Origin of the sequence: Pseudomonas sp. SWRI22 (assembly GCF_014268395.2) — a bacterium.
Lineage (GTDB): Bacteria > Pseudomonadota > Gammaproteobacteria > Pseudomonadales > Pseudomonadaceae > Aquipseudomonas > Aquipseudomonas paracarnis.
On the sequence record NZ_JABWQK020000003.1, the window covers coordinates 395,210 to 450,752 of the forward strand.

Sequence of the window (55,543 nt, forward strand, 5' to 3'; positions counted from 1 at the left end):
ATTCGGTGCCCGGCAGTGGGCAGGGCACTAATTGCGCGTCGCCGATCAGTTCGCTCAAGGCACGCTGCAGGTGCAGCGGTGGTGTCATGGTGCCTTGACGAGTTGCAAGGGGCCGGTGCTCTGGGTGATCGCCTGGGTGACGCGCACGGCGGGTAGATGCAGGATCAACTGGCCGGACTGGCTGGCGCGACCGCGCAATTCCACGCGGGCACCGGCCGGGAAGGCTTCAGGGTTGAAGCGCAGGCGGAAGGCCAAGGGCTTGCCGTTGCCGCTCAGTACGCTGCTGGCGAGCAGTTGCTGCGGGCGCGAACGGTCGTCGATCACCAAGAGCGCCATCTCGACTTCGGCACCGGCGGGCACGTTGGTCAGGCTGCCGCTGATTTCGCGCTGATAGGCGGGCAGGGGGCCGAGGTCTTCAATGCCCGGGACTTTTTTCTCTTGCGCCGGTGTTGGTTGAGGCGCGGCCGGCTTGGGGGCTTCGCTGCTGCAGGCGACCAGAAAACTGAACAGGCTGAGTAGAACGAGTGGTCGTAACTGCATGTACGGCTCCAGAAAGGACAAAATCCGTGGCTTAAAAAATATCAAACATATAAGCCTGCCTATATACCGTAAAGGCTATGGCTTGTCTTGCCACAGGGATGCGCTACCATGGCCCTCCCATTTTTTGTTGCCTGCCAACCATGCACTGTCCCTTCTGCGGTGCCAACGACACCAAGGTCATCGACTCGCGTCTGGTCGCCGAGGGCGACCAAGTGCGTCGCCGGCGCGAATGCCTGGCCTGTGGTGAACGTTTCACCACCTTCGAAACCGCCGAACTGGTGTTGCCGCGTCTGATCAAGTCCGACGGCAGCCGCCAGCCTTTCGACGAAGAAAAACTGCGCGCCGGTATGCAGCGCGCCCTGGAAAAACGCCCGGTGAGTGTCGAGCGCCTGGAAGCGGCGCTGGTGCATATCAAGCACAAGCTGCGGGCGACCGGCGAGCGCGAGGTCAAGAGCCTGGTGGTCGGCGAGTTGGTGATGGGCGAGCTGCAAAAGCTCGACGAAGTCGCCTATATCCGTTTTGCCTCGGTGTATCGACGCTTCCAGGACCTCAATGAGTTCCGCGAAGAGATCGACCGCCTGGCCCGTGAGCCCTCCAAACAATGACATCTGAACAGGCTGTGCTTGACGCCCACTACATGGCCCGCGCCCTCGAATTGGCGCGCAAGGGCCTGTACACCACCCACCCCAACCCGCGGGTCGGCTGCGTGATAGTGCGTGACGGGCAGATTGTCGGCGAAGGCTGGCATGAGCGCACCGGCGAGCCCCATGCCGAGCCCAATGCCCTGCGCGCCGCTGGCGACAAGGCCCGTGGCGCGACAGTGTACGTGACCCTTGAACCGTGCAGTCATCATGGCCGTACGCCGCCCTGTGCCGATGCGCTGGTGACCGCCGGCGTCGCGCGGGTGGTGGCTGGCATGCAGGACCCGAACCCCGAAGTGGCTGGCCGAGGTATGCAGCGCCTGGCCCAGGCGGGTATCGAGGTGCGCAGCGGTGTGCTGGAAACCGAAGCGCGGGCGCTTAACCCCGGCTTCCTCAAGCGCATGGAGCACGGTCTGCCGTTTGTGCGGGTCAAGCTGGCGATGAGCCTGGACGGCCGCACGGCGATGGCCAGCGGCGAAAGCCAATGGATCACCGGTCCCGCCGCCCGTGCTGCGGTGCAACGCTTGCGTGCCGAGGCCAGTGTGGTGTTGACCGGTGCCGACACGGTACTGGCCGACGGTGCCCGCTTGACCGTACGCGCCGCCGAACTGGGCCTGGACGACGCAACCACCGCCCTGGCCATGTCGCGCCCGCCGTTGCGCGTGCTGATCGATGGCCGCCTGCGGGTGCCGCTCAACGCACCGTTCTTCAAGGCCGGCCCGGCATTGGTCATCACCTGCGTGACTCCGGAGAACCAGTTCCCCCGGGGCCCTGAGTGCCTTGTGGTTCCAGGTGTGGAGGGCCAGGTTGACCTGCGCTCGGCATTGGTCGCCCTGGCTGCCCGTGGCGTCAACGATGTGTTGGTGGAAGCCGGCCCAAGCCTGGCCGGCGCGTTTGCCCAACAAGGCCTGGTGGATGAATACGTGATATTCATTGCCGGCAAGTTCCTCGGCTCCGCTGCCCGCCCGTTGCTGGACTGGCCGCTTGATAAGTTGGCCGATGCTCCCCAACTCAAGATCACCGAAATGCGCGCTGTGGGCGACGACTGGCGAGTCACTGCCATCCCCGTCCCAGCAGTGAGCGTATAATTCCCGGCCTGCGCTTGAGCGTCAGCCCCCTCGTTTTCAGGAGAACGAAATGTTCACCGGCATTATCGAATCCATCGGCAGCATCCGTGCAATGACCCCCAAAGGCGGGGATGTCCGCCTGCTGGTTGAAACCGGCAAGCTGGACCTCGGCGACGTCAAGCTGGGCGACAGCATCGCCGTCAGCGGCGTGTGCCTGACCGTCATCGAGCTGCCGGGCAACGGCTTTGCTGCCGATGTCAGCCGGGAAACCCTGGACTGCACCGCGATGAACGATCTTGCGGCCGGCAGCCCGGTCAACCTGGAAAAAGCCCTGACGCCGACCACGCGCCTGGGCGGTCACCTGGTCAGCGGCCACGTCGACGGCGTCGGCGAAGTGGTGGCCCGCAGCGAGAACGCCCGCGCGGTGGAATTCCGCATCCGCGCGCCCAAAGAGCTGGCCAAGTACATCGCCCACAAAGGCTCGATCACCGTCGACGGCACCAGCCTGACCGTGAACGCCGTGAATGGCGCTGAATTTGAACTGACCATCATTCCCCACACCCTCAGCGAAACCATCATGGCCTCGTACCAGCCGGGTCGCCGGGTGAACCTGGAAGTCGACTTGCTTGCCCGTTACCTGGAGCGCCTGTTGTTGGGCGAAAAGGCCGCAGAGCCTGCATCAGGCAACATCACCGAAAGTTTTCTGGCCGCTAACGGCTACCTGAAATCCTGACCAAGGGGGTGCCGCGTGGCGCTCAATAGCATCGAAGAACTGGTTGAAGACATCCGCCAAGGCAAGATGGTCATCCTCATGGATGACGAAGATCGCGAGAACGAAGGCGATATCATCATGGCCGCCGAAGCGTGCAAGCCCGAGCACATCAACTTCATGGCCAAGCACGCCCGGGGGCTGATCTGCATGCCCATGAGCCGTGAACGCTGCGAATTGCTCAAGCTGCCCTTGATGGCTCCGCGCAATGGCTCGGGTTTCGGCACCAAGTTCACCGTATCCATTGAAGCCACCACGGGCGTCACTACTGGCATTTCCGCCGCTGACCGCGCCCGCACCGTGCAAGCCGCTGCCGCGAAAGACGCCAAGGCCGAAGACATCGTCAGCCCCGGCCACATCTTCCCGCTGATGGCCCAACCGGGCGGTACCCTGGCCCGCGCTGGTCACACCGAAGCCGCCTGCGACCTGGCGCGCATGGCCGGTTTCGAGCCAAGCGGGGTGATCTGCGAAGTGATGAACGACGATGGCACCATGGCCCGTCGTACTGAACTCGAGGCCTTTGCCGCAGAGCACAACCTCAAGATCGGCACCATCGCCGACCTGATTCACTACCGGATGATCCACGAACGTACCGTTCAGCGGATTGCCGAGCAGCCACTGGACAGCGAGCTGGGCCAATTCAATTTGGTGACCTACCGTGATTCAGTGGAAGGCGACGTGCACATGGCCCTGACCCTGGGCAACATTTGCGCAGAAGAACCGACCCTGGTACGCGTACACAACATGGACCCACTGCGTGACCTGTTGATGGTCAAGCAGCCCGGTCGCTGGAGCCTGCGCGCCGCCATGGCTGCGGTTTCCGAGGCCGGCAGCGGTGTGGTGCTGTTGCTCGGTCACCCGCTCGATGGTGATGTGCTGCTGGCGCACATCCGCGAAACCGCCGACGCCGTGCCGGTGAAAAAACCGACCACCTACAGCATCGTCGGTGCCGGTTCGCAGATCCTGCGCGACCTGGGCGTGCGCAAAATGCGCCTGATGAGCGCACCGATGAAATTTAATGCGATATCCGGATTCGACCTGGAAGTTGTAGAATACGTGCCCTCCGAATAAAGGCTGGCGATTTTTGCCCCTTGTTCGCGGTTAAATCATCACTGAGGGACGCACTTTTCGCGTCCCGGCTCTTTAAGAGATTTGTCGAATGACCCTGAAGACCATCGAAGGTACCTTCATCGCCCCCAAAGGCCGCTATGCCCTGGTGGTTGGCCGCTTCAACAGCTTCGTGGTTGAAAGCCTGGTAAGCGGTGCGGTTGACGCCCTGGTTCGCCACGGTGTGAGCGAGAGCGATATCACCCTTATCCGTGCCCCTGGCGCCTTCGAAATTCCACTGGTTGCGCAAAAAGTTGCTCAGCAGGGTGAATACGCGGCGATCATCGCCCTGGGCGCGGTCATTCGTGGCGGCACCCCGCACTTCGAATACGTAGCCGGCGAATGCACCAAGGGCCTGGCCCAGGTGTCCATGGAGTTCGGCGTGCCAGTCGCTTTCGGCGTACTGACCGTGGATTCCATCGAGCAAGCCATCGAGCGTTCCGGCACCAAGGCCGGTAACAAAGGCGCTGAAGCTGCCTTGTCCGCCCTGGAAATGGTCAGCCTGCTGTCGCAGTTGGAGGCCAAGTGATTTCCGACGATAGCGATCAGTTCAACCCTCAGGACCCGCGTCCTGCCGATGCCGGCAAACCGTCCAAGAGCGAGAAGCGCCGCAAGGCGCGTCAACTCGCGACCCAGGCGCTGTACCAGCGTCACCTGGCGGGCGCTTCGCTGAACGAAATCGAGGCACAGTTTCGCGTCGATAACGATTTCACCTTCGCCGACCAGAGCTACTTCCATGACATCCTGCACGGCGTGCATGCCAACCTGACCGAGATCGACACAGCCCTGGCGCCATGCCTGGACCTGACCATCGAAGAACTCGACCCGGTTGAGCTGTGCGTGATGCGCCTGTCCACCTGGGAGCTGCTCAAGCGCGTCGACGTGCCGTACCGCGTCGTGATCAACGAAGGCATCGAACTGGCGAAAGTCTACGGTTCGACCGATGGCCACAAGTTCGTCAACGGCGTGCTCGACAAGCTGGCCCCGCGCCTGCGTGAAGCCGAAGTGAAGGAACACAAGCGCTAATCTGCGCTTGATTCCTCAATGGGTGAGTTTGAGCTGATCCGCACATACTTCGCCGCCGCGCCTTGTGCGCAAGGCGGCGAAGGCATTGCCCTGGGGATCGGCGACGACTGCGCCTTGCTGGCGCTTCCCGCCGGGGAGCAACTGGCAGTCTCCACCGATACGCTGGTGGCTGGCGTGCATTTTGCCGACCCCTGTGACCCGTTCCTGCTCGGCCAGCGCTCGCTGGCCGTGGCGGTGAGCGACCTGGCCGCCATGGGCGCCCACCCCCTCGCCTTTACCCTTGCCCTGACCACGCCGAGCGTCGAAGCCGATTGGCTGCAACGCTATGCCCAAGGCTTGAACGCCATGGCGCAAAGCTGCGGCGTAGGCTTGGTGGGCGGCGATACCACCCGTGGGCCGCTGAGCCTGACCCTGACCGTGTTCGGCCGTGTGCCGGCTGGCCAGGCCTTGACGCGCAGCGGTGCACAGCCGGGTGATTTGCTGTGTGTGGGCGGCGAGTTAGGCAATGCCGCTGGCGCCTTGCCGCTGGTATTGGGGCAACGCACGGCTGACGTAGCAATCGCCGAGCCGCTGCTGGCGCATTACTGGTCGCCGCAACCGCAGCTGGCCCTGGGGCTGGCGCTGCGGGGCAAGGCGACAGCGGCGATGGATATCTCCGATGGGCTGTTGGCTGACTGTGGGCATATCGCCAAGGCGTCAGCGGTGCGCCTGGTGGTTGAGCGCCAGCGGTTGCCGTTGTCCGAGGCCTTGCTGGCGTTTGTCGGTGAAGACCAGGCTCAAGTAGCGGCGTTGAGCGGGGGCGACGACTATGTGTTGGCGTTCACCTTGCCACCGTCCGAGTTGGCGCCGTTGCAGGCGGATGGCTGGCCGGTGCATGTGGTCGGTCGGGTCGAAACGGGGCACGGCGTGACGCTGCTCGACGGCGACGGCCAGGACATCACCCCGGCCGTGCGCGGCTACCAGCATTTTCGCCAGACGCCCTGAGCCGGCGGTCTGCGCTACCCTTTAGACGATTATCCCGAGTAAGAGGCCGTGACTATGGCTGCACGCCGCTGGCTGCTGATCGTGCTGTGTACCTTCGTTTCCCTGGCCCAGGCGGACACTCCCGTGCCCGGCAAAATCGTGCTGGCCAGTGAGGAGTGGAACGACTACACCAACAAAGATGGTAGCGGCCTGGCCTGGGACCTGCTGCGCCGCGTCTTCGAGCCAGCAGGCATTACCCTGGAAACTCGCAGCGTGCCCTATACCCGATCGGTCGGCCTGGCCCAGCGTGGTGAGGCGGATGGTTGTGTCGGCACCTACCGCGATGAGGTCAGCGCAGTGCTGTACCCGCGCTGGAACTTCGACGCCGATCATGTCTACGCTCTCGGGCTGGCAACTTCACCCACGCCGACGTTGGCGACCCTGGGCAACTACCGCCTGGCCTGGGTGCGCGGCTATAAATACGAGGAATACCTGCCCACCGTGCGCCGCTTCAACCAGATCGAGCGGCGCAGCGGCATTCTGCCAATGCTGCAACACGGCCGTGCCGATTTTTATATCGACGCCCTCACCGAAGCCAAATACGTGCTCAGCCAGGCGCAAGACCCGGCGCTGTTCAAACTCACCCATATCGCTGAATTACCGCTCTACGTAGGCTTTGCCGACACCGAGCGCGGCAGGGCATTGATGGCCGTGTATGACCAGCGTTTGGGTATCCTGGTCCAGACCGGTGAGTTGAAATCGATATTCGAACGCTGGAAACAGCCGTATCCGTTCTGACGCCCATAGAACTGACTCAAAGGCCAATCGAACCTATTGATCTTTATCAGCGATAATTCAGCTTAAGCGTCTGTAGGAACGTGCTGTTACAATGCCCGCCTCTGTGAAATCTGAAATCAGGAGCACACGGTGCCCGTCGTTTTCGTCGCCGCTTCCAAGCTGCCTACCCCTTTTGCCACGTTCACCATGAACGGCTTTCTTGAAGAAGCCACCGGGCGCGAGCACGTTGTGCTCAGCCTCGGCGACATCACCGATGGCGCGCCGGTGCTGGGGCGTGTGCATTCCGAGTGCCTGACCGGCGATGCGCTGTTCAGCCAGCGCTGTGACTGCGGCTCGCAACTGGAGGCCGCACTGCAGGCCATCGCCCGTGAAGGGCGTGGCGTGCTGCTGTACTTGCGCCAGGAAGGCCGGGGCATTGGCCTGTTGAACAAGATCCGCGCCTACGAGCTGCAAGACGGCGGCGCCGACACCGTGGAGGCCAACGAGCGCCTGGGCTTTGCTGCCGACCAGCGCGACTACGCCATCTGCCTGCCGATGCTCGAGCACCTGGGGGTCAAATCCCTGCGCCTGATGACCAACAACCCCCGCAAGGTCAAAGCCTTGACCGAGATGGGCATCACCGTGGCCGAGCGCGTACCACTGCACACCGGGCATAACCCGCACAACAAACTCTACCTGGCCACCAAAGCCAGCAAGCTCGACCACATGATGGGCAACGAGCACCAGGGCGAGGTCGACCGCGCGTGACCCGTGGCCAGGTGAAACGGCGACTGTCCTTCAACTGGTGGCAGTACCTGGCCCTGGCGTTGCTGCCCTTGTTCGTGATCAACCTGCTGTTTGGCCGTGCTGAATCCTTGTTGCCCGTATTGGCCATGCCGTTCTTCATCGCCGGCGTGGCCTCGATGTTTCTCAGCCTGCGTTATTTTCACGCCTACAAACACGCGCTGATCGCCACCTCCAAAGCCCTTGATACTGCTGACGAGCCCGCGGCCTGGATCACCCTGGCGGCGCGTCGGCGCACGGCGTTGCTGGTTGCAGCGTTACCGGCCTGGATCGGTGCGCTGGCGGTATTCGTCGGCCTGGAGGCGGTGCCGCTGTTTCTGTTGGCGCTGTCGACGCTGGTGTTGTTCTATCTCTATCGCATACCGCGTCAGTTGGGATGAAGCGCTATTGGCTGGCGCTGCTGCTGGTATTCAGTGCCCAGGCGTTGGCGGTCGAACGCGTCGTCAGCCTGGCGCCGTCACTGTCTGAAATCGTGCTTGAACTGGGTGCCGAGGACTTGCTGGTCGGCGTGCTTGATGGTGGTGAGCGCCCGGCGGCGTTGGCGAAGGTGCCCTCGGTCGGGCACTACGGCCAGTTGGACATGGAGCGCCTGCTCAGCCTCAAGCCCGACTTGATCCTGCTGTGGCCTGGCAGCGTCGGCCCGGCCCAGCGCGAGCAGCTCCAGCGGTTGAATATCCCGGTGTACGTCGCAGAACCCCACAGCCTTGAACAACTGACCGCCCAGGTGCAGGCCATTGCCGAGCAATTGGGCCGCGCTGAGGCGGGGCGCCAGCTCGCGGTACAACTGCGCCAGCGCTTGGCCGAGTTGCGCCAGCGCTACCAGCGGGCCGAGCCGCTGCGGGTGTTTTACCAAGTGTGGAACCAGCCGCTGTACACCGTGGGCGGTGGGCAGATCATCAGCGATGCCCTCAGCGTGTGCGGGGCGCGCAATGTGTTTGATGACCTGAAGTTGCCGGCGCCGCAGGTGAATATCGAATCGGTGCTGGCGCGAGACCCCGAGGTGATCCTGGTGGGGGATCAGGCTCAGAAGGAGGCCTGGAAGGCATGGCCGGCGATGGCCGCTCGGGTGCGGTTGGTGCCGGACAAGGGCCTGGAGCGGCCCAGCGGGCAGATGTTGGAGGCGGTGGGGCGGTTGTGCCAGGTGATTGCGCCGAACTTGTGACAACGCTATCGCAGGCAAGCCAGCTCCCACTGGGGAATGCATTTCAATTGTGGGAGCTGGCTTGCCTGCGATGACGCCGGATCAGGCTACTTAGATCTCAGGTGTCCACGTCACCCCAACCATCCACACCCGACCTTCTTCACGATAATTCTGGCTTTCCCCGAGGTAGCTGTACTTCGCCCGTGCGTAAGACTTGTCCAGCACGTTATCCACCTTCAACGACAACGACACCTCCCGGTTCAACGCCCAACTACTGCGCAGCCCCAACAAGGCATAACCGCCCAGACGGTTGCGGTTGGCTTCATCGTCGTAGCTGCTGCTGATCGCTTGCCAGCTGGCGCCGAGACCGAGTTGATCAAATTGCCGGTCCAGATCCAGGTTCACCGTTCGCCGGGCGCGACGTGCCAGGGTGTGGCCGCTGTCACGGTCACGCGGGTCGATAAGCGACAGGCCCAGGTTGCCCTGCCAGCCAAACAGTTCCTGCTTGAGCGCCGCTTCAAAGCCGTTGATCCGCGCCGACGCCACGTTTTGCGGCTTGCCAGCGTCAAGGATAATCGCGTCGCTCAGGTCGGTGCGATACAGCGAGGCTTCCAGGCGCGTGCTGTCGCTCAGTTGGCTGCGCCATTGCAGCTCGTAGCTCTTTGATGTCTCGGGCTGCAGGTTGGGGTTGCTGTACTGGGTGTCGGGGTAATAGAGGTCGTTGAAGGTCGGCGCGCGAAAGCCTTCGCTGTAGCTCAAGAGCAGGTCATTGTCAGGGTTGACCGGCAAGGTCAGGGTGCCGCTCCAACTGTTCTGGCCGCCGAACTGCTGGTTCTGGTCGCGGCGCAGGCCCAGCTCGGTGGAAAACCACTGGCTATGGAAGCGATGCTGCACGAACGCTGCCCGGTTCCAGCGGCTGTTCTCGGTAAAGGTGGTAGAACCGTGGAAACGATCTTCGTACCAGTCGCCGCCGACGATCAGGCTGTTTTGCTCATCCAGGGTCAGGTCGTTCTGCCAATTGACCGAGTCGCGGTAGGTGTTGAATGCACTGTAATCATCGCTGAGGGTATCGCGCTTGGTGTCGCGGTTTTCACTGTGGCCCAGCTCCAGGCGCGACTGCCAGCTGTCATTGAGCTTGGCATCGACATAGCCGCTGGCGCTGCTCACGGTGTAGTCGGTGTAGGGTTTTTGGCCCAGGCTCTGCCCGGTGGCACCGTCGTAGCGGCCATAACTGTTGTCGTACTCCGACTTGCCACGGTTATCCAACAGGTTGAAGCCCGCCTCCAGCTCATCGCTGAACGAATGGCTGAGGTTCAGGCTGATGGACTGGTTGCGGTAGGCATCATGGTCGCCGTCACTGGGAAACGACGCGTGGCTCGCGTTGATACCGGCGGTTTCATCCAGGCTCGCGCCCAGGTTGAAGCGCGTGTGTTCATCGCCGCCCGACAGGCCCAAGCTGCGCTCCCAGGTCTGGTTGCTGCCAAAGCCCAGTTTCAAGCGCGGCTGCAAGCCTTGCTCGGCATTGCGCCGGGTAAACACCTGAATCACCCCGCCAATCGCATCGCTGCCGTAAATCACCGAACGTGAACCGCGCAGCACTTCCACCCGTTCAATCTGATCGACGTTGAGGTATTGCAAGCCGCTGTCGCCGGAGGTGGTGTTGGCGATGCGTTGGCCGTCCACCAGCACCAGGCTCTGCGCCGACTTGGTGCCGCGAATGAAAATCCCCGGCAAACTGCCACGCCCACCGGTTGGCGCAACTTGCACGCCCGGCACGCGGCTGAGCAGGTCGGTGACGCTGGTGGGCTGAAGGCGGTCGATGTCGGCGCGGGTGAATACGGTGTTGGCGGCGCTGCTGTCATTACGCGCCTGGACTTGGCGGTTGGCGCTGATGACCACGTCGGAGAGCTTCAGGGCCTGGTCGCGGGTGTCGGCGAGCAGGTCAGCGCAGGGTAGCAGCAGCAGGGCAAGGCACAGGCGTTTCATGGGCTGTCCATAGCATTCGAAGGTCATGCAAAACCACTGTGGGAGCTGGCTTGCCTGCGATAGCGGTGTATCTGACACATTGTTAGCGAATGTGCCGCCGTCATCGCAGGCAAGCCAGCTCCCACAGCTGGGGCAGATTACAGATTCAGTAGCGCCAGGCGCTCGCGAACGGACGCCTCGATACCCGCTTCATCCAACCCGCATTCAGCCAGCATCTGCGCCGGCTTGGCGTGCTCGACGTATACATCCGGCAAGCCCAGGTGCAGCACCGACTTGAGGATATTCTCCCGCGCCAGGAACTCGCTGACTGCCGCACCGGCGCCGCCCATGATGGCGTTCTCTTCGACGGTCACCAGCAGCTCATGGCCAGCGGCGATCTCGCGCACCAACGCGTCATCCAGTGGCTTCACGAACCGCATGTCGACCACGGTGGCGTCGATCTTCTCAGCGACTTTCAAGGCTTCGGCCAGTTGTACGCCAAACACCAGGAATGCAGTCTTGCTGCCTTGGCGACGCACGATGCCTTTACCGATTTCAATCGGCTCCAGGTCTTTCTCGATCACGGCATTCGGGCCTGTGCCGCGCGGGTAGCGCACAGCGGCCGGGCCGTTGTACAGGTGGCCGGTGCTGAGCATCTTGCGCAGTTCGTTCTCGTCGCTCGGAGTCATCACCAGCATGCCGGGGATGCAGCGCAGGTACGAGAGATCGAAACTGCCGGCATGGGTCGGGCCGTCTTCGCCTACCAGGCCGGCGCGATCGATGGCGAACAGCACATCGAGGTTCTGCACCGCCACATCGTGAACCAGCTGGTCATAACCGCGTTGCAGGAAGGTGGAATAGATCGCCACCACTGGCTTGGCGCCTTCGCAGGCCATGCCGGCCGCGAAGGTCACGGCGTGTTGTTCGGCAATCGCCACGTCGAAGTAACGTAGCGGGAAACGCTCGCTGAACGCCACCAGATCGGAGCCTTCCTTCATCGCCGGGGTAACCCCTACCAGACGCGGGTCGGCGGCGGCCATGTCGCACAGCCATTCGCCAAACACCCCGGAATACTTCGGCCCGCTGGCTTTTTTCGGCGCGGCGGCGGGGGCATCGAGGGGTTCGAGCTTGGTGATCGCGTGGTAACCAATCGGGTCGACTTCCGCCGGAGCGAAACCTTTGCCTTTTTTGGTGACAATATGCAGGAATTGCGGGCCCTTGAGGTCGCGCATGTTGCGCAACGTGGCGATCAGGGTGGGCAGGTCGTGGCCGTCGATAGGGCCGATATAGTTCCAGCCCAGCTCTTCGAACAGGGTGCCGGGTACCAGCATGCCCTTGGCATATTCTTCGGTGCGACGCGCGATTTCCCAAGCGCCAGGCAGGCGCGACAGCACTTTCTTGCTGCCTTCGCGCATGCTGGCGTAGGTACGGCTGGAGAGGATCTTCGCCAGGTAATTGGACAGGCCACCCACGTTGCGCGAAATCGACATGTCGTTGTCGTTGAGGATCACCAACATGTTGGCGTCCACTTCCGGCGCATGGTTCAGCGCTTCGAAGGCCATGCCTGCGGTCAGCGCGCCATCACCAATCACCGCAATCGCCTTGCGCTCACTGCCTTGCAGGCGGGCGGCAATCGCCATGCCCAGCGCTGCACTGATGGACGTGCTGGAGTGGCCGACACCAAAGGTGTCGTACTCGCTCTCGGCACGGCGCGGGAAGGCGGCCAGGCCGTCCTTCTGGCGCAGGCTGGCCATGCGCTCGCGACGGCCGGTGAGGATTTTATGCGGATACGCCTGGTGGCCCACGTCCCACACCAGCCGGTCGTCCGGGGTGTCGAACACGTAATGCAAGGCGATGGTCAGCTCGATCACGCCCAGCCCGGCGCCAAAATGCCCACCGGTCTGGCCGACCGTGTAGAGCAATTCCAGGCGCAGCTCATCGGCCAGGGTTTCCAGCTCGGCTTCACCCAGTCGACGCAGGCCGTCCGGCGTGGCAGCACGGTCGAGCAGGGGCGTAGACGGGCGTTTGCGGGGAATCTCTTGAAACGTCGTGGGCATCAGGCGAATCGTTATAGGTATAGAAGAGGCGGCAGTTTACCTCAAGCCGTGCAAACTGCCCACGCAGAGGGCCTAACTTGGCCGATATGCGGCGCAAATGGCCGCGGCTGTCAGTGGCGACGTTCGACGATATACCGCGCCAGGTCACGCAGTGGCTCGGCCGCCGCGTCGAAAGGTCGCAGGGCATCCAGGGCCTGGTCGCGCAGCTCGACGGCATACGCCTTGGCGGCTTGCAGCCCCAGCAATGCAGGATAAGTCGGCTTGTCCCGTGCGATATCGGCGCCTTGGCGTTTGCCGAGGGTGGCGGTGTCACTTTCCACGTCGAGAATATCGTCCTGCACCTGGAAGGCCAGGCCGATAGCGCGGGAATAGGTCTGCAGGGCCGCCAATTGCTCGGCGCCGGCGCGGCCACTGGCCAGGGCGCCCAACTGCACGGCCGCCTCAATCAGCGCGCCGGTCTTGTGGCGATGCATGTGTTCCAGGGCTTTTTGATCCAGCTTGAGGCTGACCGAGCCCATGTCGATGGCTTGCCCGCCGACCATGCCAGCCGGGCCTGCGGCGTGGGCCAAGGCGGTGACCATGCGCAGGCGGATCTCGGCGTTGACGCTGCTCAAGCGCGGGTCCAGCAATGCGCTGAACGCCAGGCTCTGCAAGCCGTCACCGGCCAGGATCGCATAGGCTTCATCAAAGGCTTTATGGGTGGTGGGCTGGCCGCGACGCAAATCATCATCGTCCATTGCTGGCAAATCGTCATGCACCAGGGAATAGGCGTGGATCAACTCGACCGCACAGGCCGCACCATTCGCCTCGGCTGCCGGCGCCCCGAGAGCTTCGCAGGCGGCATAGGCCAGCAACGGGCGCACCCGCTTGCCACCATTCATCACGCTGTAGCGCATGGCTTCATAGAGGCGCGTCATTTCCGGGCTTGGCGCAACAAACAGGGGCTCCAGCGCGGCATTCACCCGGGCTTGGCTACTGGCCTGATACGCGCTGATCATTCCGGCTGTTCCGCATCGAAAGGTTCTTCGGCCAACTCCCCGTCACGCTCCAGCAACACCTGGACCTTCTGCTCCGCCTGCGCCAACGCGCTCTGACAGTCGCGGGTCAGGCCGATGCCTTGCTCAAACGCTGTCAACGAGTCTTCCAGCGACAACTCGCCGTTCTCCAGACGCTCGACCAGGGCTTGCAGGTCGGCGAGGGATTGTTCGAAATCGAGTGCAACTTTTTTGCGGGCCATGGCGGCAATTCCGGTAGACGGTAAACCGGCGCGACACTAGCAGACATGGGGGATTGGGGCAAATGAGTGGCGCACACACGAGGATGTGAGCCGATTGATGGGTTTATTCGGCTCACAGAGTCTCAGCTTGCCTTCGTGGCCACCGAGCACTCCCCCTGCGCCGCTTTCAATTGGGCCTCGAAGACCAATAAACCCCGATGCATATTCTGCAATGCCACAATTTGCATGGCTAACGCTTGCTTCTTATTGGCGATGGCTTGGTCAGCCTTGTCCCAAGGAAGCGCATCACCCTCGTACCCCTGCAAAATCTCCTGTAATTCCTTGAGCTTGAACCCCAGTTGTTGCGCGCACTTTATAAACATGAGCCGCTCGACACTCTGCTCGGTATAAATGCGATAACCGCCCCGACGCGCAGGCGCTGGCATCAGCCCGATCGCCTCATAGTGACGAATCGCCTTGATGGTCGTGCCGGACAACTGCGCGGCTTTGCCGATGTACATGAAAATTCCCTTTTTCAAATAGTGCGCCGGCCTGTTTCAGCCACTTGGCCCGCTGCGTCAGCGAAGAGCCCAGCACCGGCCCCAACAGCAGCGTCTTGCCGGTCGTGATACCGCAAAGCGCCAGCGTGGTACGACGCATCTGGTGGATGGCCGGCATGCGATAAACCCAGCGGTAATACCACGGCGGCGTGTCCAGGGTCACTAACAAGTGCGCGGTTCTGCCCTTTAATAACTTGTCTGGGAATGCCTTGCCTGCGCGGTATTTGAAGGCAAAGCCGGGTAGGAAAGCGCGGTCGATAAAGCCCTTCATCAGTGCCGGGACACCGCCCCACCAGACAGGGAACACCCACGCCAGGTGCTCGGCCCAAAGGATGTCGGACTGGGCGCTGAGCAAGTCGGGCTCCAGCGTCTGTGCCTGGGTATAGCCATCATTAAGGACGGGGTCGAACCTGAGATCACCCAGGCGCAGGACGCGGACTTCGTGGCCGGCCGTTTTCGCAGCGTGGATATAGGTGCGCGCGAGGGCGGAACAAAAGCTATCGGAGGACGGGTGGCCGAGAATGACCAAAATGCGCTGACTCATGGTGATAAGTTCTGAGAAAAGGGCATTCAGGGTAGGGGGTGCCGTATAGGGGAGAGTCAAGTGCCAGCAGGACCTTTCTGTGAGGTGCGCAGGACCCTTCCTGAAGTGCTCATGAACGCTTGTGACGGTACTGTGGGCTGGCTAGCCTGCCTTCCCTGACATCAGGGTTCTTCGCCGCGCGATTTCAAGTACAGGCGTGCTTTTGCTAAGGCGTGGTCGGATTCGGAAAATTGTGCAACAGGCTGCTGCACAATTGTCTTGGTGCCATCAAGTCGCGCTTTTGGACAAACTTCCCTGCAGACGAGCAAATCGAGCGAGAGTTGGCGGGGTAGGCAGGGTCTTTTCGATGGTTGAAAAATGTAAGGAAAAATCTCACGCGTGAGCTATTGAGTACCTTGCGGATTGCCTGTAGATTTTCTCACGCGTGAGTTTTTCACAGCGAGGTCAGTACCATGAACAGCAGCTCTCCATCGAGCCCATCAACTGGGCCCGATACCGATTCAACAAGCCTCAAGGGAGAGCGCTTGAAGCCGTCCGCAAAAAAGCCGTCGAGCTTTTACATGAAGCAGATGCGTGCGGGGCTGGCGGCGGCCGGTTATGTGAAACACGAGACTTGGGTGCTTCCCGAAAACCGAAGCCTGCTCAAGCAAATGGAGAAACAGCTACGCCAACCGATCCTGGCTGGCTCATTCATGTCGGAGAATTTCATGAGCGCAGGTACCAACTGGAATATTGATCGTCTCTACAGTGCTCTTCAGGCGCTGGATGACGTGACGTCCAATGACATTACGCTTTCTCTCGTCCAAGGCTCCGAGTCCAGCATCAAGCTGGAGATGAACGACTTTGGTGGCTTGCCGATTTACATCGCGGTGGTGGGCGAGCAAATCATCGTGGATACCGTCCTGGTCGACGCCGAGTCCATCAACGATGTCGCGAAATTCAACGACGCCGTGCTGCGCAGCCGGGAGATGTTCCCGTTGTCGTCCATCGGTATCGAGTCCATGCCGAACGGGCAGGTGGTTTACAACATGTTCGGTGCGCTCAGCTCCGACTCCAGCCTGACCAACATCGTGACCGAGGTGAAAACCCTGGTTGATAACGTGCAGCGCGCCAGCGAAGCCTTCGAACGTTTCTTCATTTAATTATTCGGGAAAATCCAATGACTCAGTCCATCTGGAGCAAATTGTTCACCGCGTTGCGTGGCGGTGCCAGCGAAGTCGGCGAATCGATCGTCGACCAACAGGCCCTGCGCATCCTCGACCAGGAAATTCGCGATGCCGACAGCGCCTTGGCCAACGCCAAGCGTGAATTGGTAAGCATCATGGCCAAGCACAAACTGGCGGCTGATCGCGTTGGCGAGTACGACGCCAAGATCAAAGACCTGGAATCCAAGGCGATGGCCGCTATCCAGGCCAACCGTGAAGACCTCGCCCTGGAAGTGGCCGAAGCCATTTCGACCCTGACCAACGAGCGGGACGTGGAGCAAAAGCAGACCACCGAGTTCGGTGGGTACGCTGAAAGCATGCGCAAAGACATCACCAAGGCCGAGAGCCGCATCAAAAGCCTGCGCCAGCAAGTGGACATGGCCAAGGCTCGCGACAGCGTGCAAAAGGCCCAGGTCAGTGCCTCCATTGCCAGCGGTGGTGCCAACGGCAAGCTGGAAACCGCCGTCGGTACGCTCAACCGCTTGCAGGCCAAGCAGCAGCAACGTGCCGCTGAGCTGCAAGCCCAGGATGAGCTGGCTGATGCGTCAACGGGCACGGACCTGGAGCGCAAACTGCGCGATGCCGGCATCACGCCGAACGAAGGCAGTGCCAATGCGATTCTGGAGCGTCTGAAGCAAAAGTCGGCTGAGTAATCAACGCAGGTCAGTTAAGCCTGCAACTCTGTGGGGAGGGTGCTTGCTCCCGCTGGGCTGCGCAGCAGTCCTGTTTTTGGGGCCGCTTCGCGTCCCAGCGGGAGCAAGCTCCCTCGCCACAGTCGCAGTGCCTTTCTTTTGTATGTTGAGGTCAGGATGAACGCCTTGAAGGGTTTCAAGACAATCGCAGGCCTGGCCCTCTTCATGGTCGCGCTGCAACTGCTCAATGTGGCGACCGGTTACAGCCTCATGGCATTCGGGCTAATCCCGAGAACGGTGCAGGGTCTGTTCGGCATCCTCTCCTCGCCGTTTTTGCACGCCTCCTTCGCCCACCTGAGCGCCAACCTGATTGCCTTTGTGATCCTGGGTTCTCTGGTCATCATCGAAGGGGTCAACCGGTTCATCGCCGTCAGCGCCATCATCATTCTGCTGGGCGGCTTGTTGGTCTGGCTGTTTGGTTTTTCAGGCGTACACGTCGGCGCCAGCGGCTGGGTGTTCGGGCTATGGGCTTATCTGCTGTCTCGCGCCTGGTTCCATAGAAGCTGGGGCAACCTGCTAACAGCCGCTGTCGTGGCTTTGCTGTATGGCGGACTGGTCGTGGGCTTCCTTCCGCGGCAGGGCGTTTCCTTCGAAGGGCATCTGTTTGGTGCGCTCGCCGGATTTATTGCAGCCAAGGTACTTCTATCCACGCCGCGCAGCGGGTTTAATGCCGGGTGAACGCACTTGAGCATCCAGACGCCGAGGCGATGCTGTCGTCAGGATTCAAGTACCCAGGGAGCCAGGGGCCAAATGTCGATTTTCCTACTGTTACGCATGTACGCCTCGTCCCTCTTTCACCGCTTCGGTTGGGCAGGACTGATCGTTGCCTTGGGTGTCCACCTGAGCACGGCTTACCTGGGCCTGGTGTTGCTGGGCGAACAACACCTCACTGCTCCCGCCACGTTTATCTACTTCTATCTCACCACCACACTCACCGTCGGCTATGGCGACCTCGCGCCGCAGACCTCGGCGGGACGAATTTTCGTGGCGGCCTGGGTCATGCTCGGGGGCATTGCGCTGCTCACGGCCGCCATCGGCAAAACCACCAGCAGTGTTATCGATGCATGGAGAAAAGGCATGAAAGGCAAAGGTGATTTCACCGGCAAGGTCGGCCATACCGTGCTGATCGGCTGGGAGGGCGCGTCCAGCGAACGGGTGATTGAGTTGTTGCTGCAAGACGAAACCTCGAACGACAACCTGATCGTGATCTGCGATTGCAGCCTTGAAGAAAACCCGATGCCGGGCAAAGCAGCGTTCATCCGCGGCGAAAGCCTGTCTTCCACCGCACTGTTGCTGCGTGCCGGTGTGCCCGGTGCCGAGCGTGTGCTGGTGCGAACCCTGTCTGATGACCTGACGCTGGCCACCGTGCTGGCGGTGAACCAACTGAGTCCCGTCGGGCATGTGGTCGCCCACTTCAACGAAAGTGAAATCGCTGCACTGGCCAGCTCCTACGCCCCGCGCCTTGAATGCACGTCCAGCATGGCGATCGAAATGCTGGTGCGCGCCTCCCAGGATCCGGGCTCGTCGGTGGTCATCAATGAGTTGCTGTGCGTGGGGCAGGGCGCCACCCAGTACCTGATGAAATTGCCCGATGCCTTTGAGGCAACGTTCGGCGAGCTGTACACGCAGATGAAGGAGCGCCACAACGCCACCCTCATCGGCTATCGCGCCAAAGGCGTTCAGCAGCCGTCGATCAATCCGCCCAGTGCCACACAGGTCAAAGGCGGCGAACTCTTCTACATCGCTTCCACTCGCCTTAAGGAAATCTCCCATGGGATGGCTTAAACAGTTGATGGGGCTTGAGGCCCCAAAAGCCACTACCGACTCGAGCCGAACCGCCAGCCCAAGCCTGCCTGCTACCGGTCCTTTGGGCCTGGCGCCGGGCAAGGGCGTGATGTTTGACACGACCCTGAAATTGCTGCTCGATGAAAAAACCAACGTGGTGATCCCCGGCTCCCAGGAAATCTGGAGCAATGGCACCATCGATCTTGGCCAGTCCACCTGGCTGTCGCGCTATTACATGAACGACGAAGATTATTGGTTGCAGGTGCACACCACCGGCCAGATAGCGGGCCAGGTCGAGTCAGTGATTCTGTTCAACTACCTCAGCTACGTCACCATCAGCAGTGAAGCGGAACTGCGCAGGCTGGCGGGCCCACAGAGCCTGATCGGGCTGCCGACCTACATCCACGACGGCGTCGAGTACTTCCGGGAGTGGGGCAGCGAGGACGGCCAGACCGAATTGGTGGCGATGAGCGAACAGGTCACCAGCCCAGAAGCCACCTACAGCGTCGAGCACCGTTCGATGCTATACGCCCGCGACACCGGCTTGACCGACCGCCGAGAGTTCCTGCTGTTCTCCGTCGAAGAAGATGCCGAAGGCACCATCAGCCTGAGCACATCCCTGGGCATTTCGCTGTACACCACCGACCTGACTACGCTCTAAAAAAAGGAAGCCGTCCATGCTAGAAGCACTCTCCATCTCCCTCAACAAAGCTGCGGTGCTCGGCTTTGTCCTCTACATCCTGGGGGCTGCGGTACTGTTCGCGCTGTTCCAGTTCATCTACACCCGCATCACCCCGCACAAGGAGTTCGAACTGATCCGTGCGGGCAACACCTCCGCAGCGGTCGCCCTGGGCGGTGCCATCGTCGGTTTCGCCATTCCGGCCAGCAATGTGATTGCCTACTCGATCAACGTTCTCGACTTCATCGTCTGGGCCGTGATCGCCGCCGTCGTCCAACTGCTGGCGTTCCTGCTGACCAGCCTGGTGCTCAAAGGCACGTCCGAGCGCATCAAGAAGGGCGAACTGGCGGCCGGTATCTACGTGGCCGCGGTGGCCATCAGCGTCGGCATGCTGAATGCCGCGTGCATGACGCCCACCTCGAACTGATTGCCCACGGAGCTCCCGATGAAACGAAGCAAGTACGTCCAGCTGTCGCTGGCAGCGTCGGTCGCCATGGCGATATCCGGCTGTGGCCCAACGGAAAAAACCTACGACCTGCAAAAGAAGTACAACTTCCAATCGGTACAGCAATGCGCCGATGAAAAACTTCCGGTAGACGTCTGCTCGGACGCCTACATGACGGCCATGGCCGAGCATCGCCGCATTGCGCCGGTGTATGACAGCCAGACCGATTGCGACGCCGACTTTGTCGCTGACTGGTGCCAGCAAGACTCCACCGGCAAATTCATCCCGCGCTTGGGCGGTTTCGAACTGACCGCCGAAGGCCAGGTGACCCAATCCCAGGTCGACGCTGCCAATGCGCAAGCGGCCAACGCTCAGGCCAGCGGCGGCGGCTCAGGCTTCTCCACCAGCAGCCTGCTGACCGGCTTGCTGATCGGCAACATGCTGAGCAACAACCGCAACAGCTACCGTTCGGAACCGGTGTACCGCTATCGCGATGATCGCGGCAACTACGGTAATTCGACGCTCAACCAGCGCGTGTCCAATGGCGCGACCTTTGGCCGTTCCAATCAGGCCCGGTACGGCAGCAGCAATTACACCAACACGCTGCGCTCTTCACCTAAGTCGAGCTCGGTTTCATCGGCCACCTCCCGCGGCGGCTTCGGCAGCAAAGCCAGCGCACGCAGCGGCTGGGGCGGCGGGTCGAGCAGCTAAGGACACCGGCCATGAAGAAGATCCAATGCGCAGAGCGTCATGACTGGAAACACACAGCCGAGAGTCTTGGCTTCCTGTTCCATACCATCGACGACGAACCTTACTGGGACGAAAGCGCGTACTACCAGTTCACGCTCAAGCAAATCGAGCGCGACCTCGAAGACCCGACCACCGAGCTCCATGACATGTGCATGGACCTCGTCGCCCGCGTGGTCCACAGCGAAGAACTGCTTGAACGCCTGAGCATCCCCGCGCCTTTCTACGACATGATCCGAACCTCATGGCTCGAAGGTCACCCGCACCTGTACGGGCGCATGGACTTCTCCTACAACGGCAGCGGGCCCGCCAAGTTGCTGGAGCTCAACTACGACACCCCCACCAGCCTCTATGAAGCAGCCGCGTTTCAGTGGGGCTGGCTGGAACAATGCATCGAGCGCGGCCTGCTGCCCAAGCACGCCGACCAGTTCAATAGCATCGACACCAAACTGCACCAGGCCTTCGCCCAACTGCAGGTCAACCAGCCGTTCTACTTCGCCTCGATGAAAGACTCCATCGAAGACAAAGGCACCACCGACTACCTGCGTCTGGTTGCCGAAAAAGTCGGCATCGAATCGCGCCACATCGACGTCGAAGACATCGGCCTGACCAGCGAAGGCCGCTTCGTCGACCTTGAAGATCGCTGGATCCCCCACCTGTTCAAACTGCACGCCTGGGAGTTCATCTTCCACGAGCCCTTTGGTGCCGCGATTGCCAAGAGCGACACGCAGTTCTTCGAACCCGCGTGGAAATCGATCCTCTCCAACAAAGGCATCCTGCCGCTGCTGTGGGAATTCAACCAAGGCCACCCCAACCTGCTCGCGTCCCACCTGGACACCGACCCAGGCAAGGCCGTGCCAAAAGGCTGGGTGCGCAAGCCGTTCTTCTCCCGGGAAGGCGCCAACATCGAACTACAAACCGCCGACGGCCTGATCGTAAAAGAAGACGGCCCCTACACGGATGCGCCATTCATCCTTCAGGAGTTCGCACCGCTGCCAAAATTTGGGGACAGCTACACGCTGATCGGCTCCTGGGTCATTGGCGACCAGGCGGCGGGGATTGGGGTGCGAGAGGACAATAGCTTGATCACCAAGGACTCAAGCCGGTTTCTGCCGCACTTGATCCTGGATTAAGGAAGTTGATCGTTCCCACGCTCCGCTTGATCGTTCCCACGCTCCGCGTGGTAATGCATCCAGTGACGCTCCGCGTCACCCACACGCATCTCAATCTACGCCCATAAAAAAGCCTGCCTTTTCAGGCAGGCTCAATACGGAGCATGGCAGTCTTAGCTCTGGCGAGCAGACAGGGCCGAGTAGCTGTTCATCAAATTGCGATAGTTAGGAATCCGCTGGGACAACAGATTCCCCAGCCCTTCGATGTCGTTGCGCCAGTCGCGGTGCAACTCACACGCCACCGAGAACCAGTTCATCAACTGTGCACCGGCCTGTGTCATCCGGCTCCACGCCGCCTGCTGCACCGTGGTGTTGAACGTGCCCGACGCATCCGTCACCACAAACACCTCAAACCCTTCTGCCAGCGCCGACAATGTCGGGAACGCCACACACACATCCGTCACCACACCGGCAATGATGATCTGCTTACGCCCGGTGGCCTTGATCGCCTTGACGAAATCCTCGTTGTCCCAGGCATTGATCTGACCAGGGCGAGCGATATGCGGCGCGTCCGGGAACATCTCCTTCAACTCCGGCACCAGCGGGCCGTTAGGGCCTTGCTCGAAACTGGTAGTGAGGATGGTCGGCAAGTTGAAGAACTTGGCCAGGTCAGCCAGGGCCAGCACGTTGTTCTTGAACTCGTTGGGCGAGAAGTCCTGCACCAGGGAGATCAGGCCGGTCTGGTGATCGACCAGCAGAACAATGGCGTCGTCTTTGTTCAAGCGGTTGTAGGTTGCAGTGCTCATGGTTGAATCCTTTTTTGTTTAGGTTGGTTGGGCGTTGCGTTCAACATGGGCACAGATTAATGGGTAGATCAGGAGGGATAAATCGGATGAAAGGAGTCTTACTGTCAACTTAAATAGGACAATTGCTAGCGAGCGATTGGAAGCCACGTACTGCTGCGCATAACGCGAATGAATTACCTGATTTTGAGTAGCCAGCAGGTTCGATCCCTTTCATTTGCAGGACGTTTCCGAGAGAATCCCAACCGCTTGCGCCAGTGGAATTGGGTGACTAGGCTGCTGACCGTCACTGCTAATTCAGTGATCGGGTTTAGTCGCCCGGACCTCGCTAGGCGCACGCGCCATCCCAAAGACAGGTGTCTTCTTGCCTGCACTTTATGGTGGCTGTGCGCAGGGCACCCTCGGGTGCGCCGGTGCCTAGCGGCCGGTCGACTAACCTGCGTACAGCCGCCACCTCTGCTCGTTTAGTCGCGAAAGGACGGTGGTAGTCACTTACTGCTAGGAGTTTTGCTATGGATAACGTTCGTTCAGATACGCTGTCGTCACACCCGACCAACCCATTCACGGTCAATGAAGAACTGAGCTTCGAGGATGCCTGGGTGCAGGTGGCTGAGCTGCTGCATTGTGCGCTGGCTACGTCGCAGGTGATCGGCGAGTCAGTGGCTGCACCACAGAGGGCGGTAATGCACTTGGTGGAGATGGCGAAGATGGTGGCGGATAGGGCTGTGGAGTGTTTGCAGGCTAGGTGATACAACGTCGCCTGTTCGGTTGTTATCGTCCAGGCGACTCATTCACGATTTCATTAATTTCGGCTCAGAAATAGGGCTTGAATTCGTTGCTGTCGCGAATCAGCAACTGCATCAGCTTTGGATGAATGAACAGTTTTTCCTTTCCGACCTGAACCTCTTGCAGAACATCAATGGAGACCAGCTCTTTGAGGTGGCGAGAAGCAGCCTGGCGCTGAGCGATCTGCTTGTCGACGACGTTGCTAATACGGCAATAGGGCTGCTCAAAAATCACGTCCACCAATTCGCGTGAATAGGTTTTCGGCAGACGCTCGCGAACAAATTGGCTGGTGTGTTCGGACAGGCTGCGAATGGCGGCAATTTTGGCGCTGGTCCAGCGAGCGGTTTCTTCCACCGCAGTGAGCATGTACAGCAGCCAGGGCTCCCAGGCCTGTTCGCGTGTGACATCAAGCAGTAGTCGATAATAATCGGCTCTATGCGCAATGATGAAATGACTAAGGTAGAGAATCGGAAGATTCAACAGACCTTCCTGGATCAGATACAGGGTGTTTAGCACACGCCCGGTACGACCATTGCCGTCTGTGAATGGATGAATAGCCTCGAACTGATAGTGCCCGACAGCCATGCGAACCAGCGGGTCGAGGTCTGTCTCGTTGTGTAGAAAACGTTCCCAGTTGGCGAGCAAGTCGCGTAAGCGATCTTCGCCCTCTGGTGGGGTATAGATAATTTCTCCGGTCCGATCATTGGCTAGCTGGACGCCAGGTACTCGACGGATGTCCATGTTTACACCCTTGAGCGTGCTACAGATCTCTACTGCTGTGCCGGTAGAGAGTGGACGTTCAGCCAGCGACTGGAAACCGTTATGTAGAGCCTTGCGGTACCGGAGGGCTTCTTTGGTCGCGGGATCTGCATGATTGGCGCCATCCTGGGCATGCTGAAAGAGTAAATCTGTAGTAGTGACAATACTTTCGATCTCGGAGCTGTCCTTGGCTTCCAGCAGCGGGATCGTATTGATCAGCATCGTTTGGTTAGGAATCAGCTCGGCTGCTTGTTTCAATTCGGCCAAGGCTGCTCGAGCTTCGATGCAGCGTTTGAGGACTGCTCGGGTTTCCAGTTCTGCCTTTGGTGGCAAGGGTGGAAGCTGGTTATAGGGTCTATCCGCCTGCCAAGGCCGCTGGGGGTTTGTCACGGGCGCACGCTCACTCACTAGGACGTCCAATTAAAGGTGAGGCCGCTTTTATAAGCGCCCTTGTCATGTCGCTAGTGTAAACCCGCGTGCATAACGTGTCGTTGTTTTTGTGTTTTTGCGACATGTTTCATCCTCGTGTCGCTGTTGGCGACATGTTGGATGCTCAACCAATCAACGATTGCATGCAGCCTCCGCATACGAAGGGCCATTTGTCGTGATAGCCTAAGAGGAACGCCAGCAGACCCTTACTACCGTTCGGGCGCAACCTCAGCTTCCACCTAGGCATTGAGACAAAGACTCTTATGGAATGGACTACTGCTATTTCACTTGCGGCCCGCATTGGCAAAAAAAGCTACGACAATCGTTATACAATCCAGAAATATTTGACGCAACTAAAGGCTTTTATGGACCTTGGCGCAACCCAAATAGTGGTAACTGGCCATGCTGGTGCGGGCAAGACCCTGCTCACATCCCAAATGCATGGGCGAGCACGTGAACTTGGGTTGGAGCAACCCTTGGAGTCGCTGGACGTTGAAGTTGCCGCAGTCTCAGCCGGATCTTGGGCAAAGCTAGTCAGGGTTCTTCCGGGTCAAGATGGTTATCGATCGAAAGGCGCGATTGAGTCCTTTCAGGACAATAAACAACTCGAAGGTGCAATCCACGTAGTGGATTTTGGTTATGTGGCTCCTCGCGATTCGGTTTTAATAAAGACGCTGATAAATACTGATGGATTAACGACAATCGAAAAGTTGCGCCAGCGTAATCTTCGGCTGGAATTAGAAGATCTGCGGGTTTTCTTGAGCGACATTAGAAGAATGTGGTCAACATGTTCTAAGCCTAAATGGATAGTGATCGCCGTTAATAAAGTCGACCTCTTTGCTAATGAGCGAGACGATGCACTGGCACATTACCACCCGGCTGGTACAAGTGACTTCAGTCGTATGCTCTCCGAATTTCAGCGAGATCTTGGGGCTCAGAATATTGGAATATATGTACTTCAGGTGTGCGCCTACGAGAAAGACTTCAAATGGAATGGTGAAGTGGCAACTTCCTCGCTCGAGCGTCAGGAGCAAGATAAGATCCTGCTCGAGTTTACTAAGAGCGTTGCTACAATATCGACGGCCCACTCATGAACCCTTTAGGCTCCGCGTCTGAGCGTCTTGTCGAAGAGTTGAATGAGCTAGTGGCGCTCGCAGAGCAATCTGCAAAAGCAATTGATGAGTTAGTTGAAAGGCTCGACGCGGCTCGTTTGAAAGTTCTGCTTAACTCTGCTGTGCTCTATGCTTTACTTATATCTTTGGGCTATTTTGCACTGTATTCTGGAAACGATTTCGTAATTTCCGGCACTTGGAGGGTCGTCAGCACTGCACTCGGATTAGTTTTCGTGTGCGGCTCACTATCTCTGCTCTATAGCTATTTTCTGCGAATGCGAAAAATCAAGCGCGACTTACGCGTCGAGCAAGATATTCACGATCGATTGATGGGGCTCATTGACGGTCAGAAGCGTCGTTTGGACGCTGATGATTTTTTTTCACCTGTAGCTGAAGCAACCTTTTCTATTCGTTTGAAGCGTCTGGATAGAACTGACCGGAAGTTAACATAGCCGCCCTCAGTGCCTTCTTAAGCGACGTAGTATTAAGAAGGCACTACTGCTTGATCAAGGCACAGCTATCAGATGCTCTCGTGCCGGCCGATTAGAGAGCCACTCTGTAAGCCCAGGAGCGTCGGCTCGCACGTTAACCAGGGCTTCAGCGGCTTGAGCTCTCCATGCTAGGTCTCCCGGCTCTGTGAAGTTGCGCCGTAGCTCTCGAATGTTACTAAGAGCCACTTCAGACCATGACAGAAAATCTTTCAAACTCCAATGAGCTACGCGGCCAAGATGAGGGATAGCACCCTGTTTAGCTTTCGTAGCAGGAGTTATAAGTACAGGGTATATAGATGCTGTAGCGGCCCCAGCCACATGCTCTCGTAGCCAGTCGGGATGCGAGGCGGCCTGCCTAGCCTTGGTTGCATCAATGGTGCTGCCTTCGCCTTTTGCATTTGCGTGATCCTCAAAAACGATAGCGATACTGCCAATAATCCACCATGGATCTGGTGAGGCATCGACTTCTTTCTTCCCTGCGTTAAAGCCTAGGTGCTGCCCTAAGAGTACTTGTGCTTGCTCAAACGTTCCTGCTGCCTGCAGCCCCACTCTAATTCGCTTCTCAAAGGCCGAAAATGTCCTATTGTGAAGAGTTCCAAGATTGGCGAGATGAGTCTCCAATTGCTCGACTTGTAGCTGTACAACTGCGTGGTTTGAATCGATAACAGAAGGCTCCGTTTTGGATCCTCGTGCAAGAGCAATGAGCCACGGGATACCGGCTGCCGATTCCTTTGCCTTCTTGAATTGCTGTTTGGCATTGCCATCGAAGCCGGGCTCACCTTCTGACGAGGCGCGCTCTGCAGCGCTCCCAGCGAGGTAATGCCAGAGAGCACGATAACCTCGTAGACCCGCATCACTTAGGCCGCCTAGAACCTCGCGTGCAGCTTCATACGCGCTTACGTAATCCTCATTCCAGATCGCGGCTTGCCATGCGATTTCATTTGGAACGATGGCAGCTAGTTGGTCCATTGCTGGGAACTCCAACTGAGACACGCTTTCTCGCATTTCGAGTATGCTTTGGTTGGCTTCCTCCCATGCCTCTTCATGCTCGAGAAAAATGTCGAAGTTGTCTAGTATCTCGGCAGCCGTGATACTGGAGGACTGCTCTATACCAAACTCAAGCTCTGCCTGTAGTTCTGGATGCAAATAACTGCGTCGCTTCCGGTCCGTGAGATAGGCTGGGAGATCTTCTCCTGTCACAATCACGGCCGAGTAATCGTTAAGTCCTCTGGTGCAGCGTCCGATTGCTTGGAGCACCCTTGTTTGAACGCGCTCATTGAATAGGAGATTTGCCCCCATTCGATTCATGAGGAAGCGTTCTTGTAGATTTGTGGCACGTGGTAGGCCTTCGACAAAGAGTAGGCGGCAGTCATCATCCGGAAAGTCAATGCCGTCGTACCTATTTGCTACCACCGCAACGGCTGGACTACTGTTGGTAAACGCCGTTTTGCTCTCTTCCAGATCGTCAGCACGGAACACCTTGTAGCGGAGTGACGCTTTTACGTCCTTTGCGATCTCTTCCGCACTGCCGGCACTAGGAGTTAGCACCAGGCTACGCCCTGCTTCTTTCATAAGTTTACGTCGGAGCCCTAGGCAGTCCTCCTGGTCTAGTGACATCTCTGGGAACACGAAGAATCGACGTCCAATGCCTTGTCGATCCCATCCGTCGGGGATCTGCAGGCGCTTTATGTTGTTGCGCCCTGTTAGCCGTTCTAGATCGCCTCCAGCTCCGAGTGTTGCCGACATGAAGATACGCTGTGTTGCGCCTGAGAATGGCTTGTGTGTCCAAGTGGGCGGGATCAGTGGGCGGAGCAATACCTCTGTGGCGGATAGGTAGAGTTGGCATCCTTGCAGGTGGTCTCCAATCATCCGCCACACGAATTTGTGGTCGCCATTACCAACGTTCTCGGCGATTGCAGTGCGCAACTCGTTGGCAATCTCATCCATTTGGTGAGTGGGGATTTTATCCACCCAATTAATGTCGTCCATGCTGTTCCAATTGCCGGTTAGGCGCGCGTAGCTTTGATCTGAGATGACGCTCCTCAGAACGCTAACCACTGATTGGAACAGCGTCGGATCTTCGGAGCGTTGGATACGCATCGTCCACTGGCTAGCAATGTAGTTCTCCGCCGCATGTGCATCGTCAATGATGATGATGTCTGGGGCTTCAAAAAAAGGGTTCACGTTGAAGAGGCTATTGTACGTGGTCACTGCAACGCGCTGGCCACTAAGGTAGGCTGCCTTCGCTTCAGGCGTATAACGCTTTACCTGTCCTGTGAATGCCTCGACCGTTAGGCCGTACTTCGTTGAGGCTTCCTCGACAACCTGATTTACCAGTTGTCGAGTGGGGCAGAGGTAGACAACCCGCTCTTTGAACCTACGTCGCCGCCATTCAGCAAGTAGGAGCCCGACAAGAGTCTTCCCGCTGCCAGTCGGTAGCTGCAATGCAACGTCGCTGACATTAACTGCGTCCGAAACGTACGTCCTAAGTATCTGGCCTTGATGATCGTACAGGCTTGGATGTTTGCGACGAGGAAGGTCACGAAATAGCCGATCCGGGCTTTCTGGAGCGGGGGTTTGAGTTGGGTTTTTTTTAAACGCCATGATATTTGGGCCCTAGTGCAGCGAAACGTGTTGCTGAAGAAGCGGCGCTGCATACGCTGGAAGGAGCCCGTGTTTCGGGCTGAGTACGTGAGGTCACGGTACTGATGGGGCGCATCCAGGCGCAAACAGCTGGTCCTTCAGCCTGCGCGAACCACCTGAGCGCGCTAGCATCCGGCTACCCATTGCCGTTAGTAATGGCTTGACGCTATCAAAAATGCGCTGCTCTGTCACTTACAGGGTTAAGCCCTATCCAGCCTTGTTTGAAGTTGCAAAGGCAGCGTCGTAGGTTCATTGCTGGGTAGAGGGCAAATGTGGCTGAGGAGTATGGGCTGGAGTGCTGAAACCAGCCCAGAGTCCATTTTACGCGGGGTTTAGGCATTAAAAAGCCGGCTTGTGGCCGGCTTCTCGGGGACTGCCTCAGCTTGTTTTTGACAAACCTCACCAGCCTTCAAATCGCTCAGCCCACATTGCGTCAGGCTGAATAGTAGGGGCATCCGCGGGAACTCCTCCGCTTCGCCGGCAGGGAATCAGCTAAAAGCGACCCCTGCCAAATGTGCGGCGCATGATACCCACATTCACCTCAGTTGCCCACCTCCGGTTCCGATTTAGAGCCTTCCCAGCCCAGCAGGTGTTCATCCAGTGGCACCGGTGGGCGGCGGTTGTTGAGGGTGGACCACCAGAATACCCAGCCGACGATCTTGAAGCTTTGTTCGAAGCGTTCCTCATGGTTGAGGTATTCGTCCGGGTGTTCGCTGGCGTTGTGGCTGCGCATGCGCAGGCCGCCGCCGGGGCGGTTGTAGAGGTACTTGATGCGCAGCATGCCGTCGTGTTCGACGGCGTAGATTTCACCGTCGATGATTTGGGTGCGGCCTCGGTCGATGGCGAGGGTGGCGCCTTGTTGGATGATGTCGATCATGCTGTTGTCGACCATGTAGGCGCCTATCGCGCGGTCGGGGTTGACGTTGAGGGTTTCCAGATTATGCAGGGAGACGCGGATGCGTTCGGTTGAGGTGAAGGTGGGGTGGAGAGGAATCTCCACGTCGGTTTTTTCCGGGCGGCAGGCGGGGCCTGTAAGGTATTTGCCTGTGTCTTCGCGGGTAGTTGCAATCCTTGCGATGGGGCCTTCCAACAGGTAGTTGGCAGGCGGGTGCTTGGGACCTTTACCGTCGCTTAACCAGCGACTTGAGACGCACAGCAATTCTGCGATCTCGTTGAGTCGGCCCATGGGGACGCCGCGTTTGAACCAGTTGTTCACGTGCTGAGGCGTGACGCCGCGGTTCTTGGCGAAGTCGGAGGCGGAAAGATGAACTTCCCGTAGTAGTGCTTTTAAACGATCACCTGATGTATTCATAAACGCAGAGTTTACTGGCCGGAAAGTCCCATCAAATAAACCATGCGTTGATTTGCCGTTGTAGGATCTGGCTTAGTTATGGCTTGATCTTTCATGTATGCAACTTGGTTAAACGCTGCAACTAAACATTGAACTTGATGTTTAGTCTGGCCCATAAAAAAGCCCCGAATTAACGGGGCTTTTTATTTGCCGTGGCACTGAGGTGCGGGTATCAGCCTTTGTAGGCAGCAACCGACTTCATGATCTCGGCGCGGGCGGCGTCTGCGTTGCCCCAACCGTCGATCTTCACCCATTTGCCTTTTTCGAGGTCTTTGTAGTTCTCGAAGAAGTGCTTGATCTGTTCCAGCAGCAGTGGCGGCAGGTCGGTGTATTCCTTCACGTCCACGTACAGCTGGGACAGCTTGTCGTGTGGCACTGCGATGACTTTGGCATCGCCGCCGCCGTCGTCGGTCATGTTCAGGATGCCGACTGGGCGGGCGCGGATAACCGAGCCTGGGGTGACCGGGTAAGGGGTCACGACCAGCACGTCGAGGGGGTCACCGTCGTCAGCCAGGGTGTTGGGGATGAAACCGTAGTTGGCCGGGTAGAACATCGGGGTGGCCATGAAACGGTCAACGAACAGGCAGTCGCTGTCTTTGTCGATTTCGTATTTGATCGGCGCGTGGTTGGCCGGAATTTCGATGGCGACGTAGATGTCGTTCGGCAGGTCTTTGCCAGCCGGAATCTTGCTGTAGCTCATTGGGCGTTGCCCCCGTTAGTTGGCCATGTGACATGGCCGGATTGGCCTAAAAGTGGCGGCGATTATAGGCATATTCTGACGCCTATGCCATGCGCCAAGCGTCGTACGGTCATTCGCCCTGTGGCGAGTAGCGCGGGTCGCTGGCTTGCAGTTGAGTCAGGCGGGCCAGGGGATCCTGGCGATAAAAGCGGCTGAGTTGGGCGTACACCTGTGGATAACTGTTGACCAGTAAATCCGGGGCGCTGAAGAAATATTCACTGGTGACGGCAAAGAACTCCGCCGGGTTTTCCGCAGCGTAAGGGTCTATCTCGGTCTCGGCGTCTGGGTTGGCGTCCAACTGGCGATTGAGGTCATCGAAGGCGCCTTGCATGACGCTGGCCCAGTCCTGCACGCGCATGTCATGGTGCAGAGGCGGCAGGCCGTTGGCGTCGCCGTTGAGCATGTCCAGCTTGTGCGCCAGCTCGTGGATGACCAGGTTGTAGCCTTCCCATTGGCCGCTGGCGAGCACACCAGGCCAGGCGAGAATCACCGGGCCTTGTTGCCAGGCTTCGCCGCTGTGTTCGCCGTCCCATTCGTGCTCCACGCCACTGGCATCGCGATGGCGTTGCGGGCTGAGGAAGTCGTCGGGGTACAACACGATCTCATGGAAGCCCTGGTACCAGTCGAGGTCGCCCAGGTTCATCAGCGGCAATTGCGCCTGGGCGGCGAGCAGCAGGCGTTGTTCCTGGTGCAGTTCGACGCCGGGCAGGGCGGTGAGGTGTTTTTCGCTGAGAAACACCACGCAGGCTTCGCGCAGCCACTGGTCTTGCTCCGGCGTGATGCCGTCGAGGAAGGTCAGGTGGTGGCGCACCCGTTGCCAGGTGTCATCGGCAATCGGGTGCTTGGCCAGCAGGCGCCGGCGACGCCAGGCGCTGAGGGCCCACACGGGCGGTCAGTGCGGGTTGGCTTCGGAGGACGTGCGGCCAAAGCGGCTGCGCACTACGCCAATAATCATCGGCACCAGTGACAGCAGGATGATGAACACCACCAGCAGCGACAGGTTCTTCTTGATAAAAGGCACGTTGCCGAAGAAGTAACCCAAGGTCACCAGGCCACCGACCCACAGGATGGTGCCCAGTACGCTGAAGCCGAAGAAGCGCGGGTACGGCATCTTGGCCACGCCCGCGACGAACGGCGCGAAGGTACGCAGGATCGGCAGGAAGCGCGCCAGGGTCACGGTCTTGCCGCCGTGCTTGTCGTAGAAGTCGTGGGTTTTTTGCAGGTAGTCGCGGCGGAAGATCTTGGAGTTCGGGTTGCTGAACAAGCGCTCGCCCGCCGTTCGTCCGATCACGTAGTTGGTGCTATCGCCGAGGATGGCCGCCAGCATCAGCAGGCCGGCCAGCAGGACTGGGTCCATACCGCCGCCAGCCGCTACAGCACCGGCGATGAACAGCAAGGAGTCGCCCGGCAGGAAAGGCATGACCACCAGGCCGGTTTCGCAAAAAATCACCAGGAACAGAATGGCGTAGATCCACGGACCGTAATTGGTTACCAGCATGTCGAGGTAGACGTCGAGATGCAGGATAAGGTCGAGCGGGTTGAAATCCATGGATGGCACCTGTGTGAATAGCCCGACTCAGCGGGCTTGTGCGGAAGCTCAGGCAATAAGGCTACAAGTAATTGTCGCGGTTCTTACAACCCTGAAAGGTCGGCATTATACGGATTGAGAGGTGAAAAGCGTGTGGCTTTTGTAGCGGGGAGTGTCGCGAAATTGTGAAGGGGTTGGGCTTCAAGCCAGTCGCCGGATCCAATGTGGGAGCTGGCTTGCCCGCGATAGCGGTGGGTCAGTATGAGAAATGCTCGCTGACACTCCGCCATCGCAGGCAAGCCAGCTCCCACAAGGATAGTGCGGTGTCTGGCTGACTGGTTTTCAGTCTTCGTTGATCGGCAACACGTAGTTTTTGAATTCGGTGTCTTCGCGAAACCCAATTGATTCATAGGTCTTCTGCGCCACGTCGTTATCGCTGCTGGTCGATACCCGCAACCGTACAGCGTGGGTGTCCTTGGCCATTTTCTTGGCCGTGCGCATCAGGTTGTCGGCCACCAGTTGCCGGCGTGCGTCCTCGGCCACATAGATGTCGTTGAGGATCCACACTCGCTTGAGCGACAACGAAGAAAAACTCGGATACAGCTGGCAAAACCCCAGCAGCCGCTTGTCGTCATCGTCGGCCAGGGCCAGGTAGATCACCGACTCCTTGCGCCGCAGGCGCTTCTCCAGGAAGGCCCGTGACGAGTCCGGGAACGGCAAGGCCCCGTAGAACTCGCGGTATTTGACGAACAACGGGGTCAACAGGTCCAGGTGTTCCAGGGTCGCTTGAGTAATCCGCATGCCAGGCCTCAACTTCCAAATGGGGTATGACCACACGAGCGGCCGTGACTCGATGCTGCCTAATGACGCCAAAAAGCGCAATCGTGCCGCTAGCGGTCATCTGCCGGGCTGAGCAGGAAATTGCCCTTCATCAGGTCCGGGTCGTCGGATTCGAGGGTCTGAACCTGTGCCTCATCCTTGAGATTGACCCCCGACAACTGCCGGCGACACGCCTCTCGCATCAAGTACAGCAGGCGATGGGCCGCCATGCCATAACTCAAGCCCTCCAGCCGCACATTGGAGATGCAGTTGCGATAGGCATCGGTGAGGCCGACCTTGGGGTTGTAGGTGAAATACAGGCCCAGGCTGTCCGGCGAGCTGAGCCCCGGTCGTTCGCCGATCAGGATCACCACCATCTTGGCGCCCAGTAGCTGCCCGATTTCATCGGCCACCGCCACGCGGCCTTGCTCCACCAGGATCACCGGTGACAAGGACCAGCCTTCGACGTGGGTCTGTTCTTCCAGGCGCGCCAGAAACGGCGCTGTATGTTTATGCACGGCCAGTGCCGACAGGCCATCGGCCACCACGATGGCCAAGTCCACGCCACCGGGCTGGGCCAGGGCGTAGTCGCGCAGCGTTTGCGCCGACTCATCGCTCAGGCGTCGCCCAAGGTCCGGGCGTTGCAGGTAGATGTGCCGGTCCGTGGCGGCGCTGTGCAACAACAGGCTGTCTCGGCCACGTTCGGCCAGTTGGTGGCTGAGCCCGGCGTGATCGAAGGGCAGGTGCACCGCGTCCCGCGCCTGGGCGTGGGCAAACTGGAAGTCCAGTTGGGCGCTGGTGGGAAGGCTGGTGCCGGTGCGGCCCAGGGCAATACGCGCCGGGGTCAGGCGGCGCAGTTCCAGCCACGGGTTGTCAGGCAATTCTGGTTGCACAGTCGGCTCCTTCATCCCAATTGCGCCAAGGCGTGACGAAAGGCCGGTGGCAGGCTGTTGCCAAAGTGCACCTTGCCATCGGCCTGCGTGAAGATGCCCATTTTCGCCAGCCACTGCTCGAACTCCGGCGCCGGTTTTAAACCCAATGTTTGCCGCGCGTACAGAGCGTCGTGGAACGAGGTGGTCTGGTAGTTGAGCATGATGTCGTCGGAGCCGGGGATGCCCATGATGAAGTTGATGCCGGCCACACCGAGCAGGGTCAGCAGGGTGTCCATGTCGTCCTGGTCGGCTTCGGCGTGGTTGGTGTAGCAGATATCGCAACCCATGGGCACGCCGAGCAGTTTGCCGCAGAAGTGGTCTTCCAGGCCGGCGCGGATAATCTGCTTGCCGTTGTACAGGTACTCCGGGCCGATAAAACCGACCACGGTGTTCACCAGAAACGGCTTGAAGTGCCGCGCCACGGCGTAGGCACGGGTTTCACAGGTTTGCTGGTCGACGCCAAAGTGCGCATTGGCCGACAAGGCGCTGCCCTGGCCGGTTTCGAAGTACATCAGGTTCTGGCCCAGGGTGCCGCGCTTGAGGCTCAAGCCGGCGTCGTAACCTTCCTGCAGCACGTTCAGGTTGATCCCGAAACTGGCATTGGCCGCTTCGGTACCGGCAATTGACTGAAACACCAGGTCCAGTGGTACGCCGCGGTTGATCGCTTCGATGGAGGTGGTGACGTGGGTGAGCACGCAGGCCTGGGTGGGGATTTCGTAGCGCTGGATGATCGCGTCCAGCATCTCCAGCATGGCGCAGATCGAGGCGATGCTGTCGGTGGCCGGGTTGATGCCGATCATGGCGTCGCCGTTGCCGTACAGCAGGCCGTCGAGAATGCTCGCGGCGATGCCGGCCGGTTCGTCGGTGGGGTGGTTGGGCTGCAAGCGCGTGGACAAGCGCCCGCGCAGGCCCAGGGTGCCGCGAAACTGGGTGACCACGCGGATCTTCTGCGCCACCAGCACCAGGTCTTGCACGCGCATGATCTTGGACACGGCCGCGGCCATTTCCGGTGTCAGCCCTGGCGCCAATGCGCGTAGGGCCTGTTCATCGGCCGCGTCGCTGAGCAGCCAGTCGCGCAGGCCGCCGACAGTGAGGTGGCTGACCGCTGCAAACGCCTGTTTATCGTGGGTGTCGATGATCAGCCGGGTGACTTCATCGCTTTCATAAGGAATCAGTGCTTCTTGCAGGAAGTGCTTGAGCGGGATATTTGCCAGCGCCATCTGCGCCGCCACACGTTCGCCGTCATTCTGGGCGGCGACACCGGCGAGGAAGTCCCCGGAGCGTGCGGGGCTGGCCTTGGCCATCACGTCCTTGAGGCTGTCGAAGCGGTAGGTTTGAGCACCCACCGCGTGGGAAAAGCTTGCCATACAGTGTCTCCTTGATGACGCGGGCCTGGCGTGGGCAAGGCACCGCGTCGAGGTTTTCGGCAGTTAGTGCAGAGCGGCCTCTGCGGCCTGGATCGCCGCGAATTCCTCTTCCGGCGTGCCCGCTACCAAGTGATGCCGGCTGTAGAAAGCAAAGTAAGCAATTAATACTCCATAGATGATCGCCGCGCCAATCACCACGCGCGGGTCCACCAGAAAGCCCGCCACCACGGCCACGCAAGCCAGTACCAGTGCCACGCCTGAAGTGAAAATGCCCCCCGGCGTGCGGTATGGCCGCTCCATTTTAGGGCGACGGATGCGCAGGGTGATGTGGGCGGCCATCATCAATACGTAGGAAATCGTGGCGCCAAACACCGCCACCAGGATCAGCAAGTCACCCTGGCCGGTCAGCGACAGGCCAAAGCCGATAATCCCGGGGATCACCAGTGCCAATACTGGCGCCTTGCTCTTGTTGGTCTCGGACAATTTGCGCGGCAAGTAACCGGCACGGGACAAGGCAAAGATCTGCCGCGAATAGGCGTAGATAATCGAGAAAAAGCTCGCGATCAAACCGGCCAGGCCGACCAGGTTGACGAAGCTGCCCATCCAGGTGGAACCGCCGTAGGACAACGCCAAGGCTTCAACCAGCGGGTTGCCGGATTTGATCAGCGCGTAAGTCCCCGCACCGCCCGGCGCGATCACCAGGATCAACAGGGCAAAACTGGTCAGCACCACAATCGCGCCGATCAGCCCGCGAGGGAGGTCGCGCTTGGGGTTCTTGGTTTCTTCAGCGGCCAGCGGCACGCCTTCCACCGCCAGGAAAAACCAGATGGCATAAGGGATCGCAGCCCACACGCCGACGTAGCCGAACGGCAGGAAGCTGCTGGCGCCCTTGGCCTCGGTCACGGGTATATCCAACAGGTTAGCGACGTTGAAGTGCGGCACCATCGACACCAGGAACACGCCCAGGGCAATCGCGGCGACAGCGGTGATCACGAACATCAGCTTCAAGGCTTCGCCCACACCAAAGATGTGGATGCCAATAAAGATGATGTAGAACGCCAGGTAGATCATCCAGCCGCCAATGCCGAACAACGACTCGCAATAGGCGCCGATAAACACTGCGATGGCGGCGGGGGCGATGGCGTATTCGATAAGGATGGCAGTACCCGTGAGGAACCCGCCCCAAGGGCCGAATGCGCTGCGAGCAAAACCGTAGCCACCGCCAGCAGTGGGGATCATGGAGGACAACTCGGCCAGGGAAAAGCACATGCACAGGTACATGGTGGCCATCAGCAAAGTGGCGAGGAACATGCCGCCCCAGCCGCCTTGGGCCAGGCCGAAGTTCCAGCCGGCGTAATCGCCGGAAATAACATAGGCGACGCCAAGGCCAACCAGTAGTACCCAGCCGGCGGCGCCTTTTTTCAGTTCGCGTTGTTGAAAATAATCGGTGCCGACTTTTTCGAAGTCGACAGAAGAACCAGTGGGTTCGCTAGGCATGGGAAGTACCTTCCATTCTTATTGTTTTTGACTCGGCGTCTGTGTGCCGAACGAGGTAGCAATTGCTTGTGATATCAAATGTGGGAGCTGGCTTGCCTGCGATAGCGGCCTGTCAGCTACCCCTTATTTGGCTGATACACGCCGCTAATGTAGGAGCGAGCTTGCTCGCGAAAAACTTGCGAGCGCCTCGGGGAGTCAGGCTGCTCGCGTTATCGTTAGCGTTCTTCGCGAGCAAGCTCGCTCCTACAGTGACGGTTGTTGCTTCAGTGGGGTTAGAAAAAGCCCAACGGATTAATGTCGTAGCTCACCAGCAAGTTCTTGGTCTGCTGGTAGTGATCCAACATCATCTTGTGGGTTTCACGGCCCACGCCAGACTTCTTGTAACCACCAAACGCGGCATGCGCCGGGTACAGGTGGTAGCAGTTGGTCCACACGCGGCCGGCCTTGATCGCCCGGCCCATGCGGTAGGCGCGGTTGATGTCGCGGGTCCACAGGCCGGCGCCCAGGCCGAACTCGGTGTCGTTGGCAATCGCCAGGGCTTCGGCTTCATCCTTGAAAGTGGTGATGCTTACCACCGGGCCGAAGATTTCTTCCTGGAACACACGCATGTCGTTGGTGCCCTTGAGCAGGGTCGGCTGGATGTAATAACCGGTGGCCAGGTCGCCCGTGAGCTTCTCGACCTTGCCGCCGGTGAGCAATTGCGCGCCTTCGCCCTTGGCGATTTCCAGGTAGGACAGGATCTTGTCGAACTGCTGCTCGGACGCTTGGGCGCCGACCATGGTGTCGGTGTCCAGCGGGTCACCACGCTTGATCGACTCGACCTTCTTCATCACCACTTTCATGAAGTCATCGTAGATCGACTCTTCCACCAGAGCGCGGGAAGGGCAGGTGCACACTTCGCCCTGGTTGAAGAACGCCAGCACCAGGCCTTCGGCGGCTTTTTCGATAAATGCAGGTTCCGCTTTCATGATGTCGGCGAAGAAGATGTTCGGCGACTTGCCGCCCAGCTCGACCGTGGACGGAATGATGTTCTCGGCCGCGGCATGCATGATGTGCGAGCCCACAGGCGTTGAACCGGTAAAGGCGATCTTGGCGATGCGCTTGCTGGTGGCAAGGGCTTCGCCAGCTTCCTTGCCGAAACCGTGCACCACGTTCAGCACGCCCGGTGGCAGCAAGTCGCCGATCAGCTCCATCAGCACGCTGATGCCCAACGGCGTTTGCTCGGCTGGCTTGAGCACCACGCAGTTACCGGCGGCCAGGGCCGGTGCGAGTTTCCACGCGGCCATCAGCAGCGGGAAGTTCCACGGGATGATCTGGCCAACCACACCCAGCGGTTCGTGGAAGTGGTAGGCGGCGGTGAGTTCGTTGATTTCCGCGCTGCTGCCTTCCTGGGCGCGGATGCAGCCAGCGAAGTAGCGGAAGTGGTCGGCGGCCAGAGGGATGTCGGCGTTGAGGGTTTCACGCACGGCCTTGCCGTTGTCCCAGGTTTCGGTGATGGCCAGCAGTTCGAGGTTTTGCTCGATGCGGTCGGCGATTTTCAGCAGTACCAGCGAGCGGTCCTGGGCGCTGGTTTTGCCCCAGGCGTCTGCGGCTGCGTGGGCGGCGTCCAGTGCTTTGTCGATGTCTTTGGCAGTGGAGCGCGGGAAGTCGGCAATCGGCTTGCCGTTGACCGGCGAGGTGTTGGAGAAGTAGTTGCCATCGACCGGCGCCACGAATTCGCCGCCGATGTAGTTGCCGTATTTGGCCTTGAACGAAACGATGGCGCCTTCGGTACCGGGGTGTGCATAACGCATGGTGGGCATCTCCTGCTTTTATGTTTATCGGAGTACAGCGCTGCGAGCGCGTTATAAAGCGTAGAGCAAAGGTCGGGCCATCGCCGTGCGGGCCAGCAGAATCAAGAGGTTGGGCTTTGTTGCAAGGCTTTGCCGTGACGGGAGTGATACAGGCAAGGTGACAGTTTGTGCCATAAACGATACAGCCTGTGACCGGTGGGTCGGGCCGGGATTGCAATGGCCGGATGGCTGGGGGATGCTGGGCGTTCTCACGCAGGGAGAATAATAAGAACATGCATAACGATCATTTCAGTCGCCATGCCCAGCAAGTCTTGACCGTCACCCGTGGCCAAGAGCTTTCCCAAGGGCCTGGCAGCGACCCGTCCATCGCCCGTTCCTGGCTGCGCTGCGTGGAGGATTACCACCTCGACCCGGCGCTGACCATCGCGCCCACCGTGCTCGAGCACGGGCGCCTGCTGGAAAGTCGCGAACGCCTGCGCCAAGTGCTGCACATCGCCGGCAGCGAAATGAACAGCCTGCACCAGCAACTCTCCGGCGCCGGTCATGCGGTGCTGCTCACCGATGCGCGTGGGGTGATCCTCAACTGTGTCACCGCGCCGTCCGAGCGCAAGATATTCGAGCGCGCCGGCTTATGGCTGGGCGCAGACTGGAGCGAAGCCTGCGAAGGCACCAACGGCATCGGCACCTGCCTGGTGGAGCGGCAGTCGTTGACGATCCACCGTGACGAGCATTTTCGCGGCCGTCATACCGGGCTGACCTGTTCGGCCAGCCCGGTGTTCGACCCTCATGGTGAATTGCTGGCGGTGCTGGATGTGTCCTCGGCCCGCGAAGCCGTGTCGCGCCAGAGCCAGTTCCACACCATGGCGCTGGTGAACCTGTCGGCCAAGATGATCGAAAGTTGCTATTTCCTGCGCCACTTCGAACACCACTGGCTGCTGCGTTTTCACCTGCAGGCCGAGTCGGTCGGGTTGTTCAGCGAAGGCTTGCTGGCGTTCGATGGTGAAGGGCGCATTTGTGCGGTCAACCAGAGCGCTCTGAACCTGTTGGGGCAGCTGCGCGGCGGCTTGGTGGGCCAGCCGGTGGAGACATTTTTCGACTGCTCCCTGGATCAGTTGCTGGGGCGGGCCAGCGCGAATGCCACGGCCAGTTGGCCGCTGCGCACCCGCGATGGCCGGCCTTTGTTTGCAGCGCTGCGAGGCCAGCCGCGCAGTGTGCCGGTACCCATCATCAAGCCGCAGGCGCCACGGCCTTTGGGTATCTGCGTGGGCGACCCGGCGTTGCAAAATGAGCTACGCAAGGCCTCGCGAGTGTTCGAGCGCGACGTGCCCTTGCTGATCAACGGCGAAACCGGCTGCGGTAAAGAAGCTTTCGCCAAGGCCGTGCATCAGGGCAGCCAGCGGGGCGATAAGGCCTTTGTTGCGCTGAACTGTGCGGCGATTCCAGAAAACCTGATCGAGAGCGAATTGTTTGGCTATCGCGCCGGCAGTTTCACCGGCGCCCTTAAAGAAGGCATGCGCGGTAAACTGCAACAGGCCGACGGCGGCACGCTGTTTCTCGACGAAATCGGCGACATGCCCCTGGCGTTGCAAACCCGCCTGTTACGGGTGCTGGAGGATCGCCTGGTGGTGCCTATCGGCGGCGAACCTCAAGCGGTGAACGTGCGCATCATCAGCGCCACGCACCGTAATTTGCTGGAGCGCGTGGCCGATGGCAGTTTTCGCGAAGACCTGTATTACCGCTTGAACGGCTTGGAAGTGGCCCTGCCGCCGTTGCGCGAACGCAGTGACAAGTCGCAACTGTTGGACTTCCTCCTGGCCCAGGAAGCGGGCCCCGAGCAAGTGATGCTGGACGAACCTGCGCGCCAGGCCTTGTTAGCATTCCAATGGCCCGGCAACCTGCGGCAGTTGCGTACGGTGTTGCGCACGGTAGTGGCGCTCTGTGAGGGCGGGCGAGTCGGTCTTGAAGACTTGCCGGCCCTGATTCGCCAAGCGCAGCCGCAAGGGGCGAGGGTGGATGCGCCGTGCGCCTCGCCGCTGGAGAACGCCGAGCGCCAGGCATTGCTCAACGCGTTGGCGCAGCAGCGCTGGCATATGAGCCATGTGGCTGAACAGTTGGGGGTCAGTCGCAATACGCTGTACCGCAAGTTACGCAAGCATGGCATTTCACGGGGCGCCATGCAGTAAGGGGCGCTGTCGGAGTAACCGGGTTATTGCGAACTGCTCGTTTTTTGTCTCACGCTCTACCTTGAAAGCCGCTGAGCTTAAAAACGCCGGCAGCGCGGTTTAAGACCTTCCTTGTGCCGGATCCTACCGGCGAGCGTTTCGTGCTCAGCTAAAGCGTGCGAACTTTCCCACCCTACGCTAACCTGCCTCGATGTTTACGAGGTCGACTATGCACATTCATATTCTGGGTATCTGCGGTACGTTCATGGGTTCGATGGCGGTTCTGGCCAAAGAGCTGGGCCATCACGTAACAGGCTCCGATGCCAATGTTTATCCACCCATGAGCACGCAGCTACAGGCGCAAGGGATTGAGCTGACCCAAGGTTACGACCCTTCGCAATTCGACCCGGTGCCGGACCTGGTCGTCATCGGCAACGCCATGTCTCGCGGCAACCCGGCGGTGGAATACGTACTGAACAAAGGCTTGCCTTACGTCTCCGGCCCCCAGTGGCTGGCGGACCATGTGCTGCAGGGTCGTTGGGTCCTGGCAGTGGCGGGCACTCACGGCAAGACCACCACCAGCAGCATGCTGGCCTGGGTACTGGAGCATGCGGGCATGAGCCCGGGTTTCCTGATTGGCGGTGTGCCGCAGAACTTCTCGGTATCGGCGCGCCTGGGCCAGACCCCGTTTTTTGTGATCGAGGCCGATGAATACGACAGCGCCTTTTTCGACAAGCGCTCCAAGTTCGTCCATTACCGCCCACGCACAGCGATCCTGAATAACCTTGAGTTCGATCACGCGGATATCTTCCCCGATCTGCCGGCGATTGAGCGCCAGTTCCACCACTTGGTGCGCACTATCCCAAGTGAGGGCCTTGTTATTCATCCCACCACCGAGCCTGCGTTGCAGCGTGTGATCGACATGGGCTGCTGGACCCCGGTGCAAACTACCGGCGCGGACGGGCAGTGGCAGGCGAGGTTGCTCAGCGAAGACGGTTCGCGGTTTGAAGTGCTGTTCGAAGGCCAGCCCCAAGGCATCGTCGATTGGGGCATGACCGGCCAACACAACGTGGCCAACGCTTTGGTGAGCCTGGCTGCCGCTCGGCATGTTGGCGTGGTGCCAGCCATGGGCATTGCCGCCTTGAGCGCGTTCAAGAGTGTGAAGCGGCGCATGGAGAAAGTCGCTGAAGTAAATGGAATTACCATCTACGACGACTTTGCCCACCACCCGACCGCAATTGCCACCACCCTGGATGGCCTGCGCAAGCGCGTCGGCGATGCGCAGATCATTGCCATCGTCGAGCCGCGCTCCAACTCCATGAAGCTGGGCGCGCACCGTGATGGCCTGCCCGAGAGCGTCAACGATGCCGACCAGGTGGTGTGGTATGCGCCGGCCAACCTCGGCTGGGATTTGCCCGCGATTGCTGCGCTATGCACCGTGCCCTCCACAGTCTGCGATTCGTTGGAAGGCATCATTGAGCATGTGAAATCCTTGGCCCAGCCCGGCACCCACGTGGTGGTCATGAGCAACGGCGGCTTTGGCGGCCTGCACGGCAAGCTGGCCGAGGCACTGAAATGAGCGGGCCGGAACGCATCACCCTGGCGATGACCGGCGCATCCGGTGCGCCCTATGGCCTGCGCCTGCTCGATTGCCTGGTGCGTGAAGACCGTGAGGTGCATTTTCTAATCTCCAAGGCGGCGCAATTGGTGCTGGCGACTGAGACCGATGTCGCGCTGCCTTCCAAGGTGCAGATGATGCAGGCATTCCTCACCGAGTACACCGGCGCAGCGGCGGGGCAGATCAAGGTTTACGGCAAAGAGGACTGGATGTCGCCGGTAGCCTCAGGCTCCGGTGCGCCAGCGGCGATGGTGGTGGTGCCGTGTTCCACCGGCACCTTGTCGGCGATTGCCACAGGCGCCTGCAACAACCTGATCGAACGGGCGGCGGATGTGACCTTGAAGGAGCGCCGCCAGTTGATCCTGGTGCCGCGCGAAGCGCCGTATTCGAGCATTCACCTGGAGCACATGCTCAAGTTGTCGAACATGGGCGTGACCATCCTGCCCGCGTCGCCAGGCTTCTATCACCAGCCACAGACCATCGATGACCTGGTGGACTTTGTGGTGGCGCGCATTCTCAACCTGTTGAACATTCCCCAGGACATGTTGCCGCGTTGGGGCGAGCACCATCTGGGCGGCGATGAATAAAGCACTGCTGCTGTTGATGGCGCTGCAACTCACCGGCTGTGCCACCGCGCGTACTCTGGATGCCGCGCAACCGGGCGCCCCGGTGGTGTATGCCGGCACACGCCTGGATCTGTACGCGATCAATGGCGGCTGCTGCGCCAAGGACCGCTTTGGTGCCGAGGCCCCGAGCTATCCCCATCTCGACCTGCCGGCCAGCGCGTTGCTCGATACCTTATTGTTGCCACTGTCGGTGTTGACGGTGCTGGGTGTGGGCTTCAACGCCACGGGCGGGCTGTAGATAGGATGTGGATCGGTGGATCGTTCCCACGCTCCGCGTGGGAATGCAGTCGGGGACGCTCCGCGTCCCAAGCATGACGCAGAGCGTCATAACCGGCGCTCCCACGCAGAGCGTGGGAGCGATCAGTACAAGCGCTGCACCATTACTTACCGAGCTTGCGCAACTCGTCCGATTCCACCACCCGCACGCCATCCTGTTCTTCCAGCGCCAGGCGCCACATGGCGCGGGCCAGTTCGCAGACTTCAATACCGTGGTACTTACCGGGAATCAGCCGTGACAGCGGCCCGGCCAACTGCTCGGCCAGGCGCGGTTCCAACCGCTCCCCCAGCAGCAGCGATGGACGTACGATGGTCAACTGCGGCCAGTCTTGCGCTCTCAGCGCCAGTTCCATTTCCCCCTTGACCCGGTTGTAGAACACCGAGGATTTCGGGTCGGCGCCAATCGCACTGATCACGATCAGATGCCGCGCGCCCAGTTCCCGTGCGCGCTTGGCGAAGGCCACCACCATGTCCAGGTCGACCGCACGGAACGCCCCTTCCGAGCCGGCCTTTTTGATCGTGGTGCCCAGGCAGCAGAAGGCAATATCCACGCGGCCGCTCAGTTGCGGCAGGAACACCGCCGGGTCGCCCACCGGGTTTTCCAGGCGTGGATGTTCAGCCAATGGTTTGCGGCTGGGTGCCAGCACGCGGGTCACGGTGGGTTCGTTGAGCAGGCGGTCGAGCAGGTGTTCGCCAGTGAGGCCGGAAGCCCCGGCCAGCAAGATATGCTGCGGTGTCAGGTACATGGTGTTTCCCCCTTGTTACACGTTACAGCTTAGTTGCCTTTGGCTTCCTTGCTATTCATTGAGACGCTTTCGAGCGCCTTTCGTGCCTGCTGTTTACGTAATAATTGCCAATGGGCGATCACGCCTTTAGGGGCCCAGATCTGCGGTTCGGAGGCTTCGAAGTTGTCCGCCTGTTCGCGTTCGGCCACGTGCAGTTGCGCCAGTTTGAAGGCGTGTTGCAAATCATCCGTCTGGTTGAAAGCTTGTGCGAAAAGGGCATCACCGAAGTAGGTGAAGTCTGCTTCTTCCGAGCAGCCGAATGACACGCGGTCTGCACGGGAGGCGGTCATGATCAGGGTGCGCTCATCTTTGAGCGCCGGTATGAAACCGCCGGAGTAACACGCGGAGATCACGATGACCTTGTCGCGGTTTTTCAGCGGTGCGAGCACGGCGGCCAGCTCATCGGCGGGCAGGTCGGCCAGTTCCATGCGCGGTTGGTCGAGCACCAGCTCATGCTCATGGGTGCCATGGCTGGTCATGTAAATGAACACCAGGTCTTCCGGTCCGGTCCGTTCGGCCAGGGTTTGCACCGAGCGGCGCAGGCTTTCGCGGGTGGCCAGGGGGCGGTCGGCGATATGGTCGCGGTGGTTGACCAGGCGCACCTGCCCGCGCGCGCCGAAGCGGGTGGCGAGCAGGTTGCTGACGTAATCGGCCTCGCGCAGGAACACGCTTTGTTTGCCGTCGCCGGCCAGCACCAAGGTGTATAGCTCCACGGCCGGAGTGGACGCGGGCACTGTCGCCAGGGCGTCATCGAGCAAGCGGCCTTGAGCCAGTATGCCGGTCTCCAGAGGGTCGGGCAGCAGTTTGCCCTCGGCGTCGCGCACGCGCAGGCCGTTGACCCAGGTGCCGGACTGCACGGTGCCGTCGGTGAGTACCAGGGTGCCACGGCCTTGATAGTTGTCGCTGTCGAAGCCACCGATATAGAAACTGCCATCTGTGAGGTTCAGGCGCCCTTCGCCGGTAAAGCGCCAGTCACTGAACTGGCCGACATAGTGGCTGCCATCGACCCCGATCAATTCGCCTTTGCCGGTCAGCGCGCCTTCCTTGAACTGGCCGATCCACACATCACCGTCGGCGTTCTCGTAGCGGCCTTTACCGTTGAGCTGGTTCTGCTTGAATTGGCCGACATAGATATCGCCTTCGGCGCTATTGAAAGTGCCATTGCCTTCCAGTTGTCCATCGACAAAGCGGCCGCTGAACTGGTTGCCGCTGTCGTCATTGCGCTGGCCTTCGCCATTGGGCTTGCCGTGGGCGAACTGGCCCTGGTACTGACTGCCGTCGGCCAGTTCCAGGCGGCCGAGGCCTGAGTACTGGTCGTCCTGGAATTCGCCGCGATAAGTCATCTGCCCCTCTTTGAGGGTGCCTTCGCCGTTGCGTCGGCCGTTCTTGAAACCGCCCACGTAGCTGCTGCCCGAGGTGGTCAGGCTGCCCTGGCCATCAAACAGGCCCTGCTTGAATTCGCCTTTATAGACTTCGCCATTGCTGCCATGCCATTCGCCCTGGCCGTGCCACTGGCCTTTGTCGAACTGGCCGGCGTACCAACTGCCATTGGGGTAATCCACACGGCCTTGGCCTTGCAGCAAACCGTTGACCACATCGCCACGGTAGCGGCCGCCATCGGGCAAGCGCGCATCGGGCGGCAACAGCGATTCGCCGTCTCCGCAAGCGGTGAGCAACAGGGCAAGGGCAAGGGGAGCGAGTGGGCGCATAGCGGGATCCGGATAATTGAGCGCCGAGTATGCCGTAGCCGGGGTGCCGAACCTAGTGGTCTATGCGCAGGATCTACCACCTGTAGGAGCGGGCTTGCCCGCGAAAAACTCACAGGCGCCGCATTTGTTCAGCAAGCACGCGTTATCGCTGACGACCTTCGCGAGCAAGCTCGCTCCTACAGTGGGGGTGTGGCGATCATACGAAGCAGAGTGACAGCGACTCGGCAATGTAGGCCGGCTTTTCCTGGCCTTCGATTTCCAGGGTGGCGGTGGCCTTGAACAGCCATTGGCCCGGTTTTTTCTCGGTGACGTCAGTGAGGGTGACGTTCAGCCGCACCTTGGAATTCACTTTCACCGGCTGGATAAAGCGCACGCTGTCCAGGCCGTAGTTGACGGCCATCTTCAAGCCTTCGGGCATGATCAGGATGTCTTCCATCAGCTTGGGCATCAGCGACAGTGACAGGAACCCGTGGGCGATGGTGCTGCCGAACGGGGTCTGCGCGGCCTTGACCGGGTCGACGTGGATGAACTGATGATCGCCCGTGGCTTCCGCGAACAGGTTGATACGCGCCTGGTCGATGGTGAGCCATTCGGAACGTCCCAGCTCCTTGCCGACGTAATCTTTGAGCTGCGCTACGGGTACATAGGGCATTGCGTCTCTCCTTGGTTCATCACTTATGTGCCCGTTGATAAGGGGCGTTTTTATGGGTTACAGAGAACCAATGTAGATCATCATGGGCAATCAGCCTGGTCAACCCAACATGCTTTTGGCGAATGCCGGAGCATAGGGCGGGCATGCTTATAATGCGCGCGAGTTTTGAGGGGGGGAGAGCGGGATGCTGTTACGTGGCCTGACCTGGCTGGTGCTGTTTCAACTGATCGGCACCGCGATCAATCATTTGCTGGTGCCGGTACTGCCGGGGCCGATCATCGGCTTGTTGCTGATGCTGGGCTTTCTGGTGTGGCGCGGTGAAGTCGGCGAGCCCCTGAGCCTGGCGGCCGGCAGCCTGTTGCGTTACCTGCCGCTGCTGCTGGTGCCGCCGGCCGTGGGAGTGATGGTGTATGCCAAAGACATCGTGGCGGATTTCTGGGCCATCGTCGGGGCGTTGGTGTTGTCGCTGGTGATCGCCATGGGCTTTGTCGGTGTGCTGATGCAGCAGATGGTCAAGCGCAAGGAGAAGGACCAATGATCCTCGACTGGCAGGGCGCCTGGACGGCGGTCATTCATCACCCGCTGTTCGGTATCGGTATCACCCTGGGTGCCTATCAACTGGTGCTGGCGGGGTTCGAGAAAACCCGCTGGATCTTCCTGCAGCCGGTGCTGGTGTCGATGCTGCTGGTGATCGGCGTGCTGCTCACCTGCGGGCTGAGCTACGCCGAATACCGCAAGAGCACCGAGATCATGGGCATCCTGCTGGGGCCTGCGACCGTGGCCCTGGCGGTGCCGCTTTATCTGAACCTGCGACGGATTCGCCAATTGTTCTGGCCGATATTTACTACGCTGGTGGTAGGCGGAGTATTGGCCACCGGCCTTTGTGTGGCGTTGGGATGGTGGTTCGGGGCCGAGCACAGGGTGCTGATGACCATGGCGCCCAAGTCGGTCACCTCGCCGATTGCCATGCTGGTGGCCGAGCAGATCGGCGGCGTGGCGGCCTTGGCGGCGGTGTTTGTGTTGATCACTGGGGTGGTCGGCGCGATGATCGGTCCAGCGCTCTTGTCGCGCCTGGGTGTACGCAGCCCCGAAGCGCGCGGCATGGCCCTGGGCATGACCGCCCACGCCGTCGGCACCTCGGTGGCCCTGCAGGAAAGCGAAGAATGCGGCGCCTTCGCGGCGCTGGCCATGAGTTTGATGGGCGTGGCCACGGCGGTGTTCCTGCCGTTGGCGGTGTCGGTCATTGTTTAACCCAGGTTTTAAGGAAGCCGTTATGAGTCTGGCGCTATTCCCCCTCAACACTGTGCTGTTCCCGGGCTGCACCCTCGACTTGCAGATATTTGAGGCGCGCTACCTGGACATGATCGGCCGTTGCATGAAAAAGGGCGAAGGCTTTGGTGTGGTGTGCATCCTGGATGGCTCGGAAGTGGGCACGGCCCCTGACGGTTATGCGCTTGTCGGTTGTGAAGCGCTGATTCGTGACTTCAAACAGCAGGACAACGGCCTGCTGGGCATTCGCGTCGAAGGTGGCCGTCGTTTCCGCGTGCGTGAGGCCGGCGTGCAGAAAGACCAGTTGCTGGTGGCTGATGTGCAATGGCTGCAAGAATTGCCGGACCAGCCGCTGGGCGAAGAGGACGCCGACTTGCTGGCGTTGCTTGAGGCCCTGGCCGAACACCCGATGGTGGCCTCGCTGGACATGGGCGGCCAGGCCGAAGGCCAGCAAGCCCTGAGCAATCAGTTGGCCTATCTGCTTCCATTTAGCGAGGCCGACAAGATCGACTTGCTGCAACTGGACGACCCAGGGCAGCGCCTGGATGCGATCCAACTGTTGCTCGATGAATTGCAGGGCGAACTGTTCACCTGATGTTCGGATTTGCCTGACAGAGCTTTCAGACTTTGCTCGGTCGCCTCCACTGCGCCGCCTGCACTATTTTCCGATCGCACAACAATGATCGGAGATAACCATGATTCGGCTGACCCCCTCGGAACAAGTCGCGTGGGACGCTTATTTTGTCAGCGTGACCACGCAATTACTCCAGCAGGAAGCCACGCGTGGCGCGGAGTACATCACCGAGCGCGCCGCCGAAATGGCCGATGAGATGCTGCTGGAGCGCCGCGAGCGTTACGCTGAACGGCGCAGCGCCTCCGTGGACTGGATCGGCCCGGCCAAGGGTCAATAGGCGTACCTGAGCAGTGCGTGGGGCGTACCGGTAAAGGCGATGAAACCGAGCACGGCCACCACGGCGGGCAGCACCAGCCACCAGGCTTTTTGCGACATGGCTGGCAATGGGCTGCGGTGCTCGATTGCCGTCAGGCTGAACGCACACACGGTCATTGCCAGCAAGGTGCCGGCCAGGATGTCCGTGGGCCAATGGGCGCCCAGGTACACCCGCGACAAGGCAATGAACGCCGCGGGAATGCAGCCCAGCAGCATCCAGGTCAGGCGCAGCCGCGTAGGTTGGCCGCGACCGGCCAATACCGCGAGCGCCAGGAAGAAGGCAAAGGCCCCGGAGGCATGGCCGCTGGGCATGCTGAAGCTGGTCAGCGGGTCCGTTAGGATTTCCGGGCGGCCACGGGCGAAAAACAGCTTGGTGCCGGTGTTAATCACTGCCGCGCCAGCGAGGGTGGCGCCGACAAATACGGCGTGGCGCCACTGCCGTGCCAACAGCAACAGGCCAGTGAACACGGCGCTGGCGAAAAACATCTTCTTGAACTCACCCAGTTGGGTGACCCGCACCATCACCTCGTCCAGCCACGGGCTGCGATGTTCCTGCACCAGTGCGCTCAGGCCCTGGTCGAAGTCATTGAGATGGGGGTAGCCGATAAACAGCGCGATCAACAACACCAGGCTGGCGCAACCAATCCACAAGGTGGTGCGCCGATGCCCGCGCCAACTGCTGTTCAAACTCATCCCCAGCAGTACCGCCAGGCACGCCGCGATAATCGCCGCTTCCGGCCAGAAGCCTTCCGGCAAGGGCAGACGGAACGCGGCGCCGGCAGCCCAGCCCGGCAGCAGATAGGCCACGGTCCAACCCGCTGCGGCAATGATGCTCACAGCGGCAAAGCGCGGGAAGGGCATGTCGCACATGCCGGCGACCATGGGCAGCATGGGACGCAATGGGCCGATGAAGCGCCCGACCAACAAGCTGGCGATTCCGTACTTGTGGAAGTAGGTTTCTGCGCCGTTCATCCATTCAGGATGCTGGCGCAGGCCGGGCAGGCGCCGGATGTTCTGATGGAAATGGCGGCCCAGGTAATAGGAAACGCCGTCGCCCAATAAGCCGCCGAGGAAGCCCAGCAGCAGGGTTTCACTCAAAGGCAGCGCACCGCTGCCAGCCAACGCGGCGATTGCAAACAGCAATACCGTGCCTGGCACGATCAACCCGGCAATCGCCAGGCATTCCACACACGCGACAATAAACACCGCCGCTGCCAGCCATTGTGGGTTGAGGGTCAACCAGCCGGTGATGCTATCGAGCCATTGGCCCATACAATCCACTCCATGCATACAAAACAGAATTTGAGACGGTGAAATTCAACTGTGGGAGCTGGCTTGCCGGCGATGGCTGCGGCGTGGCCAGCATTGAAGTTGCCTGACACACCGCTATCGCAGGCAAGCCAGCTCCCACATGGGATGGTCGCGCGTTAAATCAAAAAATAATCCCGGCCTTCGACCTGCCCCCGACGCAGCGGGTTCCGCGTGCAATAAGGCGCATAGCCAGCATCGACGAAACGGTACATCAAGTGCTCATCGCGCCCAGTGGGAATGCCCAGGCGCGTAGTCTGGATAATCTGCGTGGGCACCTGGCCCACGTCTTCGACATACAGCAGTTCCTGATCGAAGCGCTTGGCATCCCACATTGGCACTTTCAGGCCCAGTGCCTTGCACAGCAGCGTCTGGCCTGCACACAGCTTCTGCGAGGGGCGTGGGCTGCCGTCGGGATTGGGGTTGTTCAACAGCATCTGCGCCAGGCTCGCCGCCCCGGAAATTTCGTCGACCCAGGGATAGGCCGATTTGATCAGCACGGCATTGCCCGGGCCGTGGGCGCTGAAGTTCAACGAATCACCGCCACGGGCGTAGTACATGTAGATATGGCCACCACCCAGAAACAAAGCCTTACGCTTTTCTGTGTAGCCGAGTGAGGCGTGGCTGCCTTTTTCGGCCACGTAATAGGCTTCGGTTTCAATAATTCGCGCCGAAAGCCAGAGATCGCCCACACGATGACGAATGACTTTTCCGAGTAATTCACGCGCAAGCAGTTGGGCATCGCGGTCGAAGAAGCTATCGGGCAGCGGGCTGGCGGGGAGCAGCGAGGGAAAGTCGGGCATGGCGGTCAAGGGTTGATACGGCTAAATGTGACCGAATCATAACAACTCTCACCTTAATTACGGCTGAACCTGGGGTTTTTACAGTTCATTTCGACCATCCGCCCCTCACCGCTGTCAGTCGGGCGGCGTCACAGCTATAATCTGCCGCTTTCCTCTTTGCCAAGACTCCCTGACCATGACTGAGTCCGTTCTTGACTACATGACCCGCCTGGGTCGCGCTGCCCGGCAGGCCTCGCGGTTGATCGCCCGTGCGAGCACCGCGCAGAAGAACCGTGCGCTGCTGGCGGCTGCGGATGCTCTGGATGCTTCGCGCTCCGAGTTGACCGCCGCCAACGAGCTGGACCTGGCCAATGGGCGCGCTAACGGCCTGGAGCCAGCCCTGCTGGACCGCCTGGCGCTGACCCCGGCACGTATCGACGACATGATCGAAGGCCTGCGTCAGGTGGCCAAGCTGCCTGACCCCATCGGTGAAATTCGCGACATGCGCTACCTGCCGTCCGGCATCCAGGTGGGCAAGATGCGCGTTCCCCTGGGCGTGATCGGCATCATCTATGAGTCGCGTCCGAACGTGACCATCGACGCCGCGAGCCTGTGCCTCAAGTCTGGCAACGCCACCATCCTGCGTGGCGGTTCCGAAGCGATCAATTCCAACCGCGCCATCGCCGCCTGCATCCAGCAGGGCCTGGCCGTGGCCGAGTTACCGGCTGAAGTGGTGCAAGTGGTGGAAACCACCGACCGTGCTGCCGTGGGCGCGCTGATCACCATGCCGGAATTCGTCGACGTGATTGTGCCGCGGGGGGGCAAGAGCCTGATCGAGCGTGTCAGCCGTGATGCCAAGGTGCCAGTTATCAAGCACCTGGACGGCGTCTGCCATGTGTTCATCGACATCGCCGCCGACCTCGACAAGGCGATTCGCATTGCCGACAACGCCAAGACCCACCGCTACGCGCCGTGCAACACTATGGAAACCCTGCTGGTGCACGCTGGCATTGCCGAGCGTGTGCTGCCGCCGCTGGCCGCCATCTACCGTGACAAGTCGGTAGAGCTGCGCGGTTGCGAGCGCACCCGTGCGCTGCTGGGCGCGGACGTCATCGAGGCGACCGAGCAGGACTGGTACACCGAGTACACGGCCCCGATCCTGTCGATCCGCATCGTCGACGACCTGGACCAGGCCATCGAACACATCAATACCTATGGCTCCAAGCACACCGACGCCATCGTTTCCGAGCATTTCAGCGATGCCCGGCGTTTTCTCAACGAAGTGGATTCCGCTTCGGTGATGGTCAACGCCTCGACGCGTTTTGCCGACGGCTTCGAGTACGGCCTGGGGGCTGAGATCGGTATTTCCACCGACAAGCTCCACGCACGCGGCCCGGTGGGCCTCGAAGGGCTGACCAGTGAGAAGTACGTGGTGTTTGGCGACGGTCATGTGCGCACTTGATGACTAAACGCATCGGGCTGCTCGGCGGTACTTTCGACCCCGTGCACATCGGCCATTTGCGCAGTGCCCTCGAAGTTGCGGATGCCCTTGCGCTGGATGAGCTGCGCCTGCTGCCCAATTTCCGGCCGCCCCATCGCGACACGCCGCAGGTGGCCGCCGAGCAACGCCTGGAAATGGTGCGTGTTGCCGTGGAAGGTATATCGCCGCTGGTGGTGGACGATCGCGAACTCAAGCGCGATAAACCGTCCTACACTATCGACACCCTGGAGCTGATGCGCGCCGAATTGGCCGCGGATGACCCACTGTTTCTGCTTTTGGGCTGGGACGCATTTTGCGGCCTGCCCTCTTGGCACCGCTGGGAGGAACTCCTCCAGCATTGCCACATCCTGGTTTTGCAACGCCCGGATGCCGACAGCGAACCGCCGGATGCCTTGCGCAACCTGCTGGCCGCGCGGTCGGTAAGTGACCCCTTGGCCCTGACCGGGCCGAACGGGAATATTGCATTCGTCTGGCAGACCCCGCTTGCGGTGTCCGCCACCCAGATCCGTCAACTGCTGGCCAGCGGGAAGTCGGTACGTTTCCTGGTGCCTGACGCGGTCCTGGCCTACATCGATGCGCACGGGCTGTACCGTGCGTCGAACTGAAAAGGCGCGCTTGAACGCACGAACCGTGCAGCAAGCGCCCGAACATACGAGCAAAACGAGTTTTATATGACGAACAAAGACGTAAGCAAAGTTAAGCGCAAAGGCACCTTCAAAAGCGCGCCGCTGCCGGTTGAAGCCCATGTCGGCCCGGAATTGGCTGGCGAAGAGCTGGTGAAAGTCGCCGTGGCTGCCCTGGAAGACGTTAAAGCCCAGGACATCCAGGTGCTGGACGTGCGCGACAAGCAGAGCATCACCGACTTCATGATCATCGCCACCGGTACCTCCAACCGCCAGATCGGCGCGATGCTGGACAAGGTTCGCGAAGCCGTCAAAGCCCAGGGCGTCAAGCCACTGGGTGAAGAAGGCAAGGGCGACAGCGACTGGGTGCTGCTGGACATGGACGATGTGATCGTTCACATGATGACCTCCAACGCTCGCCAGTTCTACGACCTGGAGCGTCTGTGGAAAGGCGCCGAGCAGAGCCGTGCCGCTGATGGCAAGCACCACAGCCCGGAAGTGGGCCACGCGCACTTCGACAAGCTCAACAAAGACCAGGAATAAGGAACGGCTGTGCGCCTGCGTCTGATCGCTGTCGGTTCACGCATGCCCAAGTGGGTGGAAGAAGGCTGGCACGAATATGCCAAGCGTCTGCCCGCTGAGCTGTCGCTTGAGCTGGTGGAAATACCGCTCAATACCCGGGGCAAGAACGCCGACGTGGCGCGCTTTATCCGTCAGGAAGGCGAAGCCATGCTGGCCAAGGTCGGCCCCAATGAGCGCATCGTCACCCTTGAAGTGCACGGCAAGCCCTGGAGCACCGAGCAACTGGCGGTGGAACTGGATCGCTGGCGCCTGGATTCGCGCACGGTCAATTTCATGGTCGGCGGCCCGGAAGGGCTGGCGCCGGAAGTCTGTGCGCGGGCCGATCAGCGCTGGTCGCTGTCGGCGCTGACGTTGCCGCACCCGTTGGTAAGGATTCTGATCGGTGAACAGCTGTATCGCGCCTGGACAGTTCTGTCCGGGCACCCTTACCACAAATAGTCTGCGCCGCCCCCGATGACCCAGCCGATCCGCATCAAGGACCACGAGAAAGACGCACGTCTGGTACGCGCGCGGGTGGTGTTCGGTGCTGTCTTGGTGGTGGTGCTGATGTGCGTGCTGATTGCGCGGCTGTATTTCCTCCAGGTGATCCAGTACGACTATCACTCCACGCTGTCGGAAAACAACCGGGTGCATGTGCAGCCGATTCCCCCGACCCGTGGGCTGATTTTCGACCGCAATGGCGTAGTGGTTGCCGATAACCGGCCCAGCTTCAGCCTGAGCATGACCCGTGAACGCTCCGGCGACTGGAAGCAGGTCCTCGATGTCATCGTCGAGGTGCTGCAACTGACGCCGGAAGACCGGGCGGTCTTCGAGAAGCGCATGCGGCAGGGGCGCCGGCCGTTCGAGCCGGTGCCGATCCTGTTCGAGCTGACCGAGGAGCAGATCGCCCGGATTGCGGTGAACCAGTTCCGCCTGCCGGGTGTGGAAGTGGTGGCGCAGTTGGTGCGGCATTACCCGCAAGGGCCGCACTTTGCCCACTCCGTTGGCTACATGGGGCGGATCAACGAGAAAGAGCTGAAAACCCTCGACCCGATCAACTACAGCGGCACCCATCACATCGGCAAAACGGGTATCGAGCGTTTCTACGAGGCCGAGTTGCATGGCCAGGTAGGTAACGAGGAAGTCGAGACCAATGCGCGTGGTCGCGTATTGCGCGTGCTCAAGCGCACCGATCCGGTGCCGGGCAAGGACATTGTCCTGAGCCTGGACATCAAGTTGCAGGAAGCTGCCGAGATGGCTCTGGGCGGTCGGCGGGGTGCCGTAGTGGCGCTGGACCCGAAGACTGGCGAAGTGCTGGCGATGGTCAGCCAGCCCAGCTTCGACCCCAACCCCTTTGTGACTGGCATCAGCTTCAAGGCCTACGCCGAGCTGCGTGATTCCATCGACCGGCCACTGTTCAACCGTGTGTTGCGCGGCCTGTACCCGCCGGGCTCGACCATCAAGCCGGCGGTGGCGATTGCCGGCCTGGATGCTGGCGTGGTCACGGCCTCAAGCCGGGTGTACGACCCTGGCTACTACATGCTGCCCAACTACGACCACAAGTACCGTAACTGGAACCGCTCCGGTGACGGCTATGTCGACCTGGACACCGCGATCATGCGCTCCAACGACACCTATTTTTACGACTTGGCCCATAAACTGGGAATTGATCGGCTGTCTGCCTACATGGGCAAGTTCGGCCTCGGTCAGAAAGTCTCCCTGGACATGTTCGAAGAATCCCCCGGCCTGATGCCGTCGCGGGAGTGGAAGCGTGCGACCCGACGTCAGGCGTGGTTCCCTGGCGAAACGCTGATCCTGGGTATCGGCCAGG

At 60.2% G+C, this 55,543-nt stretch carries 60 protein-coding genes and 1 pseudogene (2 of these 61 cut by a window edge); 35 read left to right on the plus strand and 26 right to left on the minus strand.

Annotation, left to right across the window (positions count from 1 at the left end):
* Both HU730_RS24810 and HU730_RS24815 read right to left on the minus strand, forming a co-directional pair.
* Positions 1–88 carry the beginning of a 50S ribosomal protein L11 methyltransferase gene (locus HU730_RS24810; protein WP_186527203.1) on the minus strand. It extends 569 nt beyond the left edge of the window, so 88 of the gene's 657 nt are visible here — the first part of the coding sequence; the start codon lies at positions 86–88; its stop codon lies off the left edge, out of view.
* Entirely contained in the window at positions 85–540 is a 456-nt protein-coding gene (locus tag HU730_RS24815) for a YbaY family lipoprotein (RefSeq protein WP_003194586.1), read from the minus strand. The genes HU730_RS24810 and HU730_RS24815 overlap by 4 nt, the downstream gene beginning before the upstream one ends.
* A 140-nt stretch (positions 541–680) precedes the next feature.
* On the opposite strand from HU730_RS24815, the gene nrdR reads away from it, so the two are divergent.
* The 11 genes from nrdR to HU730_RS24870 all read left to right on the plus strand — a co-directional run bounded on the left by nrdR (position 681) and on the right by HU730_RS24870 (position 8,856).
* Positions 681–1,145 carry a transcriptional regulator NrdR gene (nrdR, locus tag HU730_RS24820; RefSeq protein ID WP_019818855.1) on the plus strand — a complete coding sequence of 155 codons (465 nt, stop codon included), beginning with the start codon at positions 681–683 and terminating at the stop codon, positions 1,143–1,145.
* A complete protein-coding gene (gene ribD, locus HU730_RS24825) occupies positions 1,142–2,269 on the plus strand; it encodes a bifunctional diaminohydroxyphosphoribosylaminopyrimidine deaminase/5-amino-6-(5-phosphoribosylamino)uracil reductase RibD (protein ID WP_019818853.1) in 1,128 nt (375 codons plus the stop codon). The genes nrdR and ribD overlap by 4 nt, the downstream gene beginning before the upstream one ends.
* A gap of 49 nt (positions 2,270–2,318) precedes the next feature.
* Positions 2,319–2,981: a riboflavin synthase gene (locus HU730_RS24830; protein WP_014720128.1), complete on the plus strand. Its 663-nt coding sequence runs from the start codon at positions 2,319–2,321 to the stop codon at positions 2,979–2,981.
* 15 nt (positions 2,982–2,996) lie between these two features.
* The gene (gene ribBA / locus HU730_RS24835; protein WP_003194579.1) at positions 2,997–4,088 is read left to right on the plus strand and encodes a bifunctional 3,4-dihydroxy-2-butanone-4-phosphate synthase/GTP cyclohydrolase II; all 1,092 of its coding nucleotides are present in this window, start codon (positions 2,997–2,999) and stop codon (positions 4,086–4,088) included.
* An 88-nt stretch (positions 4,089–4,176) separates the two neighbouring features.
* Positions 4,177–4,653: a 6,7-dimethyl-8-ribityllumazine synthase gene (gene ribE / locus HU730_RS24840; protein ID WP_003194576.1), complete on the plus strand. Its 477-nt coding sequence runs from the start codon at positions 4,177–4,179 to the stop codon at positions 4,651–4,653.
* Entirely contained in the window at positions 4,650–5,150 is a 501-nt protein-coding gene (nusB, locus tag HU730_RS24845) for a transcription antitermination factor NusB (RefSeq protein WP_186527204.1), read from the plus strand. Before ribE ends, nusB begins: the two co-directional genes overlap by 4 nt.
* 18 nt (positions 5,151–5,168) lie before the next feature.
* A complete protein-coding gene (thiL, locus tag HU730_RS24850) occupies positions 5,169–6,134 on the plus strand; it encodes a thiamine-phosphate kinase (protein ID WP_186527205.1) in 966 nt (321 codons plus the stop codon).
* A 54-nt stretch (positions 6,135–6,188) separates the two neighbouring features.
* Entirely contained in the window at positions 6,189–6,911 is a 723-nt protein-coding gene (locus HU730_RS24855; RefSeq protein WP_186527206.1) for a transporter substrate-binding domain-containing protein, read from the plus strand.
* A 129-nt stretch (positions 6,912–7,040) separates the two neighbouring features.
* Positions 7,041–7,658: a GTP cyclohydrolase II gene (gene ribA / locus HU730_RS24860; RefSeq protein ID WP_005791841.1), complete on the plus strand. Its 618-nt coding sequence runs from the start codon at positions 7,041–7,043 to the stop codon at positions 7,656–7,658.
* Positions 7,655–8,074, plus strand: a complete 420-nt coding sequence (locus tag HU730_RS24865) for a hypothetical protein (RefSeq protein ID WP_034126857.1) — start codon at positions 7,655–7,657, stop codon at positions 8,072–8,074. The genes ribA and HU730_RS24865 overlap by 4 nt, the downstream gene beginning before the upstream one ends.
* Positions 8,071–8,856: a cobalamin-binding protein gene (locus HU730_RS24870; protein WP_096144071.1), complete on the plus strand. Its 786-nt coding sequence runs from the start codon at positions 8,071–8,073 to the stop codon at positions 8,854–8,856. Before HU730_RS24865 ends, HU730_RS24870 begins: the two co-directional genes overlap by 4 nt.
* A gap of 90 nt (positions 8,857–8,946) precedes the next feature.
* Here the strand turns inward: HU730_RS24870 and HU730_RS24875 are convergent, their stop codons facing one another.
* From HU730_RS24875 to HU730_RS24900, 6 genes are all read right to left on the minus strand, one after another.
* Positions 8,947–10,821, minus strand: a complete 1,875-nt coding sequence (locus tag HU730_RS24875) for a TonB-dependent receptor (protein ID WP_096144072.1) — start codon at positions 10,819–10,821, stop codon at positions 8,947–8,949.
* A gap of 137 nt (positions 10,822–10,958) precedes the next feature.
* Positions 10,959–12,857, minus strand: a complete 1,899-nt coding sequence (gene dxs, locus HU730_RS24880; RefSeq protein WP_034126860.1) for a 1-deoxy-D-xylulose-5-phosphate synthase — start codon at positions 12,855–12,857, stop codon at positions 10,959–10,961.
* Positions 12,858–12,967: 110 nt separating this feature from the next.
* Complete coding sequence (gene ispA, locus HU730_RS24885; RefSeq protein WP_034126861.1) at positions 12,968–13,855, minus strand: (2E,6E)-farnesyl diphosphate synthase; 888 nt, start codon at positions 13,853–13,855, stop codon at positions 12,968–12,970.
* Positions 13,852–14,094 (minus strand): exodeoxyribonuclease VII small subunit, encoded by a 243-nt coding sequence (locus HU730_RS24890; protein WP_003194556.1) that lies wholly within the window; start codon positions 14,092–14,094, stop codon positions 13,852–13,854. The genes ispA and HU730_RS24890 overlap by 4 nt, the downstream gene beginning before the upstream one ends.
* Before the next feature lie 122 nt (positions 14,095–14,216).
* The gene (locus tag HU730_RS24895) at positions 14,217–14,594 is read right to left on the minus strand and encodes a MerR family transcriptional regulator (protein ID WP_186527207.1); all 378 of its coding nucleotides are present in this window, start codon (positions 14,592–14,594) and stop codon (positions 14,217–14,219) included.
* Positions 14,533–15,177 (minus strand): NAD(P)H-dependent oxidoreductase, encoded by a 645-nt coding sequence (locus HU730_RS24900; protein ID WP_186527208.1) that lies wholly within the window; start codon positions 15,175–15,177, stop codon positions 14,533–14,535. Before HU730_RS24900 ends, HU730_RS24895 begins: the two co-directional genes overlap by 62 nt.
* A gap of 560 nt (positions 15,178–15,737) precedes the next feature.
* On the opposite strand from HU730_RS24900, the gene HU730_RS24905 reads away from it, so the two are divergent.
* The 8 genes from HU730_RS24905 (at position 15,738) to HU730_RS24940 (ending at position 21,863) form a co-directional block, all read left to right on the plus strand.
* Positions 15,738–16,319: a YjfI family protein gene (locus tag HU730_RS24905; protein WP_116665030.1), complete on the plus strand. Its 582-nt coding sequence runs from the start codon at positions 15,738–15,740 to the stop codon at positions 16,317–16,319.
* Positions 16,320–16,336: 17 nt separating this feature from the next.
* The gene (locus tag HU730_RS24910) at positions 16,337–17,035 is read left to right on the plus strand and encodes a PspA/IM30 family protein (protein WP_057975573.1); all 699 of its coding nucleotides are present in this window, start codon (positions 16,337–16,339) and stop codon (positions 17,033–17,035) included.
* 156 nt (positions 17,036–17,191) lie between these two features.
* A complete protein-coding gene (locus tag HU730_RS24915; protein WP_054896928.1) occupies positions 17,192–17,752 on the plus strand; it encodes a rhomboid family intramembrane serine protease in 561 nt (186 codons plus the stop codon).
* A 72-nt stretch (positions 17,753–17,824) separates the two neighbouring features.
* Positions 17,825–18,859, plus strand: a complete 1,035-nt coding sequence (locus tag HU730_RS24920) for an ion channel (RefSeq protein ID WP_186527209.1) — start codon at positions 17,825–17,827, stop codon at positions 18,857–18,859.
* The gene (locus HU730_RS24925; protein ID WP_060764033.1) at positions 18,846–19,520 is read left to right on the plus strand and encodes a DUF2491 family protein; all 675 of its coding nucleotides are present in this window, start codon (positions 18,846–18,848) and stop codon (positions 19,518–19,520) included. The genes HU730_RS24920 and HU730_RS24925 overlap by 14 nt, the downstream gene beginning before the upstream one ends.
* 16 nt (positions 19,521–19,536) lie before the next feature.
* Complete coding sequence (locus tag HU730_RS24930) at positions 19,537–19,965, plus strand: DUF350 domain-containing protein (protein WP_003194539.1); 429 nt, start codon at positions 19,537–19,539, stop codon at positions 19,963–19,965.
* 18 nt (positions 19,966–19,983) lie between these two features.
* The gene (locus tag HU730_RS24935) at positions 19,984–20,694 is read left to right on the plus strand and encodes a DUF1190 domain-containing protein (RefSeq protein ID WP_186527210.1); all 711 of its coding nucleotides are present in this window, start codon (positions 19,984–19,986) and stop codon (positions 20,692–20,694) included.
* A gap of 11 nt (positions 20,695–20,705) precedes the next feature.
* Positions 20,706–21,863 (plus strand): glutathionylspermidine synthase family protein, encoded by a 1,158-nt coding sequence (locus HU730_RS24940; RefSeq protein WP_186527211.1) that lies wholly within the window; start codon positions 20,706–20,708, stop codon positions 21,861–21,863.
* A gap of 152 nt (positions 21,864–22,015) precedes the next feature.
* Here HU730_RS24940 and ycaC read toward each other — a convergent pair whose 3' ends face one another.
* Positions 22,016–22,648 (minus strand): isochorismate family cysteine hydrolase YcaC, encoded by a 633-nt coding sequence (ycaC, locus tag HU730_RS24945; RefSeq protein WP_186527212.1) that lies wholly within the window; start codon positions 22,646–22,648, stop codon positions 22,016–22,018.
* A gap of 509 nt (positions 22,649–23,157) precedes the next feature.
* On the opposite strand from ycaC, the gene HU730_RS24950 reads away from it, so the two are divergent.
* Positions 23,158–23,394: a hypothetical protein gene (locus tag HU730_RS24950; RefSeq protein WP_034126872.1), complete on the plus strand. Its 237-nt coding sequence runs from the start codon at positions 23,158–23,160 to the stop codon at positions 23,392–23,394.
* 64 nt (positions 23,395–23,458) lie between these two features.
* Here the strand turns inward: HU730_RS24950 and HU730_RS24955 are convergent, their stop codons facing one another.
* The gene (locus tag HU730_RS24955; protein ID WP_186527213.1) at positions 23,459–24,580 is read right to left on the minus strand and encodes a Fic family protein; all 1,122 of its coding nucleotides are present in this window, start codon (positions 24,578–24,580) and stop codon (positions 23,459–23,461) included.
* A 302-nt stretch (positions 24,581–24,882) separates the two neighbouring features.
* Here HU730_RS24955 and HU730_RS24960 point away from each other — a divergent pair, with 302 nt between their 5' ends.
* Together HU730_RS24960 and HU730_RS24965 are read left to right on the plus strand one after the other, a co-directional pair.
* Entirely contained in the window at positions 24,883–25,713 is an 831-nt protein-coding gene (locus HU730_RS24960) for a hypothetical protein (protein ID WP_034126873.1), read from the plus strand.
* The gene (locus tag HU730_RS24965) at positions 25,710–26,183 is read left to right on the plus strand and encodes a hypothetical protein (protein WP_034126874.1); all 474 of its coding nucleotides are present in this window, start codon (positions 25,710–25,712) and stop codon (positions 26,181–26,183) included. Before HU730_RS24960 ends, HU730_RS24965 begins: the two co-directional genes overlap by 4 nt.
* A gap of 54 nt (positions 26,184–26,237) precedes the next feature.
* Here HU730_RS24965 and HU730_RS24970 read toward each other — a convergent pair whose 3' ends face one another.
* The 11 genes and pseudogenes from HU730_RS24970 to HU730_RS25015 form a co-directional block, all read right to left on the minus strand.
* Entirely contained in the window at positions 26,238–28,826 is a 2,589-nt protein-coding gene (locus HU730_RS24970) for a DEAD/DEAH box helicase (RefSeq protein ID WP_034126875.1), read from the minus strand.
* Between the two features lie 580 nt (positions 28,827–29,406).
* Positions 29,407–30,177, minus strand: a complete 771-nt coding sequence (locus HU730_RS24975; protein ID WP_034126892.1) for a S24 family peptidase — start codon at positions 30,175–30,177, stop codon at positions 29,407–29,409.
* Between the two features lie 211 nt (positions 30,178–30,388).
* Positions 30,389–30,916: an inorganic diphosphatase gene (gene ppa, locus HU730_RS24980; RefSeq protein WP_003176323.1), complete on the minus strand. Its 528-nt coding sequence runs from the start codon at positions 30,914–30,916 to the stop codon at positions 30,389–30,391.
* Positions 30,917–31,025: 109 nt separating this feature from the next.
* Positions 31,026–31,841, minus strand: a complete 816-nt coding sequence (locus tag HU730_RS24985; RefSeq protein WP_186527214.1) for a M90 family metallopeptidase — start codon at positions 31,839–31,841, stop codon at positions 31,026–31,028.
* 6 nt (positions 31,842–31,847) lie between these two features.
* The gene (locus tag HU730_RS24990) at positions 31,848–32,504 is read right to left on the minus strand and encodes a DedA family protein (RefSeq protein WP_003194521.1); all 657 of its coding nucleotides are present in this window, start codon (positions 32,502–32,504) and stop codon (positions 31,848–31,850) included.
* 321 nt (positions 32,505–32,825) lie between these two features.
* Complete coding sequence (locus HU730_RS24995; protein ID WP_014720105.1) at positions 32,826–33,284, minus strand: GNAT family N-acetyltransferase; 459 nt, start codon at positions 33,282–33,284, stop codon at positions 32,826–32,828.
* Between the two features lie 89 nt (positions 33,285–33,373).
* The gene (gene eutC, locus HU730_RS25000) at positions 33,374–34,210 is read right to left on the minus strand and encodes an ethanolamine ammonia-lyase subunit EutC (RefSeq protein ID WP_054896915.1); all 837 of its coding nucleotides are present in this window, start codon (positions 34,208–34,210) and stop codon (positions 33,374–33,376) included.
* Entirely contained in the window at positions 34,207–35,601 is a 1,395-nt protein-coding gene (locus HU730_RS25005; protein ID WP_003194516.1) for an ethanolamine ammonia-lyase subunit EutB, read from the minus strand. The genes eutC and HU730_RS25005 overlap by 4 nt, the downstream gene beginning before the upstream one ends.
* 63 nt (positions 35,602–35,664) lie before the next feature.
* Entirely contained in the window at positions 35,665–37,098 is a 1,434-nt protein-coding gene (gene eat, locus HU730_RS25010; RefSeq protein ID WP_003194515.1) for an ethanolamine permease, read from the minus strand.
* Between the two features lie 145 nt (positions 37,099–37,243).
* A pseudogene (locus tag HU730_RS26860) lies at positions 37,244–37,333 on the minus strand (outer membrane lipoprotein carrier protein LolA); the annotation flags it as partial.
* Between the two features lie 37 nt (positions 37,334–37,370).
* Positions 37,371–38,891, minus strand: coding sequence for an aldehyde dehydrogenase family protein (locus tag HU730_RS25015; RefSeq protein ID WP_005791797.1), 1,521 nt, complete (start codon positions 38,889–38,891; stop codon positions 37,371–37,373).
* Between the two features lie 272 nt (positions 38,892–39,163).
* Between HU730_RS25015 and HU730_RS25020 the strand changes: the two genes are divergently transcribed.
* The 4 genes from HU730_RS25020 (at position 39,164) to HU730_RS25035 (ending at position 43,535) form a co-directional block, all read left to right on the plus strand.
* On the plus strand, positions 39,164–41,074 hold the full coding sequence (locus tag HU730_RS25020; protein WP_186527215.1) for a sigma-54-dependent Fis family transcriptional regulator: 1,911 nt from the start codon (positions 39,164–39,166) through the stop codon (positions 41,072–41,074).
* 208 nt (positions 41,075–41,282) lie between these two features.
* Positions 41,283–42,632: a UDP-N-acetylmuramate:L-alanyl-gamma-D-glutamyl-meso-diaminopimelate ligase gene (gene mpl / locus HU730_RS25025; RefSeq protein ID WP_060764042.1), complete on the plus strand. Its 1,350-nt coding sequence runs from the start codon at positions 41,283–41,285 to the stop codon at positions 42,630–42,632.
* Positions 42,629–43,258: a flavin prenyltransferase UbiX gene (gene ubiX / locus HU730_RS25030; protein WP_032895136.1), complete on the plus strand. Its 630-nt coding sequence runs from the start codon at positions 42,629–42,631 to the stop codon at positions 43,256–43,258. Before mpl ends, ubiX begins: the two co-directional genes overlap by 4 nt.
* A complete protein-coding gene (locus HU730_RS25035; RefSeq protein ID WP_003194502.1) occupies positions 43,251–43,535 on the plus strand; it encodes a YceK/YidQ family lipoprotein in 285 nt (94 codons plus the stop codon). Before ubiX ends, HU730_RS25035 begins: the two co-directional genes overlap by 8 nt.
* 142 nt (positions 43,536–43,677) lie before the next feature.
* Here HU730_RS25035 and HU730_RS25040 read toward each other — a convergent pair whose 3' ends face one another.
* The 3 genes from HU730_RS25040 to HU730_RS25050 all read right to left on the minus strand — a co-directional run bounded on the left by HU730_RS25040 (position 43,678) and on the right by HU730_RS25050 (position 46,719).
* A complete protein-coding gene (locus HU730_RS25040) occupies positions 43,678–44,319 on the minus strand; it encodes an oxidoreductase (protein ID WP_054896194.1) in 642 nt (213 codons plus the stop codon).
* A gap of 29 nt (positions 44,320–44,348) precedes the next feature.
* A complete protein-coding gene (locus tag HU730_RS25045; protein WP_054896193.1) occupies positions 44,349–46,067 on the minus strand; it encodes a C13 family peptidase in 1,719 nt (572 codons plus the stop codon).
* A gap of 196 nt (positions 46,068–46,263) precedes the next feature.
* Positions 46,264–46,719 carry a MaoC family dehydratase gene (locus tag HU730_RS25050; protein ID WP_003194496.1) on the minus strand — a complete coding sequence of 152 codons (456 nt, stop codon included), beginning with the start codon at positions 46,717–46,719 and terminating at the stop codon, positions 46,264–46,266.
* Between the two features lie 184 nt (positions 46,720–46,903).
* On the opposite strand from HU730_RS25050, the gene HU730_RS25055 reads away from it, so the two are divergent.
* The 4 genes from HU730_RS25055 to HU730_RS25070 all read left to right on the plus strand — a co-directional run bounded on the left by HU730_RS25055 (position 46,904) and on the right by HU730_RS25070 (position 48,899).
* Positions 46,904–47,257 (plus strand): CidA/LrgA family protein, encoded by a 354-nt coding sequence (locus tag HU730_RS25055; protein WP_003194494.1) that lies wholly within the window; start codon positions 46,904–46,906, stop codon positions 47,255–47,257.
* Positions 47,254–47,970, plus strand: a complete 717-nt coding sequence (locus tag HU730_RS25060) for an LrgB family protein (protein WP_034126899.1) — start codon at positions 47,254–47,256, stop codon at positions 47,968–47,970. The genes HU730_RS25055 and HU730_RS25060 overlap by 4 nt, the downstream gene beginning before the upstream one ends.
* Positions 47,971–47,992: 22 nt before the next feature.
* A complete protein-coding gene (locus tag HU730_RS25065) occupies positions 47,993–48,583 on the plus strand; it encodes an LON peptidase substrate-binding domain-containing protein (RefSeq protein WP_034126900.1) in 591 nt (196 codons plus the stop codon).
* Positions 48,584–48,683: 100 nt separating this feature from the next.
* Positions 48,684–48,899: a hypothetical protein gene (locus HU730_RS25070; RefSeq protein ID WP_034126901.1), complete on the plus strand. Its 216-nt coding sequence runs from the start codon at positions 48,684–48,686 to the stop codon at positions 48,897–48,899.
* Here the strand turns inward: HU730_RS25070 and HU730_RS25075 are convergent.
* Together HU730_RS25075 and HU730_RS25080 are read right to left on the minus strand one after the other, a co-directional pair.
* A complete protein-coding gene (locus HU730_RS25075) occupies positions 48,893–50,209 on the minus strand; it encodes a bifunctional DedA family/phosphatase PAP2 family protein (RefSeq protein WP_054918122.1) in 1,317 nt (438 codons plus the stop codon). The two genes, HU730_RS25070 and HU730_RS25075, sit on opposite strands and share 7 nt — an antisense overlap.
* A gap of 155 nt (positions 50,210–50,364) precedes the next feature.
* Positions 50,365–51,048, minus strand: a complete 684-nt coding sequence (locus HU730_RS25080; protein ID WP_186527216.1) for a DNA-3-methyladenine glycosylase — start codon at positions 51,046–51,048, stop codon at positions 50,365–50,367.
* A gap of 175 nt (positions 51,049–51,223) precedes the next feature.
* Here HU730_RS25080 and HU730_RS25085 point away from each other — a divergent pair, with 175 nt between their 5' ends.
* The 5 genes from HU730_RS25085 to mrdA all read left to right on the plus strand — a co-directional run.
* On the plus strand, positions 51,224–52,489 hold the full coding sequence (locus tag HU730_RS25085) for a glutamate-5-semialdehyde dehydrogenase (protein WP_034126904.1): 1,266 nt from the start codon (positions 51,224–51,226) through the stop codon (positions 52,487–52,489).
* On the plus strand, positions 52,489–53,133 hold the full coding sequence (nadD, locus tag HU730_RS25090) for a nicotinate-nucleotide adenylyltransferase (RefSeq protein ID WP_003194480.1): 645 nt from the start codon (positions 52,489–52,491) through the stop codon (positions 53,131–53,133). The genes HU730_RS25085 and nadD overlap by 1 nt, the downstream gene beginning before the upstream one ends.
* 66 nt (positions 53,134–53,199) lie before the next feature.
* A complete protein-coding gene (rsfS, locus tag HU730_RS25095; RefSeq protein WP_003176298.1) occupies positions 53,200–53,694 on the plus strand; it encodes a ribosome silencing factor in 495 nt (164 codons plus the stop codon).
* Positions 53,695–53,703: 9 nt separating this feature from the next.
* Positions 53,704–54,171: a 23S rRNA (pseudouridine(1915)-N(3))-methyltransferase RlmH gene (rlmH, locus tag HU730_RS25100; RefSeq protein WP_003176297.1), complete on the plus strand. Its 468-nt coding sequence runs from the start codon at positions 53,704–53,706 to the stop codon at positions 54,169–54,171.
* 15 nt (positions 54,172–54,186) lie between these two features.
* A protein-coding gene (gene mrdA, locus HU730_RS25105) for a penicillin-binding protein 2 (protein WP_034126905.1) crosses the window boundary here: on the plus strand, positions 54,187–55,543 show its 5' portion. The gene runs 542 nt beyond the window's last position; the window shows 1,357 of its 1,899 coding nt (coding positions 1–1,357); the start codon lies at positions 54,187–54,189; its stop codon lies off the right edge, out of view.

Coding starts and splice junctions, on each gene's coding strand:
- HU730_RS24815 (WP_003194586.1), bottom strand. CDS start 540: ATGCAGTTACGACCACTCGTTCTACTCAGCCTGTTCAGTTTTCTGGTC.
- nrdR (WP_019818855.1), top strand. CDS start 681: ATGCACTGTCCCTTCTGCGGTGCCAACGACACCAAGGTCATCGACTCG.
- ribD (WP_019818853.1), top strand. CDS start 1,142: ATGACATCTGAACAGGCTGTGCTTGACGCCCACTACATGGCCCGCGCC.
- HU730_RS24830 (WP_014720128.1), top strand. CDS start 2,319: ATGTTCACCGGCATTATCGAATCCATCGGCAGCATCCGTGCAATGACC.
- ribE (WP_003194576.1), top strand. CDS start 4,177: ATGACCCTGAAGACCATCGAAGGTACCTTCATCGCCCCCAAAGGCCGC.
- thiL (WP_186527205.1), top strand. CDS start 5,169: ATGGGTGAGTTTGAGCTGATCCGCACATACTTCGCCGCCGCGCCTTGT.
- HU730_RS24855 (WP_186527206.1), top strand. CDS start 6,189: ATGGCTGCACGCCGCTGGCTGCTGATCGTGCTGTGTACCTTCGTTTCC.
- HU730_RS24870 (WP_096144071.1), top strand. CDS start 8,071: ATGAAGCGCTATTGGCTGGCGCTGCTGCTGGTATTCAGTGCCCAGGCG.
- HU730_RS24875 (WP_096144072.1), bottom strand. CDS start 10,821: ATGAAACGCCTGTGCCTTGCCCTGCTGCTGCTACCCTGCGCTGACCTG.
- dxs (WP_034126860.1), bottom strand. CDS start 12,857: ATGCCCACGACGTTTCAAGAGATTCCCCGCAAACGCCCGTCTACGCCC.
- ispA (WP_034126861.1), bottom strand. CDS start 13,855: ATGATCAGCGCGTATCAGGCCAGTAGCCAAGCCCGGGTGAATGCCGCG.
- HU730_RS24890 (WP_003194556.1), bottom strand. CDS start 14,094: ATGGCCCGCAAAAAAGTTGCACTCGATTTCGAACAATCCCTCGCCGAC.
- HU730_RS24895 (WP_186527207.1), bottom strand. CDS start 14,594: ATGTACATCGGCAAAGCCGCGCAGTTGTCCGGCACGACCATCAAGGCG.
- HU730_RS24900 (WP_186527208.1), bottom strand. CDS start 15,177: ATGAGTCAGCGCATTTTGGTCATTCTCGGCCACCCGTCCTCCGATAGC.
- HU730_RS24905 (WP_116665030.1), top strand. CDS start 15,738: ATGAAGCAGATGCGTGCGGGGCTGGCGGCGGCCGGTTATGTGAAACAC.
- HU730_RS24910 (WP_057975573.1), top strand. CDS start 16,337: ATGACTCAGTCCATCTGGAGCAAATTGTTCACCGCGTTGCGTGGCGGT.
- HU730_RS24915 (WP_054896928.1), top strand. CDS start 17,192: ATGAACGCCTTGAAGGGTTTCAAGACAATCGCAGGCCTGGCCCTCTTC.
- HU730_RS24920 (WP_186527209.1), top strand. CDS start 17,825: ATGTCGATTTTCCTACTGTTACGCATGTACGCCTCGTCCCTCTTTCAC.
- HU730_RS24925 (WP_060764033.1), top strand. CDS start 18,846: ATGGGATGGCTTAAACAGTTGATGGGGCTTGAGGCCCCAAAAGCCACT.
- HU730_RS24930 (WP_003194539.1), top strand. CDS start 19,537: ATGCTAGAAGCACTCTCCATCTCCCTCAACAAAGCTGCGGTGCTCGGC.
- HU730_RS24935 (WP_186527210.1), top strand. CDS start 19,984: ATGAAACGAAGCAAGTACGTCCAGCTGTCGCTGGCAGCGTCGGTCGCC.
- HU730_RS24940 (WP_186527211.1), top strand. CDS start 20,706: ATGAAGAAGATCCAATGCGCAGAGCGTCATGACTGGAAACACACAGCC.
- ycaC (WP_186527212.1), bottom strand. CDS start 22,648: ATGAGCACTGCAACCTACAACCGCTTGAACAAAGACGACGCCATTGTT.
- HU730_RS24950 (WP_034126872.1), top strand. CDS start 23,158: ATGGATAACGTTCGTTCAGATACGCTGTCGTCACACCCGACCAACCCA.
- HU730_RS24960 (WP_034126873.1), top strand. CDS start 24,883: ATGGAATGGACTACTGCTATTTCACTTGCGGCCCGCATTGGCAAAAAA.
- HU730_RS24965 (WP_034126874.1), top strand. CDS start 25,710: ATGAACCCTTTAGGCTCCGCGTCTGAGCGTCTTGTCGAAGAGTTGAAT.
- HU730_RS24970 (WP_034126875.1), bottom strand. CDS start 28,826: ATGGCGTTTAAAAAAAACCCAACTCAAACCCCCGCTCCAGAAAGCCCG.
- HU730_RS24975 (WP_034126892.1), bottom strand. CDS start 30,177: ATGAATACATCAGGTGATCGTTTAAAAGCACTACTACGGGAAGTTCAT.
- ppa (WP_003176323.1), bottom strand. CDS start 30,916: ATGAGCTACAGCAAGATTCCGGCTGGCAAAGACCTGCCGAACGACATC.
- HU730_RS24990 (WP_003194521.1), bottom strand. CDS start 32,504: ATGGATTTCAACCCGCTCGACCTTATCCTGCATCTCGACGTCTACCTC.
- HU730_RS24995 (WP_014720105.1), bottom strand. CDS start 33,284: ATGCGGATTACTCAAGCGACCCTGGAACACCTGGACCTGTTGACCCCG.
- eutC (WP_054896915.1), bottom strand. CDS start 34,210: ATGAAGGAGCCGACTGTGCAACCAGAATTGCCTGACAACCCGTGGCTG.
- HU730_RS25005 (WP_003194516.1), bottom strand. CDS start 35,601: ATGGCAAGCTTTTCCCACGCGGTGGGTGCTCAAACCTACCGCTTCGAC.
- eat (WP_003194515.1), bottom strand. CDS start 37,098: ATGCCTAGCGAACCCACTGGTTCTTCTGTCGACTTCGAAAAAGTCGGC.
- HU730_RS25015 (WP_005791797.1), bottom strand. CDS start 38,891: ATGCGTTATGCACACCCCGGTACCGAAGGCGCCATCGTTTCGTTCAAG.
- HU730_RS25020 (WP_186527215.1), top strand. CDS start 39,164: ATGCATAACGATCATTTCAGTCGCCATGCCCAGCAAGTCTTGACCGTC.
- mpl (WP_060764042.1), top strand. CDS start 41,283: ATGCACATTCATATTCTGGGTATCTGCGGTACGTTCATGGGTTCGATG.
- ubiX (WP_032895136.1), top strand. CDS start 42,629: ATGAGCGGGCCGGAACGCATCACCCTGGCGATGACCGGCGCATCCGGT.
- HU730_RS25035 (WP_003194502.1), top strand. CDS start 43,251: ATGAATAAAGCACTGCTGCTGTTGATGGCGCTGCAACTCACCGGCTGT.
- HU730_RS25040 (WP_054896194.1), bottom strand. CDS start 44,319: ATGTACCTGACACCGCAGCATATCTTGCTGGCCGGGGCTTCCGGCCTC.
- HU730_RS25045 (WP_054896193.1), bottom strand. CDS start 46,067: ATGCGCCCACTCGCTCCCCTTGCCCTTGCCCTGTTGCTCACCGCTTGC.
- HU730_RS25050 (WP_003194496.1), bottom strand. CDS start 46,719: ATGCCCTATGTACCCGTAGCGCAGCTCAAAGATTACGTCGGCAAGGAG.
- HU730_RS25055 (WP_003194494.1), top strand. CDS start 46,904: ATGCTGTTACGTGGCCTGACCTGGCTGGTGCTGTTTCAACTGATCGGC.
- HU730_RS25060 (WP_034126899.1), top strand. CDS start 47,254: ATGATCCTCGACTGGCAGGGCGCCTGGACGGCGGTCATTCATCACCCG.
- HU730_RS25065 (WP_034126900.1), top strand. CDS start 47,993: ATGAGTCTGGCGCTATTCCCCCTCAACACTGTGCTGTTCCCGGGCTGC.
- HU730_RS25070 (WP_034126901.1), top strand. CDS start 48,684: ATGATTCGGCTGACCCCCTCGGAACAAGTCGCGTGGGACGCTTATTTT.
- HU730_RS25075 (WP_054918122.1), bottom strand. CDS start 50,209: ATGGGCCAATGGCTCGATAGCATCACCGGCTGGTTGACCCTCAACCCA.
- HU730_RS25080 (WP_186527216.1), bottom strand. CDS start 51,048: ATGCCCGACTTTCCCTCGCTGCTCCCCGCCAGCCCGCTGCCCGATAGC.
- HU730_RS25085 (WP_034126904.1), top strand. CDS start 51,224: ATGACTGAGTCCGTTCTTGACTACATGACCCGCCTGGGTCGCGCTGCC.
- nadD (WP_003194480.1), top strand. CDS start 52,489: ATGACTAAACGCATCGGGCTGCTCGGCGGTACTTTCGACCCCGTGCAC.
- rsfS (WP_003176298.1), top strand. CDS start 53,200: ATGACGAACAAAGACGTAAGCAAAGTTAAGCGCAAAGGCACCTTCAAA.